At 68.7% G+C, this 56300-nt stretch carries 49 protein-coding genes and 3 pseudogenes (2 of these 52 cut by a window edge); 33 read left to right on the top strand and 19 right to left on the bottom strand.

Annotated features, from left to right (window positions below; genetic code table 11):
• Positions 1–1213 carry the 5' portion of an ATP-binding cassette domain-containing protein gene (locus U5775_RS06710; RefSeq protein WP_322057343.1) on the bottom strand. The gene continues 1403 nt to the left of window position 1, outside the view, so only the first 1213 of its 2616 coding nucleotides appear in the window; it begins with the start codon at positions 1211–1213; its stop codon lies off the left edge, out of view.
• A gap of 340 nt (positions 1214–1553) precedes the next feature.
• Between U5775_RS06710 and U5775_RS06705 the strand changes: the two genes are divergently transcribed.
• The 4 genes and pseudogenes from U5775_RS06705 to U5775_RS06685 all read left to right on the top strand — a co-directional run.
• Positions 1554–2900 carry a glycosyltransferase gene (locus U5775_RS06705; protein ID WP_322057342.1) on the top strand — a complete coding sequence of 449 codons (1347 nt, stop codon included), beginning with the start codon at positions 1554–1556 and terminating at the stop codon, positions 2898–2900.
• A gap of 34 nt (positions 2901–2934) precedes the next feature.
• Entirely contained in the window at positions 2935–3627 is a 693-nt protein-coding gene (locus tag U5775_RS06700; protein ID WP_322057341.1) for an HAD family hydrolase, read from the top strand.
• Positions 3628–3901: 274 nt separating this feature from the next.
• Positions 3902–4111: pseudogene (locus tag U5775_RS06690) on the top strand (glycosyltransferase family 9 protein); the annotation flags it as partial.
• A 119-nt stretch (positions 4112–4230) separates the two neighbouring features.
• Positions 4231–4753 (top strand): annotated as a pseudogene (locus U5775_RS06685) (GDP-mannose 4,6-dehydratase); the annotation flags it as partial.
• A 73-nt stretch (positions 4754–4826) separates the two neighbouring features.
• Here U5775_RS06685 and U5775_RS06680 read toward each other — a convergent pair.
• A complete protein-coding gene (locus U5775_RS06680; protein ID WP_322057340.1) occupies positions 4827–5813 on the bottom strand; it encodes an NADP-dependent oxidoreductase in 987 nt (328 codons plus the stop codon).
• Between the two features lie 218 nt (positions 5814–6031).
• Between U5775_RS06680 and U5775_RS06675 the strand changes: the two genes are divergently transcribed.
• Entirely contained in the window at positions 6032–6982 is a 951-nt protein-coding gene (locus tag U5775_RS06675) for a glycosyltransferase family 2 protein (protein ID WP_322057339.1), read from the top strand.
• Here the strand turns inward: U5775_RS06675 and U5775_RS06670 are convergent.
• From U5775_RS06670 to U5775_RS06660, 3 genes are all read right to left on the bottom strand, one after another.
• Positions 6968–7798, bottom strand: a complete 831-nt coding sequence (locus tag U5775_RS06670) for a PIG-L deacetylase family protein (protein WP_322057338.1) — start codon at positions 7796–7798, stop codon at positions 6968–6970. The two genes, U5775_RS06675 and U5775_RS06670, sit on opposite strands and share 15 nt — an antisense overlap.
• A gap of 161 nt (positions 7799–7959) precedes the next feature.
• Complete coding sequence (locus U5775_RS06665) at positions 7960–9006, bottom strand: flavodoxin family protein (RefSeq protein WP_322057456.1); 1047 nt, start codon at positions 9004–9006, stop codon at positions 7960–7962.
• A gap of 61 nt (positions 9007–9067) precedes the next feature.
• Positions 9068–9343 carry a hypothetical protein gene (locus U5775_RS06660; protein WP_322057337.1) on the bottom strand — a complete coding sequence of 92 codons (276 nt, stop codon included), beginning with the start codon at positions 9341–9343 and terminating at the stop codon, positions 9068–9070.
• A 159-nt stretch (positions 9344–9502) separates the two neighbouring features.
• Here U5775_RS06660 and U5775_RS06655 point away from each other — a divergent pair, with 159 nt between their 5' ends.
• The gene (locus U5775_RS06655; protein WP_322057336.1) at positions 9503–10144 is read left to right on the top strand and encodes a UdgX family uracil-DNA binding protein; all 642 of its coding nucleotides are present in this window, start codon (positions 9503–9505) and stop codon (positions 10142–10144) included.
• Between the two features lie 328 nt (positions 10145–10472).
• Here U5775_RS06655 and U5775_RS06650 read toward each other — a convergent pair whose 3' ends face one another.
• Positions 10473–10958: a GNAT family N-acetyltransferase gene (locus U5775_RS06650; protein ID WP_322057335.1), complete on the bottom strand. Its 486-nt coding sequence runs from the start codon at positions 10956–10958 to the stop codon at positions 10473–10475.
• A gap of 185 nt (positions 10959–11143) precedes the next feature.
• Here U5775_RS06650 and U5775_RS06645 point away from each other — a divergent pair, with 185 nt between their 5' ends.
• From U5775_RS06645 to U5775_RS06630, 4 genes are all read left to right on the top strand, one after another.
• A complete protein-coding gene (locus U5775_RS06645; protein WP_322057334.1) occupies positions 11144–11650 on the top strand; it encodes a PRC-barrel domain-containing protein in 507 nt (168 codons plus the stop codon).
• 122 nt (positions 11651–11772) lie between these two features.
• Positions 11773–13335, top strand: coding sequence for an FAD-dependent oxidoreductase (locus U5775_RS06640; protein ID WP_322057333.1), 1563 nt, complete (start codon positions 11773–11775; stop codon positions 13333–13335).
• The gene (locus U5775_RS06635; RefSeq protein ID WP_322057332.1) at positions 13332–14444 is read left to right on the top strand and encodes an acyl-CoA dehydrogenase family protein; all 1113 of its coding nucleotides are present in this window, start codon (positions 13332–13334) and stop codon (positions 14442–14444) included. Before U5775_RS06640 ends, U5775_RS06635 begins: the two co-directional genes overlap by 4 nt.
• 20 nt (positions 14445–14464) lie before the next feature.
• Positions 14465–15091: an SAM-dependent methyltransferase gene (locus U5775_RS06630; protein WP_322057331.1), complete on the top strand. Its 627-nt coding sequence runs from the start codon at positions 14465–14467 to the stop codon at positions 15089–15091.
• 26 nt (positions 15092–15117) lie between these two features.
• Here the strand turns inward: U5775_RS06630 and U5775_RS06625 are convergent, their stop codons facing one another.
• Positions 15118–15831 carry a glycosyltransferase gene (locus U5775_RS06625; RefSeq protein WP_322057330.1) on the bottom strand — a complete coding sequence of 238 codons (714 nt, stop codon included), beginning with the start codon at positions 15829–15831 and terminating at the stop codon, positions 15118–15120.
• Between the two features lie 247 nt (positions 15832–16078).
• Between U5775_RS06625 and U5775_RS06620 the strand changes: the two genes are divergently transcribed.
• From U5775_RS06620 to U5775_RS06605, 4 genes are all read left to right on the top strand, one after another.
• Positions 16079–17011, top strand: a complete 933-nt coding sequence (locus tag U5775_RS06620; RefSeq protein WP_322057329.1) for a hypothetical protein — start codon at positions 16079–16081, stop codon at positions 17009–17011.
• Positions 17008–17718 (top strand): gluconate 2-dehydrogenase subunit 3 family protein, encoded by a 711-nt coding sequence (locus tag U5775_RS06615; protein ID WP_322057328.1) that lies wholly within the window; start codon positions 17008–17010, stop codon positions 17716–17718. Before U5775_RS06620 ends, U5775_RS06615 begins: the two co-directional genes overlap by 4 nt.
• Positions 17708–19351, top strand: a complete 1644-nt coding sequence (locus U5775_RS06610; protein WP_322057327.1) for a GMC family oxidoreductase — start codon at positions 17708–17710, stop codon at positions 19349–19351. Before U5775_RS06615 ends, U5775_RS06610 begins: the two co-directional genes overlap by 11 nt.
• Before the next feature lie 89 nt (positions 19352–19440).
• Complete coding sequence (locus tag U5775_RS06605; RefSeq protein ID WP_322057326.1) at positions 19441–19593, top strand: DUF6496 domain-containing protein; 153 nt, start codon at positions 19441–19443, stop codon at positions 19591–19593.
• A gap of 80 nt (positions 19594–19673) precedes the next feature.
• Here U5775_RS06605 and U5775_RS06600 read toward each other — a convergent pair.
• Positions 19674–19964 (bottom strand): annotated as a pseudogene (locus tag U5775_RS06600) (DUF4142 domain-containing protein); the annotation flags it as partial.
• 111 nt (positions 19965–20075) lie between these two features.
• Between U5775_RS06600 and U5775_RS06595 the strand changes: the two are divergent.
• The 6 genes from U5775_RS06595 to U5775_RS06570 all read left to right on the top strand — a co-directional run bounded on the left by U5775_RS06595 (position 20076) and on the right by U5775_RS06570 (position 27697).
• Entirely contained in the window at positions 20076–21161 is a 1086-nt protein-coding gene (locus U5775_RS06595; protein ID WP_415913519.1) for a c-type cytochrome, read from the top strand.
• Positions 21162–21171: 10 nt separating this feature from the next.
• Entirely contained in the window at positions 21172–23817 is a 2646-nt protein-coding gene (ctaD, locus tag U5775_RS06590; RefSeq protein WP_322057324.1) for a cytochrome c oxidase subunit I, read from the top strand.
• Entirely contained in the window at positions 23817–24239 is a 423-nt protein-coding gene (locus U5775_RS06585) for a cytochrome C oxidase subunit I (RefSeq protein WP_322057323.1), read from the top strand. Before ctaD ends, U5775_RS06585 begins: the two co-directional genes overlap by 1 nt.
• Entirely contained in the window at positions 24239–25573 is a 1335-nt protein-coding gene (locus tag U5775_RS06580) for a cytochrome c (RefSeq protein ID WP_322057322.1), read from the top strand. The genes U5775_RS06585 and U5775_RS06580 overlap by 1 nt, the downstream gene beginning before the upstream one ends.
• A gap of 160 nt (positions 25574–25733) precedes the next feature.
• Positions 25734–26594, top strand: coding sequence for a DUF5672 family protein (locus U5775_RS06575; protein ID WP_322057321.1), 861 nt, complete (start codon positions 25734–25736; stop codon positions 26592–26594).
• 383 nt (positions 26595–26977) lie between these two features.
• A complete protein-coding gene (locus U5775_RS06570) occupies positions 26978–27697 on the top strand; it encodes an MgtC/SapB family protein (protein ID WP_322057320.1) in 720 nt (239 codons plus the stop codon).
• An 84-nt stretch (positions 27698–27781) separates the two neighbouring features.
• On the opposite strand, the gene U5775_RS06565 is transcribed toward U5775_RS06570, so the two are convergent.
• On the bottom strand, positions 27782–28195 hold the full coding sequence (locus U5775_RS06565; RefSeq protein WP_322057319.1) for a chemotaxis protein: 414 nt from the start codon (positions 28193–28195) through the stop codon (positions 27782–27784).
• Positions 28196–28727: 532 nt separating this feature from the next.
• Here U5775_RS06565 and U5775_RS06560 point away from each other — a divergent pair.
• Positions 28728–29255: a hypothetical protein gene (locus U5775_RS06560; RefSeq protein ID WP_322057318.1), complete on the top strand. Its 528-nt coding sequence runs from the start codon at positions 28728–28730 to the stop codon at positions 29253–29255.
• A gap of 45 nt (positions 29256–29300) precedes the next feature.
• On the opposite strand, the gene U5775_RS06555 is transcribed toward U5775_RS06560, so the two are convergent.
• Positions 29301–31097, bottom strand: a complete 1797-nt coding sequence (locus tag U5775_RS06555) for a thiamine pyrophosphate-requiring protein (RefSeq protein ID WP_322057317.1) — start codon at positions 31095–31097, stop codon at positions 29301–29303.
• Positions 31098–31310: 213 nt separating this feature from the next.
• Here U5775_RS06555 and U5775_RS06550 point away from each other — a divergent pair, with 213 nt between their 5' ends.
• The 3 genes from U5775_RS06550 to U5775_RS06540 all read left to right on the top strand — a co-directional run bounded on the left by U5775_RS06550 (position 31311) and on the right by U5775_RS06540 (position 35770).
• Positions 31311–32507 carry an HlyD family secretion protein gene (locus U5775_RS06550; protein ID WP_322057316.1) on the top strand — a complete coding sequence of 399 codons (1197 nt, stop codon included), beginning with the start codon at positions 31311–31313 and terminating at the stop codon, positions 32505–32507.
• 67 nt (positions 32508–32574) lie between these two features.
• Positions 32575–34152, top strand: a complete 1578-nt coding sequence (locus U5775_RS06545) for a DHA2 family efflux MFS transporter permease subunit (RefSeq protein WP_322057315.1) — start codon at positions 32575–32577, stop codon at positions 34150–34152.
• A 1-nt stretch (position 34153) separates the two neighbouring features.
• Positions 34154–35770 (top strand): efflux transporter outer membrane subunit, encoded by a 1617-nt coding sequence (locus U5775_RS06540; RefSeq protein WP_322057314.1) that lies wholly within the window; start codon positions 34154–34156, stop codon positions 35768–35770.
• 52 nt (positions 35771–35822) lie between these two features.
• On the opposite strand, the gene katE is transcribed toward U5775_RS06540, so the two are convergent.
• On the bottom strand, positions 35823–37919 hold the full coding sequence (katE, locus tag U5775_RS06535; RefSeq protein WP_322057313.1) for a catalase HPII: 2097 nt from the start codon (positions 37917–37919) through the stop codon (positions 35823–35825).
• A 284-nt stretch (positions 37920–38203) separates the two neighbouring features.
• Here katE and U5775_RS06530 point away from each other — a divergent pair, with 284 nt between their 5' ends.
• Genes U5775_RS06530 through U5775_RS06515 form a run of 4 tightly spaced genes read left to right on the top strand, consistent with a single transcriptional unit; the run spans position 38204 to position 43273 of the window.
• A complete protein-coding gene (locus tag U5775_RS06530) occupies positions 38204–38794 on the top strand; it encodes a (2Fe-2S)-binding protein (RefSeq protein ID WP_322057312.1) in 591 nt (196 codons plus the stop codon).
• A complete protein-coding gene (locus U5775_RS06525) occupies positions 38791–39810 on the top strand; it encodes a xanthine dehydrogenase family protein subunit M (RefSeq protein ID WP_322057311.1) in 1020 nt (339 codons plus the stop codon). The genes U5775_RS06530 and U5775_RS06525 overlap by 4 nt, the downstream gene beginning before the upstream one ends.
• Positions 39807–42167: a xanthine dehydrogenase family protein molybdopterin-binding subunit gene (locus tag U5775_RS06520; RefSeq protein ID WP_322057310.1), complete on the top strand. Its 2361-nt coding sequence runs from the start codon at positions 39807–39809 to the stop codon at positions 42165–42167. Before U5775_RS06525 ends, U5775_RS06520 begins: the two co-directional genes overlap by 4 nt.
• An 11-nt stretch (positions 42168–42178) precedes the next feature.
• Complete coding sequence (locus U5775_RS06515; protein ID WP_322057309.1) at positions 42179–43273, top strand: enolase C-terminal domain-like protein; 1095 nt, start codon at positions 42179–42181, stop codon at positions 43271–43273.
• A gap of 11 nt (positions 43274–43284) precedes the next feature.
• On the opposite strand, the gene U5775_RS06510 is transcribed toward U5775_RS06515, so the two are convergent.
• The 3 genes from U5775_RS06510 to U5775_RS06500 are packed head-to-tail and all read right to left on the bottom strand — an operon-like array spanning position 43285 to position 44831.
• Entirely contained in the window at positions 43285–43896 is a 612-nt protein-coding gene (locus tag U5775_RS06510) for a hypothetical protein (protein WP_322057308.1), read from the bottom strand.
• 58 nt (positions 43897–43954) lie between these two features.
• A complete protein-coding gene (locus U5775_RS06505) occupies positions 43955–44230 on the bottom strand; it encodes a DUF1488 domain-containing protein (RefSeq protein ID WP_322057307.1) in 276 nt (91 codons plus the stop codon).
• Between the two features lie 52 nt (positions 44231–44282).
• Entirely contained in the window at positions 44283–44831 is a 549-nt protein-coding gene (locus U5775_RS06500) for a type 1 glutamine amidotransferase domain-containing protein (protein ID WP_322057306.1), read from the bottom strand.
• 276 nt (positions 44832–45107) lie between these two features.
• Here U5775_RS06500 and tkt point away from each other — a divergent pair, with 276 nt between their 5' ends.
• A complete protein-coding gene (gene tkt / locus U5775_RS06495; RefSeq protein WP_322057305.1) occupies positions 45108–47219 on the top strand; it encodes a transketolase in 2112 nt (703 codons plus the stop codon).
• A gap of 25 nt (positions 47220–47244) precedes the next feature.
• On the opposite strand, the gene U5775_RS06490 is transcribed toward tkt, so the two are convergent.
• Positions 47245–47967, bottom strand: coding sequence for a 2OG-Fe(II) oxygenase (locus U5775_RS06490; protein WP_322057304.1), 723 nt, complete (start codon positions 47965–47967; stop codon positions 47245–47247).
• A complete protein-coding gene (locus U5775_RS06485) occupies positions 47964–48770 on the bottom strand; it encodes a 2OG-Fe(II) oxygenase (protein WP_322057303.1) in 807 nt (268 codons plus the stop codon). The genes U5775_RS06490 and U5775_RS06485 overlap by 4 nt, the downstream gene beginning before the upstream one ends.
• A 261-nt stretch (positions 48771–49031) precedes the next feature.
• Between U5775_RS06485 and U5775_RS06480 the strand changes: the two genes are divergently transcribed.
• A complete protein-coding gene (locus tag U5775_RS06480) occupies positions 49032–50303 on the top strand; it encodes a multidrug effflux MFS transporter (RefSeq protein WP_322057455.1) in 1272 nt (423 codons plus the stop codon).
• A gap of 13 nt (positions 50304–50316) precedes the next feature.
• On the opposite strand, the gene U5775_RS06475 is transcribed toward U5775_RS06480, so the two are convergent.
• Complete coding sequence (locus U5775_RS06475) at positions 50317–50580, bottom strand: EF-hand domain-containing protein (RefSeq protein ID WP_322057302.1); 264 nt, start codon at positions 50578–50580, stop codon at positions 50317–50319.
• A 351-nt stretch (positions 50581–50931) separates the two neighbouring features.
• Between U5775_RS06475 and U5775_RS06470 the strand changes: the two genes are divergently transcribed.
• Positions 50932–52005, top strand: coding sequence for an AraC family transcriptional regulator (locus U5775_RS06470; protein ID WP_322057301.1), 1074 nt, complete (start codon positions 50932–50934; stop codon positions 52003–52005).
• 1 nt (position 52006) lies between these two features.
• On the opposite strand, the gene U5775_RS06465 is transcribed toward U5775_RS06470, so the two are convergent.
• A complete protein-coding gene (locus U5775_RS06465; protein ID WP_322057300.1) occupies positions 52007–53173 on the bottom strand; it encodes an NAD(P)/FAD-dependent oxidoreductase in 1167 nt (388 codons plus the stop codon).
• 144 nt (positions 53174–53317) lie between these two features.
• Positions 53318–54352 carry a VOC family protein gene (locus tag U5775_RS06460; RefSeq protein ID WP_322057299.1) on the bottom strand — a complete coding sequence of 345 codons (1035 nt, stop codon included), beginning with the start codon at positions 54350–54352 and terminating at the stop codon, positions 53318–53320.
• 304 nt (positions 54353–54656) lie between these two features.
• Here U5775_RS06460 and U5775_RS06455 point away from each other — a divergent pair, with 304 nt between their 5' ends.
• Together U5775_RS06455 and U5775_RS06450 are read left to right on the top strand one after the other, a co-directional pair.
• A complete protein-coding gene (locus tag U5775_RS06455; protein WP_322057298.1) occupies positions 54657–55943 on the top strand; it encodes an MFS transporter in 1287 nt (428 codons plus the stop codon).
• A gap of 36 nt (positions 55944–55979) precedes the next feature.
• Positions 55980–56300 carry the 5' portion of an alpha/beta hydrolase gene (locus U5775_RS06450; protein WP_322057297.1) on the top strand. It continues 564 nt past the right edge of the window, so the window shows 321 of its 885 coding nt (coding positions 1–321); the start codon lies at positions 55980–55982; its stop codon lies off the right edge, out of view.

Here is a 56300-nt window from a genome sequence, read left to right as displayed (position 1 = left end):
TCGCATCGGGGCGGCCATAGGCGATGTTCCAGGCAATCGTCTCGTTGAACAGCACCGTGTCCTGCGGCACGATGCCGATAGCCGCATTGAGGCTCGCGAGCGTGCCGTTCGCGATGTCCTGGCCGTCGAGCGTGATGGTGCCGCGCTGGGGCCGGTAAAAACGGAACAGCAGCCGGATCAAGGTCGATTTTCCCGAGCCGCTGCCGCCCACCACGGCCACGGTCTGCCCCGGCGCCGCCGTGAACACGAGATCGTGCAGCACGAGACGGCCATCGTCGTAGCCGAAATCGACATGATGAAAACCGAGCTCGCCCTCGCTCACCACGAGCGGGCGCGCGCCGGGCACGTCCTCGTCCTCGCCCGGCGTGCCGCGCGCGCTCAGGAGACCGAACAGTCGTTCGACGTCGACGAGCGCATCGTTGGCCTCGCGAAACACGAAGCCAAGCGTGTTGAGCGGCGCGCAGACCTGGATGATGTACGCGTTGACCAGCACGAGGTCGCCTATCGTCATCGCGCCCGCGGCCACCTGCTGGACCGCGACCAGCATGACCGCCGCGATGCCCGCCGCCACCACGCCGCTCTGGCCCACGTGCAGCACACTGAGCGCGCGCTGGTTCGCGAGGCGCCGGCGCGTAAAGATTGCCGTGTAGAGCGCATAGCAGGCAAAAGTACCGGCGATCGCGAGCACGAAAGCGCGACCGTAATGGGTGGCGACGATGGCGACCACCACGGCGATTTCGAAGAGCGTGGGCAGCACCGAGAACAGCGCGGTGCCGAGCAGAAAGCCGAGACCGTCCGCGCCCTTTTGCACGTCGCGCACGATGGCGCCCGTTTCGCGCTGCGCATGAAAGCGCGCGCCGAGCCGATGCAGTTGCGCGAACGTGCTCTCGCGCAGCGAGGCGACCGCGCGCTGCACGACGATGCTGAACGCGACGTCGCGCGCCTCGCCGAGCGCGTCCGCCACGAAGCGCAGCAGCGCATAGGCGAGCGCGAGCAGCACCGGCACCATCGCGAGCGAACGCACGTGCCCGAGATGGTCGATCAACTGCTTGAGCGCGACGGGCACCGCAACGGCGCCGAGCCGCGCGCCGATCATCAGGGCCGCCGCGCCCGCGCTCGCGCCCCGATGCCGCCACAGCGCCGCGCCGAGCGTGCGGACGATACGCGCACGCACGGCGCGCCGGCCCGCTGGCGTCTCAGGCGTCTGGTTCATCCCTCCTCCCAAGCTCGTGCGTCGGGCGATCCGTCACGCAAGCGGCGGACCCATGGCGGTCCCGCGCGCGGCGCCCTATCGATTGCGAAGCGCGTGCGGAGCCCCTTACATGCGCTTGTAAAAGTCGCAACGCCGCGTAACGCGGGTCGGGTTCGTCGGATCGTGGCGATGCGCCGACGCCTTCGCGACGGCGCTACAAAAAGCGGCTAAAAAGCCGCTCCCGATGCTTCGCAGTCGAAACCAGTGGCATGCCGCATGCGTAGGGTGTTGCACCCGCTGCAACATTCGCGACGCGTGTCGATGACACGTCGGCTGCCGACTTCTCTCGCGAGGACCCCTCATGAAGATCGCACTCGTCAGTGAACATGCCTCGCCGCTCGCGGTGGCAGGCGGCGTCGATACCGGCGGACAGAACATCTATGTCGCGCACGTCGCGCGACAGTTGCAGCGCGCCGGCCATCAAGTCGACGTGTTCACGCGGCGCGACCGAGCGCTGCTGCCGCCCATTTCCCATATGGACGGCGTGCGGGTCATTCATGTGCCGGCCGGCCCGCCGATGCAATTGCCCAAGGAGCAGCTGCTCCCGCACATGCCGGCGTTCGGCGCGTTCCTCGTGGACTTCTGCCGCCACGAGCGGCAGCGCTACGACGTCATCCACGCGAACTTCTTCATGTCGGGGCTCGCGGCGCTCGCGCTCAAGGACGCGCTCGGCGTGCCGCTCGTCATCACGTTCCATGCGCTCGGGCGCGTGCGCCGTCTGCACCAGGGCGCCAACGACAGCTTCCCCGACGAGCGCTTCGCGATCGAGGACGAGCTCGTGCGCCGCGCGGACTGCATCGTCGCCGAATGCCCGGCGGACCGCGACGATCTGCTCGCGCACTATCACGCGGACCCGGCGCGCATCGCCATCGTCGCCTGCGGGTTCGATCCCGGCGAGTTCGCGCCGCTCGAACGCGAGCGCGCGCGGCGCCACCTCGGCTGGCAGCGCGACGCATTCGCCGTGCTGCAGCTCGGGCGCCTCGTCGAGCGCAAGGGCATCGACAACGTCGTGCGCGGCGTGGCCGCGCTCGAAGCGCGCCACGGCGTGCGTGCGCGGCTCTACGTGGTGGGCGGCGACGCGCAGACGCCCAACGAGATCGCCACGCCCGAGATCGCGCGGCTGCGCGGCATTGCGCACCGCTGCGGGATCGAGGAGCGCGTGAGCTTCGTGGGCCGCCGGGAGCGCGCGCAGTTGCGCGACTTCTACAGCGCCGCCGACGTGTTCGTGACCACGCCCTGGTACGAGCCGTTCGGCATCACGCCGGTGGAGGCGATGGCGTGCGCGACGCCCGTGATCGGCGCGGACGTGGGCGGCATCCGCCACACGGTGCGGCACGGCGAGACCGGCTGGCTCGTGCCGCCGCGCGACCCCGGCGCGCTCGCCGAGCGGCTGCTCGCCGTGCATGCCGATCCCGCGCGTGCGCGCGCGATGGGCGAAGCGGGCCGCGCCCGCGCGCAGGCGCACTTCACGTGGCGGCAGATCGGCCTGCAGCTCGAAGACCTGTACGCACAGCTCGCGCAACCCACGCAGCGCGCCCGGCACGCGCCGGCCGCCGCGCACGAAGGCGAGCCGCCGCGCGACCACGAACGCGAACGCGAGCAGGCCGCCGCCTACGCGCGCGCCGCGACCCTGCGCGCGTTCGGCTAGCCATCCGTCCCGACATCGGCTCAAAGAGGCGCCCATGCAAAATCGCTCACGTCATCCCCTGCGTCCCGCGGTCTTTCTCGACAAGGACGGTCCGCTGCTCGAAAACGTCCCGTACAACGTCGACCCGAAGGACATGCGCTTCGCGCCGGGCGCGGCCGAAGCGCTCGCGCTGCTCGGGCGCACGCGCCTGCGCCTGATCGTCGTGAGCAACCAGCGCGGCGTCGCGCTGGGGTATTTCCCGCGCGCGGCGCTGCTGCGCGTGGAGACGCATTTGCGCCGCATGTTCGCCGAGTGCGGCGCGATGCTCGACGCCGCCTACTGGTGCCCGCACGACCCCGAGGGCATCGTCGCGCCCTATGCGTGCCGATGCGATTGCCACAAGCCCGAGCCCGGCCTCCTGCTGCGCGCGAGCCGCGACTACCGCATCGATCTCGAACGTAGCTGGATGGTCGGCGACATCCTCGACGATATCGAGGCCGGCAACCGCGCGGGCTGCCGCGCGATCCTCACCGACTGCGGCAACGAGACCGAATGGCAGACCGCGCCCGCGCGGCTGCCCTACGCGATCGTCTCGAACCTGCACGAGGCGGCGCGCATCATCGTCGAGCGGCACGCGCTGGAGACGCGCAACGAGCGCGGCGCGCGGCTGGAGCGAGCGGGGCAAGCGGCCCCATCGGTGCCATCGGCACCACTGGAACAAGCGGAACAAGCGGCGGATCAGCCATGAACGGCACCGTATTCACCATTGCGCCGCGCGACGCGCACGCGCGCAGTCCGCGCGCGCGTCCCGCCTGCGAGCCGTGGAACGGCGAGGTCAAGCGCATCCTCGCCGTGCGGCTCGACCATCTCGGCGGCGTGCTGATGACCACGCCCGCATTGCGCGCCCTGACGCAAGACGTGCTGAGCTTCTCGCAAGCGCGGGCGCGTGCACGAATCATCGATCTCGCGGGCGCGCTCACGGCCAACCCGAGCCACACCCGAGTCATTCGATCCACCCCGCCGTCTCGCACGTGGCGGCGGCGATGCGCACACCGAGCGTGGTGGTGGCCTCGGGCAGCGACACGCGGCGCTGGGCGCCGCTCGACCACGAACGCCACCGCGTGATCGCCGACTGGCCCGCGTGCCGGCCCTGCATGTTCGCCACCTGCCCCTACGGTCATCCGTGCGCGCTCAGCGTCGCGAGCGCGCAGGTCGCGGCCATCGCGTTCGCAACTGGAGCGGCCCGACGATACGAGCCAAACGAGCCACACCAGCGATACGACCCACGCAAGCCACACGGGCGCGCCCCCACGCCAGGCCGCGAGCCCAAGCGCCGAAAGCGCAAGGAGAACCCATTCACTACCAACACGATCCGGTGCAGACCACCAAGACCAGCGTGCATGGCGCGATCAACATGCTGGGCCTCGCCAGGCGGCTGCGCGCGACGCTCCTGCAGGCGTCCACGAGCGAGGTTTATGGCGACGCGCACCGGCATCCGCAAACGGAGGACTACTGGGGGCACGTGAATCCCGTGGGCGTGCGCGCGTGCTACGACGAGGGCATCGACGGACTCATGCGGCTGATGGCATGCGAAACGGGGCCGAATGGCCCGGTGAATATTGGCAATCCTGATGAAATTTCGATGCTCGATACGGCGCGGCGCGTGATCGCGCTCGACCATCGCGTTCAAGCCCTTGCCGCTCGACGACCCTTGCCATCGCTGCCCGTCGATCGAACAGGCGCGCGCGCTGCTCGGCTGGGAGCCGCATACGCCGCTCGATGCGGGGCTCAATGCGACCATTGCTTATTTTCGCCGCCTGGTCGAAAGGGCGAGCGTGGCCGAAGTGCGCGTGGCGGCGGCTTCGCATGCTTGAGGTGTCTTGAACAGCATGCGCGAGCGTGGGGCGGGGCCGTCCGCCTGCGCGGCCCGCGCGGCCGCCGCGCTCTTCAAACCGGCTCGTGCCGTTCGAGCATCGCCACGAGCTTGCCGTGGGGATGTCCGCGCTCCAGCCGCTCGAAAGCCTCGTGTATCGCGCCGAAATCGTAGCGCTCGACCACCTCCACCTTCACCGCGCCCTGATCGACGAGCGCGACGATATGTTCGAGCTGCGCGCCATCGGGCCGCGCGGTGTAGCGCGTGGCGCTCACGCCGTGCGCGGCGGCCTCCGTCTGCGAGGGCTCGTCGAGCGTCGAGACCAGCATGCCGCCGTGCTTGAGGACGTTCCACGAGCGCGCCTGCACCGCGCCGCCCACGAGATCGAAGACGAGGTCGATCTCGCCGGTCTTGTCCTCGAAGTCTTCCTGGCGGTAGTCGATCGTCTCGGCCGCGCCCAGCGCGCGCAGCGCATCGTGCGTGGACGCCGAAGCCGTGACGATCGCGTGCGCGCCGCAGTGGCGCGCGAACTGCACCGCGAAGCGCCCGACCCCGCCGCTCGCGCCGTGGATCAGCACGCGCTCGCCGCGCTCGAGCTTGCCGTAGTCGAACAGCCCCTGCCACGCCGTGAGCGCGGCGAGCGGAATGGCCGCCGCCATGTCGACGGTGCCCGCGCGCGGCGCATTCGCGAGCGCGCTGGCGGAGACGGCCACGTAATCGGCCAGCGCGCCGGGGCCCTGGCCCACGAATGCGCAGACGCGCGTGCCGGGTTCCCACCCCGCCGCGCGCTGCGAGCCCTGCACGATGACGCCGGCGACGTCGCGTCCCAGCGTGAACGGCAAATCGTGCTGCGCAACGGCCGGATAGCGACCCTGCAGCGTCTTCAGATCGACGGGGTTGAGCGCGGCGGCCTGCACTTCGACCAGCACCTCGTCGCCGTACAGCAGCGGGATGGGGGTGCTCTCGCAGCTCAGCGCGTCGTCGACACCGCCAAAGCGGGTCGCGCGCCACGCGCGCATCGTCTCGGGTAACGCTTGTTCCAACTGTCCCACCTGTTCCATTTGCGGCTCCTTCAGGCAGTCTTGCGAGCGCGCGACGTGCGCGCATCCTGAACGGGTTTTCCGCAAATGCCACGCCTGCGGGCCGTTGCGCGTGCTCGCGCGGCGAATCGGGAACAGGCATGCGCGTTGCGCAGCCCGATCGGCACACGGCGGCGCGTGGGGATCGAACACACCGTGAAAACCGGCACGCGCCCTGAAATCGACGGAGGGAGGCGAGGGTGCGGCACAGTTTTCTGAATCCCCTGATCAGCGTGGTGGTGCTCACCCGCAACCGGCGCGCGGAGGCCATGCGAACGGTGGCTTCGCTGCTGCGCATGCCCGAGCGGCCCGAGATCGTCGTGGTCGACAACGGCTCGACCGACGGCACGCCGCAACTGCTCGCGCATGCCTACCCCGGCCTGCGCGTGCTGCGCAGCGAGGCCAACGTGGGCGCCGCCGCGCGCAACCAGGGCGCGGCGCAGGTGGGCACGAGCTACGTGGCGTTCAGCGACGACGACACCGACTGGCAGCCGGGCTCGCTCGCACGCGCGGTCGAACTGCTCGAACGGTATCCGCGCATCGGCGTGCTTTCGGCGCGCGTGACGGTGGGCGAGGCGCGCACGCTCGACCCCACCTGCGAGCGCATGGCCGCGAGCCCGCTCGAAGGCGCCGATTATCCGCTGCGCCGCCTGACCGGCTTCATGGCGGGCGCGGCGGTGTTTCGCACTGCCATCTTTTGCGAACTGGGCGGCTACGAGCCGCGCCTGTTCATCGGCGCAGAGGAGGCGCTGCTCGCGCTCGACGTGCTGCAGGCCGGCTACGACATCGCCTATGCGCCCTCGCTCGAAGTCCATCATCGCCCCTCGCTGTTGCGCGACAGCGCGCTGCGCCGGCGCCTGCTCGCGCGCAATGCTGCGCTCGTCGCCTGGCTGCGGCTGCCGCGCCACGAAGCCATCGCCGCGACGGGGCGCGCGTTGTGGAGCGCGTGCAAGGAGGCGCGCACGGCCGAGGATCTGCGCGCGCTGTTGAGCGGCATCGGCTGGGCCGCGCAGCGGCGGCGCCCCGTCGCGCCGCGCGTGCTGCGCATGCGCGAGGCGGTCTGCAAGGCCGAACGTGTGCATACGCACTGGCGCACGGACGAAGCGGCAGACGCGGACGAGACGCGCGCGCAAACTTCACGTTCGCATTGAGGTCCGCTTGCCGGCCGCGGAAGAACCAGCCGCAAAATCCTCCGCGGAATCAGCCGCCACGCGAGGCTCGATGCGCCAGTAACGCTCCGCGCGCGCCACGTCGGACGGGAACGGGCCGAGCGCGCGCAACTGGCTCGGGTAAGCCTCCACGGCGCGCCGCTTGATCGCCGCGACCTGCCGCGAAAGCCTTGCGCGCGGCCCCGGCGGTCGCCATGGGCTCGCATGGAGCTGCTCCGCTTCGAGCCGCGCGAGCCCCGCGTCCAGCACGCCGGGCAGCGCGCGATAGATGGCGTCCTCGTAAGCGATGCAGCCGCCCGAGCCATTGACGCGCCGCGTGCGCAGCAACAGCCTGCACGCGGCGCCGACGCGCTCATGATCGGCATGCCAGAGCCCGAGCGGGAACACGGGCAAGCAATGGCCCATGCGCGCGAGCGCGTCGGCCAGCGCCTCGGCGATGGCTTCGGGCCGTGGCGACGCCTCGTACTGCGCATCGAGAAACCCCAGATGGAGGGGCGTGGCGCCGCACCACGCGAGCGCGCGCTCGTCTTCGCGGCAGCGCGCTCGCATGGCCTCATGCGAATCGCGAAAGCCGCTGGCCTCGTCCCACGGCGTTCGCCGCGCCACGGTCGGCTCCCCCGTGAACACGGTGCAGACCACCGAGCCCCCGAACATCGCGAGCAGGCTGCCGCAGCCGAGCACGGCATCGTCGAGATGCGGCGAGACCACGAAGAGGCGCGGGCCATGGCGCGGCGCGGGCAAGGCCTCGTCCTGCGTGGCAGGTAAGGTGTTGGCAGAGGCGGGCAGCGGGTGGGACATGACTTCTTCTCCGCGAGCGAGGCGACACTCGTCGCTCGCAAGCGCTACGCCCGAAACCCGTGTGAGGATCACCGGGAAAAACCGCCGCCCCGCATGGCTTCATGGCTTACGCGTAGCTTCTACAACGCTGTTTTTCCGCGCCCGCGTGAATGCCCGCTCGCTCACTTCGCGCGCGGCGGCTCGATGCCTTCGTCGGCGCGATGGAGCTTGCCCGCGCGCAGCGCGGCCACCGCTTTCGCCACGGCGCGCGCGACGTTGGCCACCTCCTCGCGCAGCCGCGCGTCGCCGTCGAGCGTGTCGTGCGACGTCGCATAGGGCTCGTAGTAGCCCACCATGCGGTCGATGCGCGCCGAAGCCCCCGCGTCGATCCAGCCCATCCAGTCGAGCCAGTCCGCGAGCGCCCGGCGCGTAGCCTCGATGCCGGCGACGTCGCCGTGCACGACCATGCCATAGGTGCGCCCCGCGAGATGCTTCGGATAGTCCCAGCCCGCCAGTTCGAGCCGCTTCGCTTCCTCAGCGCGCTTGCCGTGCGTGGACGAAGGATCGGGATTGCCGCCGTCCGCGCAGACGAGGCGGTCCATCATGAGCTTGAGCGGGCTCGTGACCTGGTACCAGTAGACCGGCGTCACGAAGATCGCCCCATGGCACGCGGCAAAGCGCTCGTAGATTTCCGCCATCCAGTCGTTGACCTGGTTGAGCGAATGATTCGGATAGCAACTGCACGGCCAGTGACAGAGCGGCATGGCCGTGGAGACGCAGCCCTTGCAAGGATGGATGTGCAGATCGGGCTCGGCGCTCAGCCGCGAAAGATCGAGCAGATCGACTTCGATGCGGGCCTGCGTCAGCTCGCGCTCGCAGATTCCGGCGAGCCGGAAGCTCTTCGACATTTCGCCGGGACACGTATAGTCATTGCGCGCTGAAGCGTTGACCACGAGCACGCGCGACGGCGTGCCCCGCTCGCGCTGCCGCCGCTGCGCGGCGTCGATACGCTCGCGCGTCTCGCGCCATTGCGTCGACAGCGCGTAGTCGGGGTCGGCATAGCCCTCGCCCGCCTTCGCGGTGAACGGCGCCTTGCGCCCTTCGCTATAGGCCTGCCACGCGATGGCTTCGAGACGCTCGAGCGCCGCGTCTTCGGCGCGAAACGCCGGGTCGTAGAAGCGCGCCATGAAACGCGCGCGAAACGCTTCGCGTGAGAGGCCCTCTTGCATTTGCCCCTTGCGCACGCGCGGGACGGGAACGGTTGCTGGCTTTTGATCCACCTGGTTCTCCTTATCGACTCCGCGCGGCGGCCTGGCTGTTTCGCTGAGCCGGGCGCGCCGGCGCGCAAGCGGGAACACCCGCCCGTGGCGCAGCGGCGCGGCGCTCCAGCAAGGCCGCGTAGGCGCGCAGATAATCGTCGGTCATGCGCGCGGCGGTGAAGCGTCGCTCGAACTCGGCGCGGCAGCGGGCGCGAGCGAGCGCGGGCAGGCGGCCAACCGCGCGCACGGCGTCGTCGAGCCCGTCCACGATGTAGCCGCTCACGCCGTCCTCGATCACAATGCGCATGGGGCTTCCTTCACTCTTTGTTCATTCGTCGCTTATTTTTTTCATGCTGCTCCTGCCCTTCATGCATCGATTGTTCCCGGCGCGCGGTACGGGCATTGCGTACCGCGTATCGGTAATGCTTGCCGAATCCGCTTGCCGAATCGATATGGAGTCCTCCCGATGACGAAGTCCACGCCGCCGTCGCACCCCTCTTCATCAGGCGCCGACGACGTCGATCCGCACCAGCAACCCGCCTCGCTCGCCGAGTGCCGGCGCTGCGCGCTCTGGCGCCACGCCACCCAGGCCGTCCCCGGGGCGGGCAGAGCGCCGGCCAGGCTGATGCTCGTTGGCGAGCAGCCCGGCGACAAGGAAGATCAGGCCGGCCTCCCCTTCGTCGGCCCCGCGGGCCAATTGCTCGACGCCGTGCTCGAAACGGCGGGCGTGAAGCGCGAAACGGTCTACGTGACCAATGCGGTCAAGCATTTCAAATGGGAGCTGCGCGGCAAGCGCCGCATGCACAAGACGCCGGGGCAACGCGAAGTGGAGGCCTGCGCGTACTGGCTCGAACGCGAGCTCGCGCGCGTCAAGCCGAAGGTGGTGGTCGCGCTCGGGGCCACCGCGCTGCGGGCGGTGCTGCACGATCCGCACGCGCGGCTCAATACGCACATGGAGCAAACGACGCAGATCGGCGGCGTTGCCGTGATCGCCACCTGGCACCCTTCCTACGTGCTGCGCGCGCCGCAGGCCGAGGCCAGGGCGCGCGCCCGCGAGCAGATGGTGGACGCCCTGCGCCGGGCGCATGCGCTGATGGCGCGCGGTTAGTGTGGCGACGCGGCTCTATCAGGCACTACGCGAAACCTCGCCGGAAAAAAGCTCGCCCGGTCCTTGCAAGACCTACGCGTAAGCCATGAAATGGGGGCGCCAGCGGGCGCCCCCGACGCGCAGGCGAACCGCATCACCCTGACTCCCCGCCTGCCCGATCCCCGCCGCGCACGTCGGCGGAATGAGCGAGGGGCGGCGCGAGCGCAGGCGTGCAGTGCGAGCTGCGCTCGCCTGCGCAGGGCGCGCCCGCGTTGAGGCTCGCGGCAATGCGGGCGCAAACGCTGCAGGCGCGCTTGAGCTCGCGCCTGAACTGATCCGCGCGGCCGACTCAGTCGTGCGAAGTTGGCGCTAGCACCTTGCCGAGGCAGCAGATGCCCTCCATGCCGAGGTATTCGCCGAACGGCTCGACCGTCTCGTAGCCATGCCGACGATAAAAAGCCGTGGCGCGGCGGTTCGCTTCGCGCGTCTCCAGGATGACCCGGCGGTAGCCCATCGACGCCGCCACGCCTTCGAGAAATCGCAGGATCGCCGTACCGGCCCCCGGCCATTCGGGACGCCGGTAGATGCGCTTGAACTCGCCGACCTCGAACGAGTAGCGCCGCAACGCGCCGCAGCCGATCGCGTAGCCATCGGCCGCGCGCGCGACGGCGAATGCGCTGCGCGAGCGCTGCACGTCCTCGACGCAGAACCGCGATTGCGCGCCATCCGCGCTATAGAGCGCGAGCGTGGCGCTCAATTCGTCGAGCATCACGCGCGCGTCCAGCGTGCAGGGATTTTCTTCCCGCACCACTGCAACAAGTGACAGGTCGCTCATTGCCGATGCCCTCCCCCTCATGTCGTTACTGAACGCCTAAGCAAGGACGGTGCCGTCGTTTCGCCGGGTCAGGCTCGCGCGTTGCTGAAACCCGTATGCAGCATCCGGCGCCCTCGCCAATCCATTGGGGGGCAGCCAACCCGGACGCCCTGGCGTCCACCCATTGCCCACTTGAGGAGCACATCATGGCCATGATTCCCGATTCCCCGCAAACCGGCGGCGCACGCATCGTCGGCAAAGGCAGCGAAACCGCGGCCGGCCCCGGCCCCTATGTCATGGCAGCGAGCACGCTGGATGGAGACCGCGTCTACAGTTCGGATAACGAAGAAGTCGGCAAGATCAAGGAGATCATGCTGGAAGTGGAAAGCGGCCGCGTCGTCTACGCCGTGATGTCGAGCGGCGGGTTTCTCGGCATCGGCGACAAGCTGCTCGCGCTGCCCTGGGCCGCGCTCACGCTCGACACGAGCCGCAAGTGCTTCGTGCTCAACGTGACCGCCGAGCGGGTCAAGGACGCGCCGGGTTTCGACAAGGACCAGTGGCCCGCCATGGCCGATCTGCAATGGGGCACGGCGGTGCACCAGTACTACGGCACGCCGGGGTACTGGGAAAGCGGCCTGATGGCAAGGCGCGGCGAAGACGACCTGCCGCCCATGCCGTCGAATCCGGTCGATCCTGGCGACCGCGAGCTGTAATCCGGGCGGCGGGCCTTTCAGGTGTACGAGGCGTTCGAGGCTTCCGGGCGCTTCATGCGCCCGGCACGCAGCTTGCTGAGGGGCAGGCAAGGCGCGCGACGCGCGCGGCTCAGGAGCCTCTCATGACTCAATGGACCCAGGCGGCCAGGCTCGCGGCGTTGCCCGCAACGGGGATGCTGCGCGTCGACAATGTCGGAAACGCCGGCGCGCAGGGCAACGCTATCGTCCTCGCGCGTTGCGGCGAGCGCGTCTACGCGTTCGCCGCCGATTGCCCGCATGCCGGCGCGCCGCTCGATCAGGGTGCGCTCTGTCATGGCCGCGTGGTCTGCCCATGGCACAAGTCGGTCTTCGCCCTCGAAAGCGGTGCGGTGCTCGAACCGCCCGCGCTCGAAGGCGTGCGCACGTTTCCCGTCAAGATCGAAGGCGAGGACGTCTATGTCGATTTGCACGCGCCGGTGCCCACGCCTGGCACCGGCGAGCGCGAGGCCTCGCGCCGCTTCGCCATCGTCGGCGGCGGCGCGGCGGGAGCGGCGGCCGCCGCGACGCTGCTCGAAAACGGCTTCGGCGGCGAGCTTCACCTCTATGCTCAGGAACCCGAAGCACCTTACGATCGCACCTGTCTGAGCAAATTCGTGCCCGCCGGCGAGATGGCGGCGAGCGAAGTGCCACGCCTGCTGCCCGAGTCCTGCGCGCGCGATCCGCGGCTGCAAATCGAGCACGTGGCGGTCGCGAAAGTCGATACGCGGCTGCGCCGCATCGCGCTCGCGGATGGCCGCGAAGCCTCGTTCGACGCGATTCTGATCGCGAGCGGATCGGCGCCGCAACGCCTCGACATTCCCGGCGCGGACCTCGGCCGCGTTTTCACCCTGCGCACGCTGCGCGACGCGAGCGCGATCCTCGATGCGCTCGCGCCCGGCGAGCACGCCGTCATGATCGGCGACAGCTTCATCTCGCTCGAAACGGCTTCGGCGCTGCGCAAGCGCGACGTCCACGTGAGCATCGTCACGCGGACCGGCGTGCCGCTGGGCGCGGCGCTGGGCGCGCGCGTGGGCCTGCTGTTTCGCGACTGGCACGAGGCGCATGGCGTGGCGTTCCATCGCGGCAATGCCGTGCGCTTCGAGGGCGAGTCCGACGTGCAGGCCGTGCAGCTCGATAACGGGTCGACGCTGCGCGCGCAGGCCGTGATCGTGGGCGTGGGCGTGCGGCCGGCCACGCGGTTCGTCGCAGGGCTCGCGCTCGGCGCGGACGGCGGCGTGAACGTGGACGCCTCGATGCGCGCCGCGCCCGGCATCTACGCCGCGGGCGACATCGCGCGCTTCATACTCTGCGAGGGCACGGGCCTGCCGCGCAGCGTGCGCATCGAGCATTGGCGTGTCGCCCAGCAGCATGCGCGCGTGGCCGCGCTGAACATGCTGGGCCACGACGCGCGCTATGCGGGCGTGCCCTACTTCTGGACCGCGCACTACGACAAGCGCATCGACTATCTTGGCCACGCCGCGCAATGGGACGAGATCGCCCTCTCGGGCGGCCTTGCCGACGAGCGCTTCTGCGCCATCTACTCGCGCCTCGGCCGCGTGCAGGCCGTGCTCGCCTGCGGCTATGAGCGCGAGACGGCGCAGTTGATCGAGCAGATGCGCGAGCCGATCGCGACCGAGCTTGCGCAGACCGTGCTGGGGACGCGATGAACCGTTTTTCACCGCTCGCGCGACTGATGCCCAAAAGCCCGACGCGGCATGAGCCCGCGCCGCAGGATCTCGACGCGCTCCTGCCAGACCTGCGCTTGCCGCTCGATGCCGGATCGCTTCCTGACGCGACGCGGCGGCTCGTGGCCGCGTGCCCTTCGCCGCCGCTGCCCGGCGCGGGGCACACGCTCGCGCGCTGGCAGTTTCTGGCCGCGCTCGCGGGACGCGATCTTTCGCTGGCGAAAATCTACGAAGCCCATGCCGATGCGCTCGCGATCCAGGCCGAGTTGTGCCCGCGCGCGCGAACCGCGAGCGATGCGCCGCTCGACGCCACGGCAGCAGCAATAACGACGACGGGCGACGAGGCGATCTGGGCCGTCTGGGCCGCGCGCTCGCCGCGCAACGAAGTCCGCTTCGCCGCGCGCGCGGGCAACGACGTAACGCTGAGCGGCACCAAGGCGTGGTGCTCCGGCGCGCCCTTCGTCACGCATGCGCTCGTGACCTGCGTGGATGCCGATGGCGGCGACTGGCTCGCCGCGCTGCCGATGGACCAGCCCGGCGTCACGGTCAGCGCGCGCGGTTGGGAAGCGGTCGGCATGGAGGCCACGCAGAGTGTCGAAGTCGATCTGGCCGATGCGCGCGCGACGCTGATCGGCGAGTGCGGGGCCTATGTGCAGCGCGACGGCTTCTGGCATGGCGGCGCCGGCATTGCGGCCTGCTGGCATGGCGCGGCGGCCGCGCTCGCCGCGCGCCTGCGCGATACCGCGCAACGGCGCGACGATGCGCATCTGCGCGCTCACCTGGGCGCCGCCGACGCCGCGCTGGCCGCTTCGCGCGCCCTGCTGCGCGAGTCCGCCCGCGCCATCGACGCCGCGCCGCACGCCCACGCCGCCCTGCTCGCGATGCGCACGCGCGCGGCGGTGGAAAGCGCCGTCGACATCACCGTGCGGGCCTGCGCGCGCGGGCTGGGCGCGGCGCCGCTATGCCGCGACCGCTGGTTCGCGCGCATGGCCGCCGACTTGCCCGTGTTCGTGCGGCAGAGTCATGCCGAAGCCGACCTGGCCGCGCTAGCGGCGGCGGTGGTATCGGCGAACGAAGACTGGCGGCTTTGAAACCGACTCGCCTGATTACTATGGATGCCGAACGAATTCCTGAATCGCGCGCGGCGTGGTTCGACGACAAGTTCTCGCGCCACCCCGATCCGTGGCGCACGCGCGAGAGCTGGTACGAAGCCCGCAAGCGCGCATTGACGCTCGCGGCGCTGCCGCGTGCGCGCTACCGCAACGCGTTCGAGCCGGGCTGCGCGATCGGCGTGCTTTCCGTCGAGCTAGCGCCGCGTTGCGAGCGCCTGCTCTGCGCCGACTTCGCACCGCATGCGCTCGCCGCCGCTCGCGCGCGGCTCGCCGGTCTTTCCCACGTGACGGTCGAGCCGCGAGCGATGCCGCACGACTGGCCCGCGGGGCGCTACGACCTGATCGTCATCAGCGAGTTCGCCTATTACCTCGATACGCCGGAATGCACGGCGCTCGCGCAACACGCGAGCCGCGCGCTCGATGCGGACGGTACGCTCGTCTGCTGCCATTGGCGTCACCCTGCGGAAACGTGGATGCTGGAGAGCGCCGAGGTTCATCGTCTCTTTGCGGCAGCCGCCGCGCGTGACTCACTGGAGCCCGTGGTTCATATGGAGGACGCCGACTTCCTGCTCGACGTCTGGAGCCGCGACGCGTGCAGCGTCGCGCGGCGCGAAGGGGCTTGCTGAATGCTGAAGCGCGTCTGAGGCCGCTTCTAGCGCACGCCAGGGACCTCGCCGATGCCGATGCCAGCGCCTGCATCGATGCCGCCGCCCATCGCGCGCCGCCACGCCGCGAGCGTATCGCCAAAGCCGCCGCGCACGCGCGCATCGGCCCGGCAGCTCGTGACCACGCGCGGCGCGGCACTCCACGCGACATGTGCGCCCATGGCGATCAACTGGTCGACGAGGGCGACGTCCTCGCCGCAGGCGAGCGGCGCGAAGCCGCCCGCGCACCGGTAGGCGTGCGCGGTCACGCCGAGGTTGGCGCCGTGGACATGGCGATGCCCGTCGCCACCGCCATAGTGCCGCTGCCATGCGTCGCGCAGCGCGACCGGATGCGCGTGCCAGTTGCCTACGCTGACCGAGCCGCATACCGCGTCGGCCTGCAACGCCATCTGCGCGACCAGCCAGTCGGCGGCGACGCGGCTGTCGGCATCGGTAAAGGCGAGCCAGCGCGGGCCGCGTTCCAGCAACTTTTGCGCGCCCACGGCGCGCGCTACGCCGACGTTGCCCGCGTCGATCGTCACCGCTTCGAAGCCCATGCGCGAGACGATGTGCGCGGACGCATCCGTGCAACGATCTAGCACCACCATGCAGCAAACCGGCTCGCCAGCGAGCGCCCGATGCGAAGCCGCGCGCCGGACGGCGGCGAGGCATCCGCCGAGCAGGCGCTCTTCGTTGTGGACGGGGATCACCACTCCGATCATTCGAACTCCTTTGTATTCTGAGGAGAGGTGGCGCGTGATCGCGTACCTCGTGAAGCGGCCTTGATGCCACATCCGTGGTGCCACAACTGCGGTGCTGCAATCGCAGCAGAGCATTTGCAGTGCCCGGCCTTCGCGGCGACGCTCGCCTCGTCCGCGATCGCCGCGTCAGCATCCTGGCACGAGCGTTGCTGCATCTGCACGGCACGGGTGAAACATCGGGCCGCCACAAGGAGAAGGAGAAAACCTCATGACACAAGCGAATCGCGTCGCCGCCGGGATCGTCAGCGTGGCGGCCGGCACCGCGCTCGCGCTCTGGACCACGCGCAATCTGCGCCAGGCGCAACACGCGAGCACGGAGGGCAAGCACGTGGCCGCCGCTCGCGCGTTCAACCACGGGTCGGCCCTGCTCGCGCTTTCGACCCTCGCCGATAGCGCGATGGAGCACTACCGCGGCGACTTCGAGAACCGCGCGATGTATCTCGCGCCCAGCGTCGCGCTCTGCTCGCTCGCCGCGGCGCTGCACGGCGGCGCGGACCAGCGCGCGTATTCGCACCGTCTGCGCCACGCGATCCAGATCGGCAGCGCGGCCACCGGCACCGCGGGCACCGCATTTCATCTGTACAACGTAACGAAGCGCCCCGGCGCGCTCAGCTGGCACAACCTGTTCTACGCGGCGCCGCTGGGCGCGCCCTTCGCGCTGCTGCTCTCCGGCGTGCTGGGCGCCGTCGCGGAGCAGTTGCGCGACCAGCCCGAGCACGATCCGCGGCTCTTCGGCATGCCCGCGGGCAAGGCGCTCGCACTGGTGGCCGGCGTGGGCCTGTTCGGCACGGCGGCGGAAGCCGCGCTGCTGCATTTTCGCGGTGCATACCAGCATCCGGCGATGTACGCGCCCGTCACGATCGCGCCCGTGGGCGGCGCGCTGCTGATGCACGCCGCGCTCGCGCGGCCGGCGCAGGCCGCGCGGGCCAGTGCGTTCGCGCGCCTGTGGCTGCGCATCACCACGGCGCTCGGTTTCGCCGGTGCGGGCTTTCACGCGCAAGGCGTGGCGCGCGCGCAAGGCGGCTGGCGCAACTGGTCGCAGAACCTCTTCGCGGGGCCGCCGCTGCCCGCGCCGCCGTCGTTCAGCGCGCTGGCGCTCGCCGGGCTCGCCGCGCTGCGCATGCGGGAGACCGAACGATGAGCCGGCCCACGCGCTACCCCGGCTACGATGTCCTCGCCAAACGCGACACGCCTTCGTGGGACGCGCCCACGCGCGCCGTGATCGACGCGCGCCTCGCCACGCCGCACGCGCCCCGCTATCTCGACGGGGCGCGCTGGCAGACGCTGATGGCGCTTTGTGCGTGCGTGGTTCCGCAGGGCGGCGAGCGGGAAAGCAGCAGCGCCTCCGCCATTCCCGTGGCGGCGCTGCTCGACGGCAAGCTGCTCGCGGACCGCCGCGACGGCTTTCGCGACGCGCGCCTGCCGCCGTTGCGCGAAGCGTGGGAAACCGGCCTCGCCGCGCTCGATGCCGAAAGCGAGGCGGCGTTCGGCGAACCGTTCCATCGTCTCGACACCACGGGCCGCCACGCACTGATCGCCCATATGCAGCGCGGCGAACTGCGTTGCGCGGCCTGGCGCGGCATGCCCTCCGACGTGTTCTTCGCCAAACGCGTGCTGCACGACCTGAGCGCCGCGTACTGGTCGCATCCCGCTGCGTGGAGTGCGCTCGGCTTCGGCGGCCCGGCGAATCCGCGCGGTTACGTGCGCCTCTATTTCAACCGGCGCGATCCGTGGGAAGCCGTCGAAGCCCGCGAGCCCGAAGCGGCCAGCGACGGCAACAACGCCGACGATGCCGACGCCGCCAGCGCACGCGAAGCCGTGCGCCGGGAGAACCAGCATGTCCGCTGACGCGCGCGACGCGCCACGCGGCAAGCACGGCCGCGCGCCCGACGTGTTCCGGCGCGGCGGCTGGGTGCCGATGCGCGAGTACGCACTCGACGACGCGGTGGACTTCGCGATCGTCGGCACCGGCGCCGGCGGCGCCACGCTCGCATGCCGGCTCGCCGAGGCGGGCTTTCGCGTCGTGGCGTTCGACGCGGGCGCGTGGTGGCGTCCGCTAGAGGAGTTCGCCTCGGACGAGACCGATCAGGCCAAGCTCTACTGGACCGACGAGCGCATCTGCGACGGCGACACGCCACTGCAACTGGGCAGCAACAACAGCGGCAAAGCGGTAGGCGGCAGCACGGTGCACTTCGCAATGGTCTCGCTGCGCTTTCGGCCCGAGTGGTTCCAGGCGCGCACGCGGCTCGGCTACGGCGCGGACTGGCCGCTCGACTGGCGCGAGATGTGGCGCTACTACACCGAAGTCGAGCGCGCGCTCGGCATCTCCGGACCGGTGCGCTATCCGTGGGGCCCGAAGCGCCCGCGCTACCCTTACCGTGCGCACGAAATCAACGCAGCGGGCCTCGTGCTCGCGCGCGGCTGCGAGGCACTCGGCATTCCGTGGACGCCCACCCCACTCGCCACGCTCTCCGCGCCGCGCGGCGACGCGCATCAATGCGTCTACCGCGGCTTCTGCGTCACCGGCTGCGCGACCAACGCCAAGCAAAGCGCGCTCGTCACGTGGATTCCGCGCGCCGTGCACGCAGGCGCCGAGATCCGCGACCTCGCGATGGTGGGCCGCATCGAAACGGATGCGCGCGGGCTCGCGAGCGGCGTGCATTTTCATCGCGAGGGACGCTGGCAGTTCCAGCGCGCGCGCAACGTGGTCGTGGCCGGCTACGCGATCGAAACGCCGCGCCTGTTGCTGCTCTCCGCGAATTCGCGCTTTCCCGATGGACTCGCGAACAGCTCGGGCCTCGTCGGCAAGAACCTGATGGTGCAAGCCAACCAGGCCGCGTGGGGCACGATGGATGAGGAGATCCGCTGGTACAAGGGACCGCCCTCGCTCGCGCTCACCGAGCACTGGAATTACGAGGACAAAGGCAAGGACTTTCACGGCGGCTATTGCTACATGAGCCAGGGGCCGCTGCCGCTCGTCTGGGCCGCGACGCAGACGAGCCGCGGCCTGTGGGGCGACGCGCTGATGGACGAGATGCGGCTCTATAACCACCAGGCCGGCTTGAAGATCGTCGGCGAGACGATGCCGCAGGAGCGCAACCGCGTCACGCTCGCGGACGAGAAGGATGCGCTCGGGCTGCCCATCGCGCGCGTGACGTGGTCGATGTGCGATAACGACCGGCGTCTGGTGCGCCACGCGCTCGACTACATGCGGCTTGCGCTCGATGCGGCGGGCGCGCACGACATCTGGACCCAGGACGACGACACCTGCCATCTGAACGGCACCGCGCGCATGGGCAGCGACGCGCGCACGAGCGTCGTGAACGCCGATTGCCGCAGCTGGGATATTCCGAATCTGTGGATCTGCGACGGGTCCGTGTTTCCGACCGTGGGCGGCGTGAATCCGTCGCTCACGATCCAGGCGGTTGCCTGCCGGAGCGCCGACCGTATCGCCGCGCTCGCGGCGCGCGGCGAGTTGTGATTGTTCGCGCGTGGCGCATGGCGCGCTCGGGTGGTGTGCATGGGCACGCGTCATGCTCGAATGGAGAGGTGTCTCAAAGGAGAACCATCATGCCGCTCAGCAAGGGAAAATCACGCGAAGCCATTTCGAAGAACATCAAGACGGAAATGAAGCAAGGGAAATCGCACAAGCAATCGGTTGCCATCGCGTTGAATCAGGCACGGAAGTCGGGTGCGAAGATTCCAAAGAAGCATTCGAAGTAGTGCGAAGTGATTGAGGCTGGCTGAATGGAGGCTGGGGTGCGAAACTGCCGTGAACCGCGCCCCCGCCTCCGACGCATCCCCTACCGCGCCGCCGTCGTATCCGCGCCCACCTTCTGGGCCAGCGTCTGCGCCATCCGGTAATGCTCCTCGATCGTCGGCAGCGCCTTTCGAGCGGCTTTCTTCAGATCGTCGTTCTGCCCATCGGCGATTTCCTTCTGAAAGGCCTGCACCGCTTCCTTGTGGCCTTGCACCCCCACTTTCTGCGCGTAGGCCTGATCGAACGCCGCCCCCTTGAGCGGGCGCAGCGCATCGAGTATCGACGGATCCGAATTGTCCGTGGGCACCGTCACGCCGTGATGCCGAGTCGCCTTCCACCACCCTCTTTGCGCGCCGCACCGGGCACGTTCTCTGCGCGCTACCCCAAGCGGTTTCCTGTCGCTGAGGAGAACGCCGATGTCTCTTGCACAACGGGCGCTACAACCATGAACGCAGCCAGAGCGCTTCGCGGCGCGGCGGCGGCGCGCGCGTGGATGGCAACGGCCTGCGCGCTCGGTTGCGCGGTCGCGGCCAGCCCATGCCGCGCGGCCACGCCGCTTGCGTATTTCCTGCACAGCGCCGGGCCGGCTTCCGCGCCCGTGAGATTGCTGGACTGGGGCCTCGCGGCGCTCTGCGTCGGGGTCTGCGTGGCGATTGGCGCGCTGCTGCTGATGGCGCTGCGCGCCACGCCCGGCGCGCAAGCCCACGGCGAGGCGCAATCCACCTCCGAACAAACGGCCGAAGCAGGCGCAGAAAGCACATCAGAACGCACCGCAAACCGCATCGTAGCCATCGGCACCGCGATCTCAACCGTGCTGCTGCTAGGCGCGCTCTTCGCGATGCTGCGCGTGCTCGCCGCCGTCGCGGACCCGCCGCACGCGAGCGCCCTCACCGTGCGCGTCACGGCCTTCGACTGGTGGTGGAAAGTGACCTACGCAGCGCCTGGCAGCGCGACCTTTACCACGGCCAACGAGATCCACATTCCCACCGGCGTGCCGGTCCAGATCGACCTCGAAAGCGCGGACGTCGTGCACGCGTTCTGGGTGCCCGCGCTCGCGGGCAAGACCCAGGCGATCCCGGGGCAGACCAACCACCAATGGATCGAGGCCGATCGGCCCGGCATCTGGCGCGGCCAGTGCACGCAGTTCTGCGGGCCACAGCATGCGCACATGGCGCTCGAAGTGGTCGCGCAGCCGCCCGATGCGTTCAAACGCTGGGCCAACTCCCAGGCGCAGCCCGCGGCGGCGCCAGGCAACCCCGCGGCGCAGCGCGGCGAACAAGTGTTCGCCGCGCATTGCGCGGCCTGCCATGCCGTGCGCGGCACCGACGCGGCCGGCGCGCAAGGCCCCGATCTCACGCATCTCGCGTCGCGCCGTCTGATCGCTGCGGGGACGCTCGCCAACACCTCCGCGAACCGGCTCGACTGGATCGCCCACGCGCAGCAGATCAAGCCCGGCTCGCTGATGCCGTCCATCGCCCTCACGCCCGCCGAGGCCAGCGACCTCGCCGCGTGGCTCGGCACGCTCCAGTGACTCACGCGCCATGAACAATACTTCGGCTTCCTCTGCTTCCAGCCGCGCCACGGTGCCCTCGCGGCCGCGCGCGGCGCGCTTCTCGCGCGTGCCCGAAACCGGCACCGCGCCGCTCGACGAAGCCACGCTGCGCCGCCTGGAATCCATCTGGGAGACGCGCCCCGGCTGGCGCGGCTGGCTCTCCACGGTCGATCACAAGACCATCGGCATCCGCTACCTCGTCACCGCGTTCGTGTTCCTGCTGCTGGGCGGCACCGAGGCGCTCATCATGCGCGCCCAGCTCGCGCGGCCCAACGAGACGCTGCTCACGCCGCAGCAATACGATCAGCTCTTCACGATGCACGGCGTGACGATGATCTTTCTCTACGCGCTGCCCGTGCTGAGCGGCTTTTCCAACTATCTGTGGCCGCTCGTGCTCGGCTCGCGCGACATGGCGTTTCCGCGCCTGAACGCGCTTTCGTACTGGGTCTTTCTCGGCGCGGGCATCTTGCTCTATGCGAGCTTTCCGCGCGGCCAGGGCGCCAACGCGGGCTGGTTCAACTACGTGCCGCTCTCCTCGGCCGCCTACGATCCCGGGCCGAACATCGACGTCTACGCGCTCGGCATGGTCCTGCTCGGCATTTCGACCACCGTGGGCGCCGCCAATTTCGTCATCACGTTCCTGCGCATGCGCGCGACCGGCATGTCGGTCGCGCGGCTGCCGATCCTCATATGGGGCACGCTCACGGCGTCGTTCGCGAATCTCGCCGCGGTGCCCTCGGTGAGTCTCGCGTTCTTCATGCTCTGGCTCGACCGCAACGTGGGCACGCACTTCTTCGACACCAGTGCGGACGGGCGCCCGCTGCTCTGGCAACACCTCTTCTGGATCTTCGCGCACCCGTGGGTCTACGTGGTGGTGTTGCCCGCCATGGGCATCGTTTCCGAAGCGCTGCCCACGTTCTGCCGCCGGCCGATTGCCGCCTATTCGGCCGTCGCGCTGTCCACGGTGGCCACGATGCTGATCGGCTTCGAGGTCTGGCTGCACCATATGTTCGCGACCGGCCTGCCGCCGCTCGCGCTCGCGTTTTTCGGCGCGGCCAGCATGCTGATCTCGGTGCCGAGCGCGATTGCCGTGTTCGCCTGGATCGCCACCATCTGGACCGGCAAGCCCGTGTTCAAGACGCCGTTCCTCTACTTCGCGGGCTTCGTGCTGATGTTCACGATCGGCGGCGTCTCGGGCGTGATGACGGCCGCCGTGCCGCTCGACTGGCAGCTCACCGATACCTACTTCGTGGTCGCGCATCTGCACTACGTGCTGCTCGGCATCAACGTGTTTCCGGTGCTGGGCGGGCTCGTCTACTGGTTTCCCAAGTTCACGGGACGGCTCATGAACGAGCGCTTCGGCAAATGGACGTTCTGGGTGCTGTTCGTGGGCTTCAATCTGGGCTTCTTTCCGATGCATATCTCGGGGCTGCTCGGCATGCCGCGCCGCGTCTACACCTACCCCGAGGGCATGGGCTGGGACACCGCGAATCTCGTGACGACGATCGGCGCGTTCGTGTTCGCGATCGGCATCGCCATGTTCATCGGCAACGCGCTCGTGAGCATCAGGCGCGGCGAGCGAGCGGGGCCGAACCCCTGGCGCGCGGCGGGCCTCGAATGGTCCACTTCCTCGCCGCCGCCGCCGTACAACTTCGCAGTCCTGCCATCCGTGCGCTCGCGCGATCCGCTCTGGGCGCCCGACGCGCTCGTAGCGCGCCCCGGCTACCTGCTTCATCGCGGCCGCGAGGCGCTCGGCATCACGCCGCTCGCAGGCGAGCCCGACGTCATCCTCAAGATGCCCGACGACGCCTACTCGCCGTTCGTGCTGGGCGTGGCCGCGACGCTGGTGTTCGTGGGGCTGCTGCTGCACTCGGTGCTGCTCACGGCGCTCGCGGCGCTCGCCTGCGGCGCGGCGCTGCTCGCGTGGCTATGGCCGCGCAAGGAGCTCGGCCAGCGCGAGCCGTTCGCGCCGCAGCCCGCGCCGCCCAAGGTCGACTCCGAAGTTGACCCGGAAGTCGATCCTGAAGCGCCCGGCAGCGACGACGAAAGCCTCGCGCTGCCCGTGGGCAGCGCGGGCGAGCACGCGGGCGGCTGGTGGGGCGTGCTCACGCTCGTGGTCACGGAAGCCGCGCTGTTCGGCTATCTGATCTTTTCGTATCTCTACCTGGCCTCGCAGAGCGCGCAGCCCTGGCCGCCCGAAGGGCTGCCCAAGCTCGGCGTAAGCGGCGCGAACACGGCAATCCTGCTCGCGAGCAGCGTGTTCGTCTGGCTCGCCGGCGCCTGCGTGCGGCGCGCACGCACGTGGCCCGCGTTCTGGTCGATGGCCGTGGCAGTCGTGCTCGGCATCGCGTTCGTAGGTATTCAGTTCTCCGAATGGCACGAGCGGCCCTATGGCATCGCGTCGAATCTCTATGGGTCGCTCTATTTCACCATCACGGGCTTTCACATGGCGCACGTGATGGCCGGCGTGGTCATGCTGATCTGGCTCGCCGTCTGGATCGCGCGCGGCTACTTCGACGGCCGCCGCGACGCCGCGCTCAACATCGGCGGCCTCTACTGGCACTTCGTCGATGTGGTGTGGCTCTTCATCTTCAGCGTGCTTTATCTCTCGCCCTACTGGATACGGAGTCATTGATGGAACCCGCAGCAGCAGCCCATACCGCCCGCCACGTGCCCACCCGCAGCCAGCACGCCGCCGCCTGGTACGGCCTGCTCGGCGTGCCGCTAATCTGGATGATGCACGTGCTGCTCTGCATGAGCCTCGTGGCGACCGCCTGCGTGGGCGGCGTCGCGCAGCGCAACGCCCTGCCGTGGGGCATCGTGCACGGGCTGCTCGCGCTCGCCTCGGCCGCCGCGTTCGTGCTCGCGCTGGCCGGCGTGATCGCGGCCCGGCGCGCGTTGCGCGACTCGCTGGCGATGGCCCCGCCGCAGCGCGATACGTTCCGCTTCGTGGCCTGGTGCGGCGAGGCCGTTTCGATCGCGTTCACCATCGGCCTCGTGTTCACGATCTCGGTGCTCGTGGCGCTGCCGCTGCAGCGCCTGTGCGAATCGCTGTGATGAACCCGCTGCACACACAGCGCATACGGCGCCCGCTCCCCGCCCTGCTGGCCGCGCTCCTGTGCGCCGTCGCGCTATGCAGCGCCTGCCACGACGGCGGCGGCAAGACCAGCGACGCGCCCCGCCCACCGCCCGACGCGGCCCAGATCGCGCGCGGCGAGCAGCTTGCCAAAGCCGGCGACTGCGCCTCGTGCCACGACTCCGCGAAACACGAGCCGTTCGCGGGCGGCGAAGCCGTGAACTCGCCGTTCGGTCCGATCTACGCGAGCAACATCACGCCGGACCCCGTGCATGGCATCGGGCGCTATACGCCCGCGCAATTCGCGGCGGCGCTGCAGCGCGGCGTCGCGCCCGGCGGCAAGCGGCTGTATCCCGCGATGCCCTACCCCTCGTTCGCGACGCTCCACGCCCAGGACGTGAACGCGCTCTATCAGTACTTCATGTACGGCGTCGCGCCGGTTCCGAACGAAGTACCGCAAACGCGGCTGCCGTTCCCGTTCAATCAGCGCTGGGTGCTCACGTTCTGGCGCCTGCTGTTCTCGCGCCACAGCGCCTACGAGATCAACCCCGAGCGCTCGGCGCAATGGAATCGCGGCGCGTGGCTCGTGCAGGGGCTCGGCCACTGCGGCGCCTGCCACACGCCGCGCGGGCCCGCCTACAACGAAATGGGCTACGACGAGCACAGCCCGCTCTACCTCACGGGCGGCGTGACCGACCACTGGTACGCGCCGAATCTCACGGGCGATCCGGGCAGCGGCCTCGGGCGCTGGAGCGTCGACGACATCGCCGCGTTCCTGCGCAACGGCCACAACGCGCGCGCCTATGCGTTCGGCGCGATGGCGCCCGTGGTGGGCGCGAGCACGCAGTATCTGAGCGACGACGATCTGGAGGCCATCGCCGTCTATCTGAAATCGTTGCGCGCGCACGCAGGTAACGGCGCCTATGCCGATTCGGCGGCGGCGCGTGCCGCGACCCAGCAGGTCTTGCAGGGCGGCACGCCCGAGCGGCCCGGCGCGGGCGTCTATCTCGCGTACTGCGCGAAATGTCATGGGGCCGATGGACGCGGCACGCCCGACAAGGCGCCGCCGCTCGCGGGCAGCACGCTGACGCTATCGGCGGACCCGACGAGCGTGCTGCGCCTCGTCGTCGAAGGCAGCGCGAGCCCGCAGACCGCCGGCGGCGGCGTGCCGCGCAAGATGCCCGGCTTCCACACGAAGCTCACGGACAGCGAGATCGCCCAGGTCGTGAGCTTCGTGCGCGGCGCGTGGGGCAATAATGCTGCGCCGATCGCGCCCGCCGACGTGACGCGGCTGCGCGCGGCGATTCATCAGTAGCGTCGGGCCGCGTTGTGCCGGTTATCGATTCGGTACGTCTCGCGATACGTGCCACGGAGCCGACGGGTACTTTTGAGATGTGGGCTAAATTGAGCCTGGCACGGGCCCCGCCTCAATGCCCGTAAAACAAGAATCGAAGCACTCGCACGAGCGATCCACCATGCATAAAAGCCCACTCATCGATTTGACTGACGTGACCCTGTGCGCGATCGATACGGTTAATCCCCTGCTTGCCGCGCGCGCGCTGGATATCTCGATGTTGCAATGCCGTTTCGGCGACGCGATACTTTTTTCACACCAAGCCGTGCTGACGCGCGCACGCACCGTGCAGATCGCCGCACTGCGCTCGTTACATGAATACTCGGACTTCGTGCTCAAGGAACTGGTGAAGCACGTCGCCACGCCGTGGGTGCTCGTGGTCCAGTGGGACGGCTACGTGGTGGACGCCACGCAGTGGACCGATGAATTCCGGCAATACGACTATATCGGCGCGCGCTGGCCACACGCCCCGCAAGGCATGGACGTCGGCAACGGCGGCTTCTCGCTGCGTTCGGCGAGACTGCTCAAGGCCCTTGTGCACGAGCGATTCGCCGTTGGTTCGGACTCCATCGAAGACGTCATGATTTGCGACCGGTGGCGGCCGGCGCTCGAGATGGACCACGGCATCCGCTTCGCGCCCGCCGAAATCGCCGATCGCTTTTCATACGAGTACGCGTTCCCGGTTCGTCCGACCTTCGGCTTTCACGGCGTACACAACCTGTGGCGCCATATCGACGACCCCTCGATGATCGACCTCATCGAGACGATGGACTTATCGACGCTGACCTCGCTGAAAAGCGTGTCCTTGCTCCTGAATTACTGCGATCTCCGAAAATTCAAATGCGTGCGGACCCTGTACGGGCGCTACCGGGCCCATTGGAGCGCGGACGAGATCCTGCGCGTGTTCATCAACGCCGGTACGAATGAAAAGACTGCGCGCTGGTGCCTCGGCATCTGCGAGGCCAGTTTGAACCTTGCATGAACCAGGCTCGGGGCGGAGCGACAAGGCGCCGCCCGGCCTGCGGATCTACTGCTGACCTACTGCGACTCGCCGCTGCTGCCGACGCCCGCCCCGTTGCCCTGTGGCGGGGTGGCCGTGTTGGCCCGACTGGACTGAACCATGCCGCGCCGCTGGCCCCGCTCGCGCGCCATCGCGCATTGCTTACCGCAAATGATCCCCACGGGCGGCACAAACCTTGCTGCACGGCCTTCATGCCCCGCTCACCGCCGATCCCCGAGGAGGCTGGTCATGTCCAGCACGCCAGTTGAGCCAATCCTGCGCTACACGCTCCATGCCCGCGCGCCCGTTCCACCGCGCGACGTGCGCGCGTCGCGTGCGGCTGCGCGCTACGCGGAGCCCCGCCGATGAACCCCATGCCGCTCGCGCTCGCCTGGCCCGACCTCGTCGGCCGGCTCGCCGTGGCCGTCGTCGCGGGCGCGCTGATCGGTTTGAATCGCGGCGGCGCCGGCAACGCCGCCGGACTGCGCACGACCTTGCTCGTCTGCCTCGCGGCCTGTCTCGCGATGCTTCAGGTGAACGTGCTCCTGATCCAGCACGGCAAAGCTCAGGATTCCTTCGTCGTGCTCGACCTGATGCGGCTGCCGCTCGGCATTCTGTCCGGCATGGGCTTCATCGGCGCGGGCTCGATTCTGCGCAAGGATGGTCTCGTGCAAGGCGTCACCACGGCGGCCACGATGTGGTACGTCACGGTGCTCGGGCTCTGTGCGGGCGGGGGCCAATACACGCTCGCGCTCGCGGGTACGGTGCTCGGCATGATCGTGCTGGAGACACTCGAGCACGTCGAGCAGCGGGTGCCGCGCGGGCGCCGCGCCTATATCACGTTGGGCCACGATGCCGACGACGATGCGCGCAAACTGGTCGACGAAGCGCTGCGCGGGCGCCGCTGCCGGATTCTGCCGCTGGGCGCAGCGCGCGCGGAGGGCGAAGGCGTGCCGCACGGACGCCTCAACACTTCGTTCGAAGTGCGCTGGCAAGCGAGCCCCAACGACGATGGCGTTGAAGGCGCGCTCTCCGCGCTCGTTGCGCGTCTGCATGACGATGCGTCGTGGTCTACCGAGCGGTGAGGAGGCACTGCGGTTAAGGGGCGCTGTCACTGCGTTGAACGGGCATCGCGCGCCCGTTTCGCGCAGCGCAGCGCACGCCCCGCGTCAGGGCTCGTTCTCGCCTTCGTCCGCATCCTCATCCACTGCTTCGCCTTCGTCCGCATCCTCATCCACTGCTTCGCCTTCGTCCTCGCTTTCAATCTCGTTGCCCACCGCGCCTTCGTCTCCGCCCTCGATCTCGTCGGGCAGCACGTCGCCGCCGGGGCGCAGCGTCTCGTCGCCATCGGCGGAAGCGCGCTCGCCGGTGCCGTGGCTGTCGGTGTCGCTGTGCGCCTCGTCAGAGCCAGCTTCGAGCGCGTGGTTATCGAGCTCCGTGTCGCGGTCGAAGTCGTGGCGCTTCGCACCCACGCTGTCGCTGCCCGAATCGGATGAATCGCCAGGGCCCAGCGACTCGGTGTCGTGGCCCGGCGCGGCGGGTTGTTGCGTCGGCTCGTTGTCGGGATCCAGCGTGCTGTTCATGATGTCCTCCTGTGTCGATGCCTCGATAATCCGACGCACCGCGTAAACGAAAACCGCGTTGCGCCGCTAACCGCATGTCCGCCGTGAGATCGGTGCGCGTGAGCGAAGGGCACACGGCATTCACGCACACGCCCGCCAGCGCGCGATCGAGCGCCGCCGCGCGTTAGATTCGTCACGGCGCCCTTCGGCATTGTGGAGTGATGCATCGCGCGCGCCTGTTCATCGCTTCGTTCGCGTCGCGATGGAGGTCGCGCTCATTGCCTTCGTTGCGCTGCACACATTGCAGCCCTCGCCTTCATCGCCCCCGAGCGAGTATGAGCCGCCATCCCGCGCCAATGCTTCGGAGTACAGAATCGCTACGCCGGATCGCCATTTCCCGGCATGCAGCAATTACGTGTAACGCTTGAAATGGGGAACATGACGCCATGACTGCGGCATGTGTGTGCGAGTTGGAAGCATGGAACGCATCGTGCGTCTCCCTCAGAAAACGCAGCTCGTGCTGCGACTTAACTGAAAACTGGATACCGCACCGATGATGAACCCGCTTGCAGACATTCCGTCCTGGCGCCGCCTGTTGCCGCGCGCGCTCGTCTCCGGCAGCGCGGCCGCGCTCGCGTCGGCGGCTGCGGCCGCACAAGGCGCCCGCGCCGAAGGCACCACGCGCGCCGCGCCCATGAATGCCGTTACGCACGCGATCTGGCCACGCGAAGCCCCGCGCGCCACGCGCGTGAGCGTGCGCCATACGCTAACGGGTTTCGTCATCCACACGTGTGCATCGATTTTCTGGGCGACGGCGTTCGAAGCGCTGCGCGCCAAACGTGCGACGAGCACTACGACCACGGCAAGTGCAGTGTCCTCGTTGAGCAACGACGCCGCTGCCGCCGCCGCGATCTCGGCCGCGGCCTGGTGCGTCGATTACCACGTCGTGCCCAAACGCTTTACGCCCGGCTTCGAAGTCCATCTAAGCCAGCGCTCGATGCTGGGCGTCTATAGCGCGCTGGCCGCGGGCTTCGTGGTCGGCGCATGCGTGCAGCGCTGCATGAGCCGGCGCGCGCCCTGAGGGGCACGCATCGGCTCAATCACACTCAGTCACGCTCGATCGCGCTCAGTGCTTCTTCCCCGGCATGACCGTCGCCACCACCTGGCGCGCGGTATTCGCAATCATGCCGCCCTCGGCGGGGTCGCCTTCCATCAGCGCACGCGCGAAGTGGCGCGCCTGGTCCAGCGTCACGTGCGGCGGCAGCGGGGGCACCTCGGGGTCGGTCTTCACTTCGAGCACCACGGGCCGCTGCGCCTCGAGCGCCTGCTCCCATGCAGCGCCTAGCTGCTCGGGGTCGTCGACATAGATGCCCGTGAGCCCCAGCAGCTCCGCAAAGCGGTGATACGGCACGTTCGGAATATCCTGCGAGGCCTCGAATTTCGGATCGCCCATCATCACGCGCTGCTCCCACGTGACCTGGTTCAGGTCCTCGTTGTTGAACACCGCGCAGATCCAGCGCGGGTCGGCCCAGTCGCGCCAATACTTCGCGACGGTGATGAGCTCGGCCATGTTGTTCATCTGCATCGCGCCGTCGCCCACGAGCGCGATCACGGGACGTTGCGCATACGCGAGCTTGGCCGCGATCGCATAAGGCACCGCCGCGCCCATCGACGCCAGGCCGCCCGAAAGCGAGCACATCATGCCGCGCCGGATCTTGAGGTCGCGCGCATACCAGTTGGCGCACGAGCCCGAGTCGCTCGTGACGATCGCGCCATCGGGCAGGCGCGACGAGAGCTCGGTCACCACGCGCTGCGGATTGACCTTGCCGCCCGTCTTCGCGAGCGCGCGCTCCTCGAGCACGCGCTGCCAGCGCTCGCCCGCATGCACGATGCGATCGCGCCAGCTCTGCGCACGCTTTTGTTCGAGCAGCGGCAGCAGCGCGCGCAAGGTGGCCGCGCTGTCGCCCTGGAGGCTCACCTCCATCGGATAGCGCAGGCTCAGCATGCCCGCGTCGATGTCGATCTGTACCGCGCGCGCGTCGCCTTCCTTCGGCAGGAACTCGGAATACGGAAAGCCCGAGCCGATCATCAGCAGCGTATCGCAGGCGGACATCATCTCGTCGGTGGGCTTGGTGCCCAGCAGGCCGATCGAGCCCGTGACCCACGGCAGATCGTCGGGCAGCACGGCCTTGCCGAGCAGCGCCTTGGCCACGCCCGCATGGAGCCGCTCGGCCACGGCGATGACTTCGTCGGTGGCGCCGAGCGCGCCCGCGCCCACGAGGATCGCCACGCGATGTCCCGCGTTGAGCACGTCGGCCGCGCGCTTGAGGTCCTTCTCGTGCGGCACGATCTCGGGCGCCGCGTAGCCCACGCCCGAATGCGCGGTGCCATGCTTGCGCGCGGGCGCTTCGTATTCGAGCTCCTGCAAGTCGTTGGGCAGCACGATGGCCGTGACCGTGCGGCGCGCGAGCGCGATGCGCACCGCGCGGTCCACCACGTGGCGCACCTGCGCGGGCACGCTCGCCTGCTGCACGTAGGCGCCGGCCACGTCCTTGAACATCGAGACCAGATCGAGCTCCTGCTGATAGTGCGCGCCGAGCGCCGCGCGCGCCTGCTGGCCCACAATCGCGAGCACCGGCATGTGATCGAGCCGCGCGTCGTAGAGCCCCGTGAGCAGGTGCGAGGCGCCGGGCCCGGAGGTGGCGATGCACACGCCCAGCTCGCCCGTGAATTTTGCGTGCGCGCTCGCCATGAAGGCCGCCATTTCCTCGTGACGCGCCTGCACGAAGCCGATCTTGTCGCCGGCGCGCCGCAGCGCGCCAAACACGCCGTTGATGCCATCACCCGGATAGCCGAAGATGCGTCGCACCCCCCACTCGTGCAGACGTTCGACGATGAAGTCGCTGACCGTGGTCGTCGCCATTTCTCCCTCTCCCGATAGATGTCCGAACGAGCGTCGTCGCGCAAGCTTCGCGCCTGGCATCGGCTGGGCGAGCAGGGCTACAGATCGCTAACAACGCATTCATAAGCATGCTCATGGGCACAGGATTTGCGAGGCGAGGGCTTCGGCTCGTTGCCGGAACGTGTTGGATTCGGGCACCCATGACTTCCTGTTCCTTCCCTCCCCACTCGACACATGCCGCGGGAGACGCGCATGGCTGAACACGCAGCACCGGACGGCGTGAGCGCATGGTCGCGCGCGCACAAAGGCAAGCCGCGCCGCGGCGCCCCAACGAAGGGCCAGGACGGCGCCCACAACGGCAAGGACGATAACGGCAAGAAAGCACCGCGCAAGCACCGCAGCAAGAAGCCGCTGATCATGCTGGGAATCGTGATTGTGCTGATCGCTTTGGGTGCGTTCATCTGGTGGTTCGCCACGCGCAACCAGGTCGGCACCGACGACGCCTACACCGACGGCAACGCCATCTCCATCGCGCCGAAAGTATCGGGCTACGTCACGCAGCTCAAGATCGACGACAACGTGTTCGTCCACAAAGGCGACCTGATGGTGGAGATCGATCCTCGCGATTACGCGGCCCAGGTCGATCAGGCGCGCGCGCAACTGGGCCTCGCCCAGGCGCAGTTGCTGGCCGCGCAGGCGCAGCTCGACATCGCGCGCGTGCAGTATCCGGCGCAGTACGACGAGGCGCGCGCGCAGATCGAAACGGCCGATGCGAACTTCGCGCGCGCGCAAGCCGACTACGCGCGCCAGAGCACGGTGGACCCGCGCGCGACCACGCAGCAGAACATCGACGCCGCCACGGCCCAGCAGCGCACCATGCACGCCAACGTCATGAGCGCGCAGGCGCAGTTGCGGACCGCGCGCCTCGCGCCGCAGCAGATCCGCCAGGCCGTTGCTGCCGTGGAGGAGCGCCGCGAGCAGGTCGATGCCGCCGAGGCGCAGCTCGCGACGGCCCAGCTCAACCTCGCCTGGTGCGATCTGCGCGCGCCCTCGGACGGCTGGGTCACGCGCCGCAACGTGCAGCTCGGCAGCTTCCTGCAGGCGGGCACCGCGCTGTTCTCGATCGTCACGCCGCAAATGTGGATCACGGCCAACTTCAAGGAGTCGCAGCTCACGCGCATGCGGCCCGGCGACAAGGTGAAGATCAGCGTGGACGCCTATCCGAAGCTCGATTTGCGCGGCCACGTGGACAGCGTTCAGCTAGGCAGCGGCTCGCGCTTTTCCGCGTTTCCCGCCGAGAACGCGACCGGAAACTTCGTGAAGATCGTGCAGCGCGTGCCGGTCAAGATCGTGATCGACAGCGGCCTGCCCAATAACCGGCCCTTGCCGCTCGGGATTTCGGTCGAGCCCACCGTCTATCTTAGCCACTGAAGATCGGAGGCCTTCGTTTGAATACCTGGCAATCCCTGGCATTGGCGCATGGCGGAGCGCACTCGCCATGAGCGACTCGCAGCAGCAGCGCTGGCGCCCCAGCGGCAACCCGTGGATGATCGCGATCGCGGTCACGCTCGCGGCGTTCATGGAGGTGCTCGACACCACCATCGTGAACGTCGCGCTGCCGCATATCGCGGGCACCATGTCCGCGAGCTATGACGAGGCCACCTGGGTGCTCACGTCGTATCTCGTCGCCAATGGCATCGTGCTGCCGATCTCGGCGTTCTTCGGCCGCGTGCTCGGGCGCAAGCGTTACTTCATGGTGTGCATTGCCGCATTCACGGTTTGCTCGTTCCTGTGCGGCGTGGCCACGAGCCTTGGCCAGCTCGTGGTGTTTCGCGTGCTGCAAGGCTTCTTCGGCGGTGGCCTGCAGCCGAACCAGCAGTCGATCATTCTGGACACCTTCGAGCCCTCCCAGCGAGGCCGCGCGTTCTCGATCTCGGCTGTGGCGATCGTGGTCGCGCCCGTGCTCGGGCCTACGCTGGGCGGCTGGATCACCGACAACTTCACGTGGCGCTGGGTGTTCCTGCTCAACGTGCCCGTGGGCGTGCTGACCACGCTCGCCGTGTTCCAGCTCGTGGAAGATCCGCCGTGGGTCAAGCGCGAATCGCGCCAGCGCGTGAACTGGCGCCAGGTGGATTTTCCGGGCATCGCGCTGATCGCCGTGGGCTTGGGCTGCCTCCAGGTCATGCTCGATCGCGGCGAAGACGACGACTGGTTCGGCTCGCCGTTCATCGTCACGTTCGCGGTGCTCGCGGTGCTCGGCATCGTCGGCGCCGTGTTCAGACTAATCTACGCAAAGCATCCCGTGGTGGACCCGCGCTGCCTGCGTGACCGCAACTTCGCACTGGGCTGCGCGACGATCGCCGCGTTCGCGACCGTGCTTTACGGCAGCGCCGTGATCATGCCGCAACTGGCCCAGCAGCAGCTCGGCTACACGGCCACGCTCGCGGGACTCGTGCTCTCGCCGGGCGCGCTGCTCATCACGATGGAGATTCCGCTCATCAGCCGCCTGATGCCGCACGTGCAGACGCGCCTGCTCGTGCTCACCGGCTTCGTGCTGCTCGCCGCCGCGCTCATCTACGCGCGCACGCTGACCCCCGATATCGACTACACGACGCTCGTGAAGCTGCGCAGCGCGCAGTCGATCGCGATCGGCTTCCTGTTCGTGCCGATCACCACGCTCGCCTACCTCACCGTGCCCAAGGAACTCAACAACGACGCGTCCGCGCTCTTCACGATGTTCCGCAACGTGGCCGGCTCGATCGGCATTTCGCTTTCCACGGCGCTGATCCGCGAGCGCTCGCAGGCGTGGATGGCGCACCTGAGCGGGCATCTCTCGCCGCTCTCGCAGAACTACCAGGACACGCTCGCGCGCAACGCGCAGACCATCATGGAGCAAAGCGGCGTGCCGCTCGCGCAGGCCATGCAGACGGCGACCGGTCATCTCTACGAAACCTTCGTTTCTCAGGCAACGATCCTGGCCTATATCGACGTGTTCGGTCTGCTCGCGTGCTTCTGCGCAGCGTTCGCGCCGCTCGCGCTGTTCTTCTCGCCCGCGAAGGCGTCGGGAGGGCATTGAGATGAACGTGTTCTGCTCGCTGCCGCAGAGGGCGTTTCGTAAGGCTTCGGTGCTCACTGTCACGCTTGCGGTCGCGCTGAGCGCCTGCACCGTGGGCCCCGATTTCAAGCCGCCGCAACCGCAGGTCCCGGCGGACTGGCACGCGATGCAGACGCAAGTTGGTAAGGATAACAAAACATCGAATCCATCGGTCGAATCGGACCCCGATCCGGCATGGTGGCACAGCTTCGGCGACCCGACACTCGACGCGCTGATCGACCAGGCCTTGCGCGGCAACCCCGACTTGCGCATCGCGGTCGTGCGCATTGCCGAGGCGCGCGAGCAAACGCAGCAAGCCGCGGCGCAAGGCCTGCCCAACGTGCGCGCGACCGCGAGCTACGAACGCGAGCAACTGGGCGCGAAAGGCTTTCTCGAATCGGCCGGCGTCTATCAGCAAGTGGATTCGCTCGGCGCGCCGGACTCGCCCGTGAACCGGATCGCACCGGGCTCGGGCGCGGCCGTCGAGCGCGGCGCACAACACGCGCTCGATCAACTCACCGCGCCCATCAACTTGTGGCAGGCCGGCTTCGATGCCTCGTGGGAGCTCGACCTGTTCGGCCGCGTGCGCCGCTCGGTGGAGGCCGCGAACGCGCAGGCCGAGGCGGCCGAGGAATCGCAGCACGACGCGCAGGTCTCGCTCGAAGCCGAGGTGGCCGAAACCTATCTGCAGTTGCGCGGCGCGCAGACGCTGCGCGCCATCGCCGAAGCGCTGATCGCGCAGCAGCGCGAAGTGGTCGAGCTTGCGCAGAACGCCTCGGCGCATGGGCTGGAAAGCCGGCTCGACGTCGAGCGCGCCCAGGCGCAGCGCGCGCAAACCGAGGCGCTGCTGCCGCAATACGACCAGCAGATCGCACAGTCGCTCAACGCGCTCGCGATGCTCACCGGCGACGCGCCCGGCGCGCTCGATGCCGAACTGGTTCCGCCCGGCGCGCCGCCCGCCGCGCTGCCTGCCACGCCGCCGGACGTGCCCGTTGGCCTGCCCGCCACGCTCGCGCGCCGGCGGCCCGATATCCGCCGCGCCGAGGCGACGCTCCATGCCGCGACGGCCGACGTGGGCGTCGCTGTGGCGCAGTTCTACCCCGACATCTCGCTCACCGCGCAAGCGGGCACGCGCGCGACCACGCCGCACGATCTCGCGCATTGGGCGAGCCTGTTCTGGTCGTGGGGGCCGAGCGTCTCGCTGCCGATTTTCCAGGGCGGCGCGCTGATTTCGAATCTGCGCCTTTCGAAGCTGCAGCAGACCGAAGCGGCGCTGAACTATCGCAAGACGGTGCTCGTCGCGCTGCGCGACGTGAACAACGCGCTCGTGGTCTATCGCACCGATCAGGCGCGCCTCGCCTCGCTCGACGAGAGCGCGGACGCGCAGCGGCAGGCGTATGGGCTCGCGCGCGACAGCTATCGCAAGGGCATCGTTTCGTTCATTGACGTGCTTGATGCCGAGCGGCAACTGAGCACGGCGCAGCAAAACGCGCAGCAAGGACGGTTGCAGGTTTGTACCGATCTGGTTTCGCTGTATAAGGCGCTGGGTGGGGGGTGGGGTGCTGCTTCGGCGTCGGGGGCTTCGGTCGGCGCGCGCTGAGGCGCGCCGTGCGCAAAGAAGCACTCACCCGGCCCACGGCGGCACACCTCCCTCACGCCCCCACCCCCTCCGCCTGCGCCGCCCGCGACCACACACGATGCTGTCCCGCCGCATCAATAAACGCCCTGAGCACGTTCGCGACATCAGCCACATCCCCATGCGCCACCCCATCGGCAGGGTCCGGCAAATGCGCCGCGCTCAGCAGCAAGCGCCCCGTATCCACCGCGCCTATCGCCTTCAGGTGCTTGAACGCCTCGCTCACAAAATGGCGCGCGTCGCCCGATTGCACGAGCGTCTGCGCGGCCTCTTCGCCGCCGGGCACGAACACCGCGTCGAACATCACCGAGGGCATGCCCGCGATGGTCGCATCAGGCACGAGCCCGTCGATCGCTTCGAGCGTCGGGGCCACGAGCAACGCACTCGCGCCCTCCTTCGCGAACGCATCGCGCAGTTGCCGGATCATCGCGCCATCGCCGCCGGGCGCGCTCAGGAGCGCGATCTTGCGCGTCGCGATGCCCGGCTTCACGCGGTTGAGCAGGCTCAGCGCCGGCGAGTCGGCCGGCTGCGGCTTGCCCGGCTTGCTGCCCGCCTTCGGCGCGGGCAGCCCCAGCGCCTGCGCGACGGTTGCGGCCAGATCGGCGTCGATGTTCGCGAGTATCTCGTTGACGGTGCGCTCGCGTATGGCCGGCTTCGTGACCTTGCCGAGCTCGAACGTGTACGCCGCCGCGATATGGGCCTGCTCGGGCGCGGACATGCTCCGGTAGAACATCGTCGCCTGCGAGAAGTGATCGGCGAACGATTCGCTGCGCACGCGGATCTTCGTGCCGTCCACGCGTTCCGCGTAGCTCTCGAAGCCGCCCGCGTCGGGCTTCGTTTCCTTGGGCCAGCCTTCGCTCACCGAATTCGGCTCATACGATGCCTGCCCGACCGCAATCGTCTGCCGGTGCATCGCGTCGCGCTGATTGTTCTGGAACGGGCACACGGGCCGGTTGATCGGGATCTCGTGGAAATTGGGGCCGCCGAGGCGGCTGATCTGCGTATCGGTATAAGAGAACAAACGCCCCTGCAATAGCGGGTCGTTCGTGAAGTCGATGCCGGGCACGATATGGCCCGGGTGAAACGCCACCTGCTCGGTCTCGGCAAAGAAGTTGTCGGGATTGCGGTTCAGCGTCATCTTGCCGATCAGCTTCACGGGCACGAGTTCTTCGGGCACGAGCTTCGTGGGGTCGAGCAGGTCGAAGCCGAACTTGTGCTCGTCGGCCTCCTCGATCACCTGCACGCCCAGCTCGAACTCGGGATAGTCGCCGCGCTCGATGGCCTCCCACAAATCGCGCCGATGAAAATCGGGGTCCTTGCCCGCGATCTTCTGCGCCTCGTCCCAGACGAGCGAGTACGACCCCAGCACCGGGCGCCAGTGCCATTTGATGAAGCGCGCTTTCCCCTGCGCGTTGATGAGCCGGAACGTATGCACGCCGAAGCCTTCCATCGTGCGCAGGCTCTTCGGGATCGCGCGGTCGGACATGGCCCAGATGACCATATGCGCGCTTTCCGGCACGAGCGAGACGAAGTCCCAGAAGGTGTCGTGCGCGGTCCCGCCCGTGGGCATTTCGTCGGGCGCTTCGGGCTTCACGGCGTGGACGAAGTCGGGAAACTTGATCGCGTCCTGAATGAAGAAGACCGGCATGTTGTTGCCCACCAGGTCGAAATTGCCTTCCTCCGTGTAGAACTTCGTCGCGAAGCCGCGCACGTCGCGCACGGTGTCGGCGGAGCCGCGCGGTCCTTGCACTGTCGAAAAGCGCACGTAGACCGGCGTGGTTTTGGCGGGGTCCTGGAGGAACGCGGCGCGCGTGAGCTCGGCCTGCGATTCGTAGACCTGAAAGATCCCGTGGGCCGCCGAGCCGCGCGCGTGCACGATGCGCTCGGGAATGCGCTCGTGGTCGAAGTGCGTGATCTTCTCGCGCATGATGAAGTCTTCGAGCAGCGAGGGGCCGCGCGGGCCCGCGCGCAAGGTGTTCTGGTTATCGGCGATCTTCACGCCCTGGTTCGTGCGCAACGCCTCGCCCTGCGCGCGCGAGCGGAATGATTCGAGTTGCCGGGACTTCGCGTCGGCGGGCGCCTGCTGGCCGTGGGAGGACTTACGATGTGGCATGGGTGGCTCCTTGTGGGTCCTGGTGGGTCCTTTCGGGTGGATCTGTATGCGCCGCAAGCGATGTACCGCTGCGTGGCGCATGGCCCGTTGCCCGGCGCGCAGGCAAGCCGCGTTCCCGCTGCTTGTCGATGCTGGTCGATGGCTTTTTCCCGCGCGTGGCGCCGGGCGGGCAAGCCCGTTGCTCACTCCGGAGGTAGGTGCGCGGGCCGCCCGCCGCGCAATGTCCCAAAGTCCCGAACCCCTGCAACCGGCCCGTCCTCGAAGCGGGCCGCAACGAGGCCGCCATGCACACCGCCACCCGCCATCGAACGCACCGCACGCACCAAACGCACGACAGCGCCCATTCCGCTGCATCTTCCGCGGCACCTTCTACGGCCCCCGACACGGTCGCCATCGTCCTGACGATTAACGGCGTGCGCCACACCTTGACACTGGAGCCGTGGATCAGCCTGCTCGATCTGCTGCGCGAGCGCTTCCTTCTGACCGGCACCAAGAAAGGCTGCGACCACGGCCAGTGCGGCGCCTGCACGGTGCTCGTGGACGGCGTGCGCATCAATGCGTGCCTCGCGCTCGCCGTGGCGCACGACGGCGCCGCCATCACGACCGTGGAGGGCCTCGCGCAAGGCGAGACGCTGCATCCCGTGCAGCAGGCCTTCGTCGATCACGACGCGTTCCAGTGCGGCTACTGCACGCCGGGCCAGATCTGCTCCGCGGTGGGTCTGCTCGCGGAAAATCACGCCCACTGCCGCGACGACGTGCGCGAGCAGATGAGCGGCAACCTGTGCCGCTGCGGTGCGTACGTGAACATCACCAATGCGGTCGAGGCCGTGCGCCGCACTCAAGACGGCGCCGCCGGCGAGGAGGACGCGCCATGAACCGCTTTTCCTGGATGCGCGCGACGAGCGTGGCCGAGGCGGTGCGTCTGCACACCGTGATGGACGATGCCCAGTTCCTCGCGGGCGGCACCAATCTCGTCGATCTGATGCGCGAGAACGTCATGCGGCCCGCGGCCCTCATCGACATTTCGCGGCTGCCGCTGCGCGATATCGAGCCGACGCCGGACGGCGGCCTGCGCATCGGCGCGCTCGTCAGCAACAGCGCGCTCGCGTGGGACGCGCGCGTGCGCGAGCGCTACCCGATGCTCGCGCAGGCGATACTCGCGGGCGCCTCGGCACAGATCCGCAATGCGGCGACGCTCGGCGGCAATCTGCTCCAGCGCACCCGCTGCCTGTACTTCTACGATCCCGCCACGAGTTGCAACAAGCGCGCCCCCGGCTCGGGCTGCGCCGCGCTCGATGGCGTGAACCGCATGCACGCGATCTTCGGCGCGAGCGAGCACTGCATCGCGACGCATCCGTCCGATATGTGCGTCGCGCTGGCGGCGCTCGATGCGAGCGTCCACGTCGCGGGACGCCAGGGCGCGCGCACGCTGCCGTTCGACTCGCTGCACCGTCTGCCCGGACAGACGCCGCATCGCGAGACCGCGCTCGATCCGGAAGCGCTCATCACCGCCATCGAGCTGCCCATTGAAGGCTATGCGCGGCACAGCACGTATCTGAAAGTGCGCGATCGCCAGTCGTATGCCTTTGCTTTGGTTTCCGTAGCATTGGGCCTGCATGTGGAGGACGGCGCGATACGCGCGCTCGGCTGCGCGCTGGGCGGCGTTGCGCACAAGCCGTGGCGCGACCGCGAAGCGGAGGCGCAACTGATTGGCTGCGCGGCGGACGATACGCATGCGCATGCGCGTTTCGCCGATACCATCGTGGCGCGCGCCGACCCGCGCCCGGGCAACGCCTTCAAGGTCGAGCTCGCCCGCCGCGCGATCGTGCGCGCCTTCGAGCGGGCGCTCGCGCCCCAACCGGCGCAGGACGCCGAGGAGAACGAAGCATGAGCACCGCCGCCGAATCCCGCCATGCGGGCGCGCCCGCAACGACGACATCCGCAGCGCCAACGCAATCATCGTCACGCTCGGCAGCAACCGGGGCGCGCATCGGCGCGCCACTGTCGCGCGTGGACGGCCGCAGCAAGGTCACCGGCGCCGCGCGTTACGCAGCCGAATTCCCGGCCCCCGGGCTCGTGCATGGCATGGTGGTGAACGCGCCGATCGCACGCGGGGAGATCGTCGCCATCGACGCCTCCGCCGCGCAGGCGCTGCCCGGCGTGCTGCTGGTCATGACGCACGAGAACCGCCCCGCGCTGGCCGAAGACGATGCCGCCTGGAAGGACCAGATCGCGCCGGGCGGCACGCCGTTCCGTCCGCTCGGCGACGCGCGCATTCGCTACGCGGGCCAGCCCGTCGCGCTCGTGGTGGCCGAAACGCCGGAGCTTGCCGGGTATGCCGCGTCGCTCGTGCGCGTGCGCTACCGCAGCGAGCCCCATCAGACCGATCTCGATCGCGTGCTCCAGGACGCGGTCATGCCCTCGCTGGAGAAAGGCGGCTTCGAGCCGCCGCCCGCGCCGCGCGGCGACGCCTATGAGGTGCTCGCGCGCGCCGCTGCCAGCACCGACGCGTTCTACTCCACGCCCGTGGAGTACCACCAGCCGATGGAGACGCACGGCTGCACGGTCGTGCCTTCGGCCGACGGCCGCTACACCGTCTACGAAAAGACCCAGGGCGTGCGCAACACGCAGCAATATCTGATGAAGGTGTTCGGCCTCACGCAGGACCGCGTGCGCGTGGTCTCGCCCTTCGTGGGCGGCGCGTTCGGCTCGGGCTTGCGGCCCCAGTATCATCTGCCGCTCGCCATGATGGCCGCGCGCGGCTTGCGCCGCCCGGTGCGCGTCTCGCTCACGCGCGCACAGATGTTCACCTTCGGCCACCGGCCCGCCTCGGTCCAGCACGTCGCGCTCGGCGCGCGTCGCGACGGGCGGCTGGAGGCCATCGTTCACGAAGCCGTCGGCGAAACTTCGCAGTTCGAAGATTTCACGGACGTGGTCGTGAACTGGGCCGGCCAGCTCTATCGCGCCGAAAACGTGCAGCTCGGCTACAAGCTCGGGCGCCTCGATGTCTATACGCCGCTCGACATGCGCGCGCCCGGCGCCGCGCAAGGCATTTTCGCGCTCGAATGCGCGATGGACGAGCTTGCCGTCGCGCTCGGCATGGACCCGCTCGAACTGCGCATCCGCAATTACTCGACCGAAGACCCCGAGAAAAAGCGGCCTTTTTCGAGCAAGGCGCTGCTCGACTGCTATGCGCAGGGCGCGGAACGCTTCGGCTGGGGCGCGCGTATCGCCGCGCCGCGCTCGATGCGCGACGGCCACGAGCTCGTAGGCTATGGCATGGCCACGGGCATGTGGGACGCCCTGCAAAACGAGGCCACCGTGCGCGCCACGCTGGACGCGGACGGCCTGCTCGCGCTCGCGAGCGGCACGTCCGATATCGGCACCGGCACCTATACCGCGATCTCGCAGATCGCCGCCGGCGTCCTGCACATGCCGATCGAGGACGTGCGCTTCACGCTCGGCGACACGTCGCTGCCGAACGCGCCCATCGAAGGCGGCTCGTGGACGGTGGCGTCGGTGGGCAGCGCCGCGTCGCTCGCGTGCGAGCAGTTGCGCGCGCGGCTCGCGCAATTGCTGGTCGAGCACGGCGGCGTGGGATTCGCGAACCTCGACGCCGCGACGCTGGGCGAGGCGCTCGCGATCGAGCACGGCGAGGTGCGTGTGCGCGGCGGCGGTTCCGCGGATACCAATGGTGCCGAGGGTATCGATGGCTCGATGCGCGTCGCCATCGCCGACCTGCTCGCCCGCGCGGGCCTGAAGACGCTGGAAGAAACGGTCACGCTCAAGCCCGACGCCGTGCGCGAGCGCTACTCGCTGGCGACGCATTCGGCCGTGTTCGCCGAAGTGCGCGTCGACGAATCGCTCGGCCAGGTCCGCGTCGCGCGCGTGGTGAGCGCGGTGGCCGCCGGGCGCATCGTCAACCCCAAGACGGCGGCGAACCAGATCGCGGGCGGCGTGGTCTGGGGCATCGGCATGGCGCTGCACGAGCACGCGCAGTTCGATCACACGCTCGGCCGCGTCATGAATCACAACCTCGCCGAATACCACGTGCCCGTGAATGCCGACATCGGCGAGATCGACGTGCTGTTCGTCGACGAGCACGACGAGGTGGTGAACCCGCTCGGCGTCAAGGGCGTGGGCGAGATCGGCGTGGTGGGCGTGGCCGCGGCGGTCGCGAATGCGATCTGGCACGCCACGGGCAAACGCGTGCGCGCGTTGCCTATCACGCTCGACAAGCTGCTTTGAAGGCGCGCGCCATGAAGCCCTCGCCCGTCACGCGCCTCGCCGCCCAGGCCTATACGATCCCCACCGATGCGCCCGAAGCGGACGGCACCATCGCATGGCGCGCCACCACGCTCGCGGTCGTGGAAATCGATGCGTTCGGCAAGACCGGCATCGGCTACACCTATGCGCATGCGAGCGCCGCGGCGCTCATCGCCGGCGTGCTCGCCGACGAAGTCCGCCAGCACGACCCGCACGATATCGGCGCCATCAATCTCGCGATGCAGCGCGCCGTGCGCAATATCGGCCGGCCCGGCTGCGCGGCCTGCGCGATCTCGGCGGTGGATGCCGCGCTCTGGGATCTCAAGGCCAAGGTCTTCGACGTGCCGCTCGTCACGCTGCTGGGCGCGCAGCGCGAGAGCGTGCCCGTCTATGGCAGCGGCGGCTTCACGAGCTACGATCTGGACACGCTCGCGCGCCAGTTGCGCGGCTGGATCGAAGACGACGGCTGCCAGTGGGTAAAAATGAAGGTAGGCTCGCAGCCCGCCGACGACGCCGCGCGCGTGGAAGCGGCGCGGCGCGCGATCGGCGACGCGGGGCTGTTCGTCGACGCCAACGGTGCGTATGCACTCAAGGAGGCGCAGCGGCTCGCGGCCGCGTTCGATGCGCAGGGCGTGCAATGGTTCGAAGAGCCCGTTTCATCGGACGACCGGCGCGGTCTCGCGGCGCTGCGTGCCGCGTTGCCGCCTGCGATGGCGCTCGCCGCCGGCGAATACGCCTATACCGCCGACGATTTTCGCGCGCTGCTCGAAACGCATGCGGTGGACGTGCTGCAGGCCGACGCGTCGCGCTGCTGCGGCATCTCCGGCTTTCTGCAGGCCGACGCGCTCTGCGACGCGTGGCACATGCCGCTCTCGGCGCATTGCGCGCCTGCGCTGCATTTGCATGTGGCTTGCGCGGCGAAGCGCCTGGAACACATCGAGTGGTTCCATGACCATGCGCGAATCGAGGCGATGCTGTTCGACGGCGCGCCGCGCGTGCACGACGGCCGGATCGCGCCCGATTCCGGGCGGCCCGGCTGCGGGCTCGCGCTGCGTCACGCCGATGCGAAGCGCTATGCCGTCACGTGAGCGCTTATGAGTTAAGCGCCGCTTACGTGAGCGCGTCGCGCGGGCTCCGTGCGCACCGGCTCGACTGTGCGGGTGGGGTCGAAGTCGGTCCATTGCCCGTGCTGCCAGCGGCCGCTGGCGCGCTCGACTTCCATGCCGCCCGCTTCCTCGAGCACCTGGGCGGCCTCGGCCTGCGTCTCGGGGCTCACGTGGACCGCCACGAGCACGCCCGATTCGCGCGCCTTCGGCGTGCCGTCGGGGTCGTGGCCGATGTCGGGCCGCCGGCCGTGGCCGCCGCCGCGCGTCTGCCAGAGCGCGCCCATCAGCGTGCCCACATAGGCGCCCACGCCGGCGGCCACCGCAAGCACGATCAGCGAGCGCAGAAACAGCAGGGAGAACACCACGGCGACCATGAGACCGATCATTGCCCCCGCCGCCGCGCCCGCGCCAGCGCCCAGCGACGCCCAGCGCGCCTGCGGGTCGGCATTGCGGTCGCCGCCCACCGGAAAGAGGGCGTGCTGGCCACCGGGGTTCACGTAGAAAAGCGACAGGTCTTCATCCACGAAACCGTGGCTATGGAGCCTGTCGATGGCCGCTTCGGCGTTGTCGAACGTCGTGAAACGGCTCGCGACGATCAGAGACATGGCACACCTCCTTGCGCATTGGGTTGATACGTCGATGCGTTGATTCGCTGCTGCGGGCTCACTGATCCTCGACGCGAAAATGCCCGCTGTGCAACACCACGGCGCCGCCCGTCTGCTCGATCGCTCGCGTGCAAGCCGCGCGGATGCGGTCCTGCCCGCGCGCGAACGCGTCGCGCAGCGGTCCTTCGAGTGCCGATGCCGCGCCGAAATGGTCCTCCAGCGCCTCGGCCGTGACGCCGCAGTCGAGCGGCGCGCCGTCCAGTTCCGCCACGAAGCGCATCACCAGATTGGCGCCGTCGAATCGCGGGGGATCGCTCGGGTATTGGATACGCATACGGAGTTCGTCCTCCTTACCGGTTCGCTTGAAAGAACTTCCGCGGCGCGATCTACGCCGCCGCCGAACTCAGGCTCGCGATCAGCTCCGCGTTGAACGCGGGCAGGTCGTCGGGCTTGCGGCTCGTGATGAAATGGCCGTCGCGCACCACGCGCTGATCCACCCACGTGCCGCCCGCGTTGCGAATATCGTCCTGCAACGAGGGCCAGCTCGTCATGGTGCGTCCGCTCACGATCCCCGCCGAGACCGGCAGCCAGCCGCCATGGCAGATCACCGCAAGCGGCTTGTGCGCGGCGTCGATCAGGCGCACGAATTCCCGCGCCTCGGGAATCATCCGCATGGCGTCGGCGTTGACCACGCCGCCGGGCAGCACGACGCCGTCGTAGTCGTCGGCCTTCGCTTCGGCGAACGTGCGGTCCACCTTCACGCGGCTGCCCTTGTCGACGTGGCGGAAGCCCTGGATCTCGCCGCTCTTCTGCGAAATCACTTCAACCTCGGCGCCCGCCTCGGTGAGCGCGCGCAGCGGCCCGGTTAATTCGGATTCCTCAAATCCATCCACGGCGAGGATCGCCACCTTGCAGTGCTTCAGTTCGCTTGCCATCACTGTCCTCCCTGGCTTTGCGTTCAGCGGTTGATACGGTTGATCGCGGTTTGCCGCGCGTTGCCCTTGTTGCGCAACCCGTGTGCCACAAACGCCCACAAGCACCCGGCGGCACCTTTCAGCTCTTTTACGACGCACGCTGCGTGCCGCGCGCGACGGCCCGCGCCACGGTTATCGCCACGCTTCACGCCACGCGGCACTGCATTTGCGCAGCACTTCCGGTTAATCCGCCCCGCGCTCATCCCTCTCCCGCACGCTATTGCCAAGGAGGCGTTCATGCCCCAATCGACCCCAACCGGTATCGCCACCCGCCCCGATCTCGACCGCCTCGCCATCGACACGATCCGCACCCTCTCGATGGACGCCGTGCAAAAGGCCAACTCCGGCCACCCCGGCACGCCGATGGCGCTCGCGCCCGTGGCCTTCCAGCTCTGGCAGCATCATCTGCGGTACGACCCCGATGCGCCGCTCTGGCCCAACCGCGACCGCTTCGTGCTGTCGGTCGGGCACGCTTCGATGCTGCTCTATTCGCTGCTGCATCTCGCGGGCGTCAAGGACGTCGACGCGCACGGGCGGCCCACCGGCAAGCCCGCCGTCTCGCTCGCCGACATCGAGCACTTTCGCCAGCTCGACAGCGTGACGCCGGGCCACCCCGAATTCCGCCTGACGACGGGCGTGGAAACCACCACGGGGCCGCTGGGCCAGGGCCTCGGCAACAGCGTGGGCATGGCTATCGCGCAGCGCTGGCTGGCCGCGCATTTCAACAAGCCCAACGCGCCGCTATTCGATTACCGCATCTACGCGCTGTGCGGCGACGGCGACCTGATGGAGGGCGTCTCGCACGAAGCGGCATCCCTCGCGGGCCATCTGCGGCTCTCGAATCTCATCTGGATCTACGACAGCAACCGGATCACGATCGAAGGCCATACCGACCTCGCCTATAGCGACGACGTGGAAAGCCGCTTTCGCGGCTACCACTGGCACACGCTGCACGTCGACGACGCCAACGATACCGCCGCCTTCGAAGCCGCGCTCACCGAAGCCAAGGCCGTGAACGACCGGCCCACGCTCATCGTCGTGAAGAGCATCATCGGCTGGGGCGCGCCGCACAAGCAGGACACGGCGGCGGCGCACGGCGAAGCGCTCGGCGAGGACGAAGTGCGCCTCGCCAAGCGCGCCTACGGCTGGCCCGAAGACGCGCACTTTCTCGTGCCCGATGGCGTGCGCGAGCACATCGCGAACGGGCTGGGCGCGCGCGGCAGACAGGAGCACGAGGCGTGGCGGCAGCGCCTGACCGCCTGGGCCGCCAGCGAGCCGGCGCTCGCCACGGAACTGCAGCAACTGCTCGACGGCCGGCTGCCCGACGGCTGGGACGCCGGCATCCCGAGCTTCGACGCGGACGAAAAAGGCATGGCCACGCGCGAGTCGTCGGGCAAGGTGCTCAACGCGATCGCGCAGCGCGTGCCGTGGATCATCGGCGGGGCCGCGGACCTCGCGCCATCGACGAAGACCAACCTCAAGTTCGAAGGCGCGGGCAGCTTCGAGCACGACAGCCCGAGCGGGCGCAATCTGCACTTCGGCGTGCGCGAGCACGCGATGGGCTCCGTCTCGAACGGCATTGCGATATCGGGCCTGAGGCCATTCGCTTCGACCTTCCTCATCTTCAGCGACTATATGAAGCCGCCGATCCGGCTCTCCGCGATCATGGAGCTGCCCGTTGTCTACGTCTTCACGCACGACTCGATCGGTCTGGGCGAGGACGGGCCCACGCACCAGCCGGTGGAGCAATTGGCCTCGCTGCGCGCGGTGCCCGGCCTCACGACGCTGCGTCCCGCCGACGCCAACGAAGTCGCGCAGGCATGGCGCGTCGCGCTGGAGGCGCCGCGCGAGCCGGCCTGCCTCGTGCTGACGCGCCAGCCGGTGCCCACGTTCGATCGCAGCCGGTATGCGAGCGCCGAAGGCGTGCGGCGCGGCGCCTATGTGCTCGCCGATGCGCCCGATGGCAAGCAGCCCGAAGTATTGTTGCTGGGCACGGGCAGCGAGGTGGGGTTGTGCATCTCCGCTTACGAAACGCTGAAGGCCGAGAACATCCACGCGCGCGTGGTGTCGATGCCCTCGTGGGAGATCTTCGAGCGCCAGGATCAGGCCTACCGTGACGCCGTGCTGCCGCCCGAGGTGCGTGCGCGCGTGGCCGTCGAGCAGGCGGCCACGCTGGGCTGGGACCGCTACGTGGGCCGGCTGGGCTCGCAGATCGTGATGCATACGTTCGGCGCGTCGGCGCCGCTCGCTGCGCTGCGCACGAAGTTCGGCTTCACGCCCGAACGCGTGGTGGACGAAGCGAGGAAGCAGATCGCGCGCTGCAAGGCGGACGCGGGCGTGGGGGAGTGAAGCGCGGCCTGGTGACCCCGCGAATTCACGGCGCGTCGTGAAAGAGCAACTCAAGCCCGACGCGCTCGCCGCCCCGCACGCGGCTAACCGCGTGCTTGAGCTTGACGCGGTAATGGCCGTGCACGCCTTCAACCGGGCGCTGCGCGGTCGCGATGATGGCGGCGTCGCCGAGCGCGAGCGGCACGACCATCGGCCGCGACTGCATGCGCGGACGCTGCTCGGTCATCACGAATTCGCCGCCCGAAAAGTCCCGCTGCGGTTCGCTCAAGAGCGCCACCACCTGCAGCGGAAACACCTGCTCTCCCTCTTCGTGACGATGCAGCGCGAGGCGATCGCCCTCGCGCAGCCGGCTCAAATGCGATTGCGGCCGATGCTGACCGGCGCGGCGGTTCGCATCGAGCCACGTGTCGAGCTCGTCGGGAAAGCGCGAGTCGAGGCCCGCGAGCGCGTGCCAGCGGTTCGCCACGGGCACGAGCCAGCGATAGAGCGCCGCGCGCCACGCGTGCAGGAGCGGCGGCAAATCGTCGTTGAAATCGAGCCGCTCGCCGGTGCCGGGTTCCGTCCATACTGCGCTGGCCGGCATGCGCCCGCCCTCGCACGGCTCGGCGGCCCGTTCATCGAATAACCGCGCCAGCGCGCGCGCTTCGTGCGGATCGAAGCACCGGGGCAGCACGGCATAGCCTTCGGCGTCCAGTTGCGCGCCGATCGCGCCCGCATCGAAACGCTCGATCATCGCGCGCGCATTCATACCGCCTCCGATGCCGATGCCGACGGCTCGCGCGCGTCGTGAAAGATCAGCCCGAGCGTGTGCCGCGTGCCGCTGCGCACGACGCTCACGCCGTGGCGCATCGCCACCCTCGGCGTGCTCGCGCGCCCTCTCGCCGGTTTCCCGGCGGCTGGCCGCTGGTTCACGGTGAACACCACCGCATCGCCCTGCCCCAATGCGACCACATCGGCATGCTGGGCGCGGCTGCCCGTTTCGGTCATGACGAATTCGCCGCCCGTGAAGTCCTCGCCCGGCGCCGAAAGCAGGATCGCCACCTGGAGCGGAAACACGTGGTCGCCATAGAGGTCCTGATGCAGGCAGTTATAGTCGCCCGCGCGATAGCGGAGCATGAGCGGCGTGGGCCGCGTCTGCCCCGCCGCGTGACAGCGCGCGAGAAAGGCATCGAGCTCGGCCGGATATTGCACGTCGAGCCCCATTTGCCGGTTCCAGCGGTTGGCGATGGGTGCGAGACGCCGGTACAGCGCGTGGCGCAGGCGTTCGAGCAAGGGCGGCAACGGGTAGGCGAAATACTTGTACTCGCCGCGCCCGAAGTTGTGACGCGCCATCACGATGCGCGAACGAAAGCCCTCCTCGCGTGCATAGAGCGCGGCAAGCCGCTCGCACTGACCCGCATGGAGTACCGAAGGCAGCACCGCATTGCCGTAACGATCGAGCGAGGCAGCCGCGTCCGTCCAGATCGCGTCCCAATTCGGCCGAGGGTTCGTATTCGCGCTCGTCTCCCCGTTCCCGACACCGCTCGCTTCAACCCGCTTTGCATCGTCCATCGCCTGTTCCCGGTGAAAAAATCGGACAAGTCCAGTCTAGCGCCACCCCGGCCGCATGAAACTCCGCACCTTGCGCTGCAATTCCCTGCGTGCAGCGCCGCTGCCGGCCGCGGCTCCCGGTCACGAACAAGCGAGAATGCTAGTATGATGGCCCGCTGGAATTCGAACGCCGTCAGGCGCCACTACCCGAACCCGGGCAGCATGGCCGCGAGTTGCAAGCCCCCGCGCGCCGAATTCGATGTGCAGATCTCTACTTCCGTCATGACCAACCCGTCTTCCAACCGCGCGGCGACGCTTGCGCGCGCAACCAATTCGCCGCGCTTCCTGCTGGCCCTGATCTGCCTGTACGCATCCGCGGGGCAGCTCGCGATCGACATCTACGTCCCCGCGCTGCCCGCGATGGCGCGCTACTTCGCGACCTCGCCGCAAGCGATCCAGTCGAGCGTTTCCGGCTACATGGCCGCCTACGCGCTCGGCCAGCTCGTCTTCGGTCCCATTGCCGACGCCTACGGGCGCAAGCGCGTGCTCGCGTTCGGGCTCGTGCTCTATACGATCGGCTGCGTGCTCTCGCTCGGCGCGCCCAATCTGGAGACGTTCGTGCTGGCGCGCTGCCTGCAGGGCTTCGGGATCGCCACCACGAACCTGCTCGCGAAGGCCATCATCACCGATACGTTTCGCGGCAAGGCGCTGATGCATGCGTTCACCTATATGTCGATCACGTGGGGACTCGCACCAATCGTCGCGCCCGTGATCGGCGCGCATCTGCAGACCTGGTTCGGCTGGAAGGCCTGCCTCGTGTTCCTGCTGCTCTATTCGATCGCGATGTGGGCGTTGCTCTGGCGCTATCGCGAGACCCTGCCGCAGCCCGTGCATCTGGAGCTGCGCACGCTCATGACGAACGCGGGCAAGGTGCTGGCGAGCCCGGTGTTCCAGAGCTGCTTTCTCGCGCAGGGGCTCTGCTACAGCATCCTGCTCGTGTTCAATATCGTCGGGCCGTTCATGGTGCTGAACACGCTGCACAAGCCGCCGACCTATTTCGGCTATCTCGCGCTCGGGATCGGCATGATGTATTTTCTTGGCGGCCTCTCGAACCGGCTGCACGGCCCGGGCCTGCCGAGCGCCGAGCGGCGGCTGCAGATCGGCGCGCGCGTGATGGCGGGCGCCGCGATTGCGATGCTCCTGCTCTCGCTCACCGTGGGCCTGCAAGTCTGGACGCTCGCGACGCCGGTGCTCGTGATGGGCCTGTGCGCGGGCGCGATGTATCCCACGCTGATGGCCAAGGGCAATTCGCTGTTCCCGCACATCGCGGGCCTCACGAGCGCGATACTCGGGTGCGCGCTGCTGCTCGTCTCGTCGGCGATGATGGGGCTCGCGGGATTCGTCTCGGTGCACGTGCTCACGCCGCTCGCCATGTTCTTCGTGGTCCTCGCGCTCACGGTCGTCGTGATGGTGACGAAGCTGCTGCGCTATCTGGAGCGGATGCAGGCCGAGGCGGTCGCGAGCGGGCGCGAGGCGCGTGAGGAGGCGGCGTAAGCGAAGCGGGATTTCATTGCGCCCGCTTTGCCGCGAATTTCTCGATCTCGTCGAGCGTCACATAGCCCTTGTGGGCTGCGTCGATCTGATCGAAATGCTTGGCGACGAGCGGCATGCCGGCCTGCGCCTCAGCCAGGGTGAGCTTGCCGTCGTGGTTGGCATCGGCCGCTGCGAAGCGGGACTGAAGCTGCTGCATCCGGGCGTCCTGCGCGAACGCGGATGTCGCCATCAGCGTCACCACGATCATCAGACAAATGCGTTTCATCTTGCTCTCCATGAATTAACGAGGCTGCGGTTCAACAATTGAACCCTGCTTGAACCTGCGCTTGCCGTGCAAGTGTAAGGGCCGCGGACCTCGCGCATCGCTGGAAATAGATGTCGGGATATGTCACGCCCGCCTCTTCGCGATCGGGTGCCTTCGTCCAGGCGCGCCCTCGATTGCATCGGCCGCAAACGCGCGCCGCTAAGGACTTCCCCCAATATCTCGCACCGCGAGACTGTCAATAATTGCAGACATGCGGGCCAGTTGAGCGGCTGGCCTCTTTCTTGCATCGACTCGCACGGCATCCGCTGCACCCACCCGACATAGCCGTCGCGCTGTTCGCCTTTCGCTCTTCCCGACATTGCAATGCTCGCCTCTCACCCACATTTCGCGTCGAATGCCGAGCAGCCCGGCCTGAATCATTGGCACCGCGAATTGAGCGGCGCGCAGGATTTCGATCAGGTGACCGAAGTCGTTGGACGCGCGTTCAAGCCGCATGCGATGACGCTGCGCGATCCCGAGCGCGCACTCAATACGCACCTCTATTCGAAGAAACTGGGGCGTATCTCGCTGCACATGCTCGAATATGGTGCGCAGGTGAAAGTCGAGCCGGATTGCTTCGAAGGCTTCGTGCTCGTGGAGATTCCATTGCGCGGAGCCGGGCGCTACCGGTGCGGGCGCGAATCGCTCGACGGCGACACCGCGCACGCCGTGGTCATGTCGCCGGGCAAGCCCGTGCATCTCGACCTCGCGCCCTCGCTCTCGCAGTTGATCGTGAAAGTGGACCAGCAGCTCATCGATCGCACCTGCGCGGCGCATCTGGGCTGCCAGGCGCGCGAGCCGGTCAGCTTCGACCTGGGCCTCGACCTCAACGGCCACGCGGGCCGCGCGTGGATGAGCACGCTGCGTCACGCGATCGACGGCAGCGAGACGTTTCCCGAACTGCTCGACAACGCCATTTACTGCGCGCACATCGAGCAGATGCTGATCGATGCGCTGCTCTACGCGCATCCGCACAATCTTTCGCACCGCTTCGCGCTCACGCACGCGCTGCCCGCGGTCGCGCCGGCCTACGTGCGGCGCGCCGTCGATTATCTCGAGGCGCATGCGGCCGAGCCCGTCACCGTCGAGTCGCTTGCCGAAGCCGTGGGCGTGAGCGCACGCGCGCTCTTCAATGCGTTTCGGAGCACTTACGATCAAACGCCGATGGGCTATCTGCGCGAGCTGCGCCTGCATCGCGTGCGCGAAGCGCTGCTCGAAGGCGCGCCCCACGCCGAGAGCCTCACGCAGCTCGCCATGCAATGGGGCTTCTTTCACTACGGCCGCTTCGCGCAGTATTACGGCGAGCGCTTTGGCGAGCGCCCGCAGGACACGCTGCGGCGCAGCCGCGCCGACGCCGGCGCGCCGCCCCGCCAGCCCGTCAAAGCAGGCGGAGGCTGAGTCAAAACGAGCTGACGCTGGGAACGCGTTCGCCCGTGCCGGTAGGCGCGTGGTGGGCCGCGCGATTGATCTGCTCGATCACCCACGGATGGCTCATGGCCGCGCGAATCGTCGAGGTCCGCACTTCGTCGGGCAGGAACGCCACTTCGCCATAGAGCGTCGACCACTTCTGGCAATGATCGACGAGCGGACGCTCGCGCGCTTCCCACGCTTCGAGCGCGGCGGGAATGGCCTCGGCGTGGTCGATGCCTTCGAGCGCGCACGCGAGCGCGAGGCCGTTCTGCATCGCCATGCCGCCGCCCTGGCCCAGATTGGGCGGCTGCGCATGCGCGGCGTCGCCGAGAATCGCCGTGCGTCCCGCCGACCACGCGCTGCACTGGATGATGCTGTAGACACCCCAGCTCACCTCGGCGCCAATGCGGTCGATCAGATGCGCCCAGCGCGCAAACGCAGCGCTCCATAGCACCTTGTCGATGCGCGTATCGCGTGCCGCGCGATCGCGCTCGGGACAGGTCAGCGCGAGATAGATCTGCGTCTCGTTGATCGGCGTGATGAGAAAGCGCCGCTCGCCGTTCCAGTTCTCGATGTACTTGCCCGCGTCCTCGTCGGGAATGTCGCCGGGGCGCCGCTCGATCACGGTGCGCAGCGCGCCTTCGGCCGTCTGCTGATGAAACGTCTCGAGGCCGAGCGCCTCGCGCACGCGCGACCAGATACCGTCGATGCCCACCGCGAGATCCGCGCGCGCCATGTCGCCATTGGCGAAGCGCAGCTCGCCGCGCGGCGTCGCGCCGATCACCTCCGAAGACGTGACCACTTTCACGCCCGCGCGCAGCGCCGCGTCGCGCAGCGCGTCGAGCAACTGGCTGCGCTTGACCGTGATGAGCCGCCTCTTCGCGCCGACCGGCGCCGAGTCGATCACGGCGCCGTGCTTGTCGCGCTGCTCGAACGCGCGGCCTTCGAAGGCGCCCAGCACCGCGTCGTCATAGGCGCCGAGCGCTTCGAGCACGCGCAGCCCGTTCTCCCAGATATAGATGCCCGAGCCCGAGGCGCGCAGCGCCGACTGCCGTTCGTAGACGGTCACGTCCCAGCCGCGCTGCGCGAGCGCGGCTGCGGTGGCGAGGCCGCCGAGCCCTCCGCCCGCGATGATGGCCGACAGTGTCTTGCTCATGATGGTGATCTCCGTATCTGTTGTGCTTCTTGCGTTGCCTGCATGGCCTGCGTTACGTGCATCAGGTGCATTGCGTGCGGCTGCGTGAATGCGCGCTTGCGTGAATGCGTGGCGCGAAGGGGTATGTCGTTGCGTGGCCGCGGCTCACACGAGCCAGGGCGCGTCGGCCGCGCCGCGCGGCACGCTGGCGAAGCCCTCGCGGCGCACGTACCACTCGCTGCACTGGCCGTCGGGGTCCGTGAGAAAAAACGCGCGCTTGCCCGGCATATCGACGATACGCAACGGGGCGATGCCGCGTTCGCGCAGCGCGTCGAGCGCGGCGTCGAGGCTCGCTTCGTCCGCGAGCTCGAAGGACGCGTGATGGTAGCCGGCCATATCGCCTTCGACCAGCACGAGGTTGTACGGATAGCCCGCGTGGTTCGCGCCGAGCCACGCCGCGCCGGGCTCGCGGTGCACCACGCGCAGGCCGCCGATGCACGTATAGAAGTCGAGCATCGCATCGAACTGCGCGGTCACGAGCACCGCGTGCGTGATCCGGCGCGGATGCACGGCCGCGCCCTCGACGTGGCGCAGCACGGGCGCATCGTCGTAAAGCCCCTGCGCGGAAGGCGCTTGCGCGGCCGGGTCCCAGACGCTCGTGAGCAGTTCCATCTCGCCGTTGAGCACCGTGCGCCAGTCCTTCACCGTGTCGCAATAGAACTCGTTGTAGTTGCGATCGGGGTCGAATACGTAGACGCTGTGCGCGACCTGATGATCGACGGTCAGATCGAGCGGCACGCCCGCCACCTTGAGCCGTCGCCAGGCGTCCACTAGTTCCGCCTCGTTCTCCAGCTCCCAGGCGAGATGATTGAGGCCCGGTGCGAGGCCAATGGTGCCGGGCAGTTGCAGCAGGCCGTTGCGCCCGTAGCGGTCCACGCCGCCCGTCGTCTTCATCATGCCGAGATCGTGCGGCGTGTGGCCCGTGCCCAGAAACGTCGCCTGCAGATCGGGCTCCCAGAACTCGATGTTCAGGCCGCAGACGTCGCGATAGAACGCCTCGGACCGGCCGAGATCGTCGACCCACAGATTGACGTGGCCGAGGCGGCGCGGCGCGAAGAAAGGGCCATGCGCGGCATCGGGCACGGCGGACGAAGCCGCGGAGACGGCAGAGGACACGGCGGGGGACAGCGTTGAAGTCATGAATGGCGCTCCTGCTCGGGAAACTGCTCGGGAAAGGGTCGATCCGTCCGCGCGCAACGTGCGGGCGCGCAAAAGCGCATGCAAAGCGCGCGGACCGGCGAAGTCGGGTGCTGGCCTGCCCGCAGCGCGGTGAACGCGCCTGGCGGCAAGGCTTGAGCCGATCTTATCGACGCGCGAAACCGCCGTGACCATGCGGCTGCAATTCGATGCGGGAATCGGATGTCCGCGTCATTTTCCGGACTGCGGCAAGCGTTTCGTTGCCCAACAATGCGTTCACCCCACCGCTACGACCAGGAGACTCGACATGCTTTGGACGCAAACCAGCCCGGCCGAGCGCCGTGCGATACGCAACTGGCAATGCTATGCGCTCGCCATCGGCATTCTGGGCGAACTGTTCCTCGCCGGCGACTGGTACGGCTTCGCCGCCGTGATGACCTTCGTTTCGCAGACGCTCCATCTGAGCCCGACCGAAGCCGGCTTCGTGCAGGGCGCCTTCGCGATCACCTATTGCATCGGCATGCTGTTCTGGTCGCCGTTCGCACGCAGATGGTCGGCGCGCAAGCTGTTCGCGATCGGCCTGCTCGGCACCGGCGTGTTCATGCTCGCGCAGGCCGCGGCGGGCGACTTCGCGCAGATCGTCGGCGCGCGTTTGCTGATCGGCTTTTTCGATGCGGCCGTCTGGGTCGGCACCATGAAGCTGATCGTCGGCTGGTTTCCCACCGAGCGCCACGGCGCCACCATGGGCATGCTGCTCGCCGCGTTCAGCCTTGCCATCACACTCGATTTCGCGGTGGGCATTCCGATGGCCGTCTCGCTCGGCTGGCGCGCGTTCCTCGTTTCGCTGGGCTGCCTCACGCTGCTCGTCGGCGTGATCGGCATGCTGACCATCAAGGGCGGTCCGCAGGAAATCGGCTTCACCGATTTTCGCTGGCAGCGCGACGTGCCCGCCGGCGCCGAGTCCGCGCATCACGGCGGCGAGCTCGCGCTCTCGCAGATCTTCCGCAAGCGCTGGATCTATATCGGCTGGCTCGCCATTTTCGGCGACACGTTCGCGCTCGCCGCCACGGCCACCTGGGTCGTGCCCGCGTTCATCGCGCAACAGGGCATGCCCGTGCGCAACGCCGCGCTGATCGGCACGCTGATGGGGCTCTCCCAGGTCGTGTTCCTGCTCGTGGGCGGCTGGCTTTCGGACCGCATGTCGCGCATCGCGATGATCCGGCTAGGCGCCGCGCTTTCGGTGCTCTCGGCGTTGAGCTTCGCGGCGGCCACGCACTACGCGATGTCGTGGAGCATGCTGCTCGCCATCGCGGGCGCAAGCGGCGTGGTCGTGCTCTCGGGCGGCGCGATCTTCAGCCTCGTGAGCGAGAACTATGGCGAAAAACTCGCGGCTACGGCCATCGGCTATGCGGAGCTCGGCGGCATCGTCTCCACGTTCATCGCCCCGACGCTGATGGGCTGGGTGATCGATCTCGCGCATTCGTTCACGGCGGCGTTCATGGCGTTCGTCGCGGTCGAGGCCGTGATCCTCGTCGCGCTGCTCGCGATTGCCGCGAGGCGCGCCACCGTGCCGGCCGCGGCCATCGCTCATTGACGCGCCGCGTTCCCGCGAACCAACATGGAGACGCGCATGCCCAACCCCACCCCGCCCGAGCGCGATACGCCCGCGGACTGCGAAGCGAATTACAACCTGCGCGCGCGTCACCCCGATGCGCTGGCGCTGATGGCCGGCTGGCAGCGCCATGCCGCGAAGGCGCGCGAGACGCTCGCGTATTGCGCGGACGAGCGCTTCGGCGAGACCGCGCACGAGTCGATCGACGTATTCCCCGCCGCGCGCCACGCCGCGCCCGCCGTGCTGTTCATTCACGGCGGCTACTGGCAGGCCGGCGACAAGCACGACGTATCGTTCGTCGCGCCGCTGCTCGTGCAGCGCGGCATCGCCGTGGCGATC

This window comes from Paraburkholderia sp. J63 (assembly GCF_905220245.1).
Classification (GTDB): domain Bacteria; phylum Pseudomonadota; class Gammaproteobacteria; order Burkholderiales; family Burkholderiaceae; genus Paraburkholderia.
This window is presented reverse-complemented; position numbering and strand designations above follow the sequence as displayed.

What these genes read in the sequence shown, in the direction of transcription:
- U5775_RS06705 (WP_322057342.1), top strand. Translation starts at nt 1,554, where the DNA reads ATGAAGATCGCACTCGTCAGTGAACATGCCTCGCCGCTCGCGGTGGCA.
- U5775_RS06700 (WP_322057341.1), top strand. Translation starts at nt 2,935, where the DNA reads ATGCAAAATCGCTCACGTCATCCCCTGCGTCCCGCGGTCTTTCTCGAC.
- U5775_RS06680 (WP_322057340.1), bottom strand. Translation starts at nt 5,813, where the DNA reads ATGGAACAGGTGGGACAGTTGGAACAAGCGTTACCCGAGACGATGCGC.
- U5775_RS06670 (WP_322057338.1), bottom strand. Translation starts at nt 7,798, where the DNA reads ATGTCCCACCCGCTGCCCGCCTCTGCCAACACCTTACCTGCCACGCAG.
- U5775_RS06665 (WP_322057456.1), bottom strand. Translation starts at nt 9,006, where the DNA reads ATGCAAGAGGGCCTCTCACGCGAAGCGTTTCGCGCGCGTTTCATGGCG.
- U5775_RS06660 (WP_322057337.1), bottom strand. Translation starts at nt 9,343, where the DNA reads ATGCGCATTGTGATCGAGGACGGCGTGAGCGGCTACATCGTGGACGGG.
- U5775_RS06655 (WP_322057336.1), top strand. Translation starts at nt 9,503, where the DNA reads ATGACGAAGTCCACGCCGCCGTCGCACCCCTCTTCATCAGGCGCCGAC.
- U5775_RS06650 (WP_322057335.1), bottom strand. Translation starts at nt 10,958, where the DNA reads ATGAGCGACCTGTCACTTGTTGCAGTGGTGCGGGAAGAAAATCCCTGC.
- U5775_RS06645 (WP_322057334.1), top strand. Translation starts at nt 11,144, where the DNA reads ATGGCCATGATTCCCGATTCCCCGCAAACCGGCGGCGCACGCATCGTC.
- U5775_RS06640 (WP_322057333.1), top strand. Translation starts at nt 11,773, where the DNA reads ATGACTCAATGGACCCAGGCGGCCAGGCTCGCGGCGTTGCCCGCAACG.
- U5775_RS06635 (WP_322057332.1), top strand. Translation starts at nt 13,332, where the DNA reads ATGAACCGTTTTTCACCGCTCGCGCGACTGATGCCCAAAAGCCCGACG.
- U5775_RS06630 (WP_322057331.1), top strand. Translation starts at nt 14,465, where the DNA reads ATGGATGCCGAACGAATTCCTGAATCGCGCGCGGCGTGGTTCGACGAC.
- U5775_RS06625 (WP_322057330.1), bottom strand. Translation starts at nt 15,831, where the DNA reads ATGATCGGAGTGGTGATCCCCGTCCACAACGAAGAGCGCCTGCTCGGC.
- U5775_RS06620 (WP_322057329.1), top strand. Translation starts at nt 16,079, where the DNA reads ATGACACAAGCGAATCGCGTCGCCGCCGGGATCGTCAGCGTGGCGGCC.
- U5775_RS06615 (WP_322057328.1), top strand. Translation starts at nt 17,008, where the DNA reads ATGAGCCGGCCCACGCGCTACCCCGGCTACGATGTCCTCGCCAAACGC.
- U5775_RS06610 (WP_322057327.1), top strand. Translation starts at nt 17,708, where the DNA reads ATGTCCGCTGACGCGCGCGACGCGCCACGCGGCAAGCACGGCCGCGCG.
- U5775_RS06605 (WP_322057326.1), top strand. Translation starts at nt 19,441, where the DNA reads ATGCCGCTCAGCAAGGGAAAATCACGCGAAGCCATTTCGAAGAACATC.
- U5775_RS06595 (WP_415913519.1), top strand. Translation starts at nt 20,076, where the DNA reads ATGAACGCAGCCAGAGCGCTTCGCGGCGCGGCGGCGGCGCGCGCGTGG.
- ctaD (WP_322057324.1), top strand. Translation starts at nt 21,172, where the DNA reads ATGAACAATACTTCGGCTTCCTCTGCTTCCAGCCGCGCCACGGTGCCC.
- U5775_RS06585 (WP_322057323.1), top strand. Translation starts at nt 23,817, where the DNA reads ATGGAACCCGCAGCAGCAGCCCATACCGCCCGCCACGTGCCCACCCGC.
- U5775_RS06580 (WP_322057322.1), top strand. Translation starts at nt 24,239, where the DNA reads ATGAACCCGCTGCACACACAGCGCATACGGCGCCCGCTCCCCGCCCTG.
- U5775_RS06575 (WP_322057321.1), top strand. Translation starts at nt 25,734, where the DNA reads ATGCATAAAAGCCCACTCATCGATTTGACTGACGTGACCCTGTGCGCG.
- U5775_RS06570 (WP_322057320.1), top strand. Translation starts at nt 26,978, where the DNA reads ATGAACCCCATGCCGCTCGCGCTCGCCTGGCCCGACCTCGTCGGCCGG.
- U5775_RS06565 (WP_322057319.1), bottom strand. Translation starts at nt 28,195, where the DNA reads ATGAACAGCACGCTGGATCCCGACAACGAGCCGACGCAACAACCCGCC.
- U5775_RS06560 (WP_322057318.1), top strand. Translation starts at nt 28,728, where the DNA reads ATGATGAACCCGCTTGCAGACATTCCGTCCTGGCGCCGCCTGTTGCCG.
- U5775_RS06555 (WP_322057317.1), bottom strand. Translation starts at nt 31,097, where the DNA reads ATGGCGACGACCACGGTCAGCGACTTCATCGTCGAACGTCTGCACGAG.
- U5775_RS06550 (WP_322057316.1), top strand. Translation starts at nt 31,311, where the DNA reads ATGCCGCGGGAGACGCGCATGGCTGAACACGCAGCACCGGACGGCGTG.
- U5775_RS06545 (WP_322057315.1), top strand. Translation starts at nt 32,575, where the DNA reads ATGAGCGACTCGCAGCAGCAGCGCTGGCGCCCCAGCGGCAACCCGTGG.
- U5775_RS06540 (WP_322057314.1), top strand. Translation starts at nt 34,154, where the DNA reads ATGAACGTGTTCTGCTCGCTGCCGCAGAGGGCGTTTCGTAAGGCTTCG.
- katE (WP_322057313.1), bottom strand. Translation starts at nt 37,919, where the DNA reads ATGCCACATCGTAAGTCCTCCCACGGCCAGCAGGCGCCCGCCGACGCG.
- U5775_RS06530 (WP_322057312.1), top strand. Translation starts at nt 38,204, where the DNA reads ATGCACACCGCCACCCGCCATCGAACGCACCGCACGCACCAAACGCAC.
- U5775_RS06525 (WP_322057311.1), top strand. Translation starts at nt 38,791, where the DNA reads ATGAACCGCTTTTCCTGGATGCGCGCGACGAGCGTGGCCGAGGCGGTG.
- U5775_RS06520 (WP_322057310.1), top strand. Translation starts at nt 39,807, where the DNA reads ATGAGCACCGCCGCCGAATCCCGCCATGCGGGCGCGCCCGCAACGACG.
- U5775_RS06515 (WP_322057309.1), top strand. Translation starts at nt 42,179, where the DNA reads ATGAAGCCCTCGCCCGTCACGCGCCTCGCCGCCCAGGCCTATACGATC.
- U5775_RS06510 (WP_322057308.1), bottom strand. Translation starts at nt 43,896, where the DNA reads ATGTCTCTGATCGTCGCGAGCCGTTTCACGACGTTCGACAACGCCGAA.
- U5775_RS06505 (WP_322057307.1), bottom strand. Translation starts at nt 44,230, where the DNA reads ATGCGTATCCAATACCCGAGCGATCCCCCGCGATTCGACGGCGCCAAT.
- U5775_RS06500 (WP_322057306.1), bottom strand. Translation starts at nt 44,831, where the DNA reads ATGGCAAGCGAACTGAAGCACTGCAAGGTGGCGATCCTCGCCGTGGAT.
- tkt (WP_322057305.1), top strand. Translation starts at nt 45,108, where the DNA reads ATGCCCCAATCGACCCCAACCGGTATCGCCACCCGCCCCGATCTCGAC.
- U5775_RS06490 (WP_322057304.1), bottom strand. Translation starts at nt 47,967, where the DNA reads ATGAATGCGCGCGCGATGATCGAGCGTTTCGATGCGGGCGCGATCGGC.
- U5775_RS06485 (WP_322057303.1), bottom strand. Translation starts at nt 48,770, where the DNA reads ATGGACGATGCAAAGCGGGTTGAAGCGAGCGGTGTCGGGAACGGGGAG.
- U5775_RS06480 (WP_322057455.1), top strand. Translation starts at nt 49,032, where the DNA reads ATGACCAACCCGTCTTCCAACCGCGCGGCGACGCTTGCGCGCGCAACC.
- U5775_RS06475 (WP_322057302.1), bottom strand. Translation starts at nt 50,580, where the DNA reads ATGGAGAGCAAGATGAAACGCATTTGTCTGATGATCGTGGTGACGCTG.
- U5775_RS06470 (WP_322057301.1), top strand. Translation starts at nt 50,932, where the DNA reads ATGCTCGCCTCTCACCCACATTTCGCGTCGAATGCCGAGCAGCCCGGC.
- U5775_RS06465 (WP_322057300.1), bottom strand. Translation starts at nt 53,173, where the DNA reads ATGAGCAAGACACTGTCGGCCATCATCGCGGGCGGAGGGCTCGGCGGC.
- U5775_RS06460 (WP_322057299.1), bottom strand. Translation starts at nt 54,352, where the DNA reads ATGACTTCAACGCTGTCCCCCGCCGTGTCCTCTGCCGTCTCCGCGGCT.
- U5775_RS06455 (WP_322057298.1), top strand. Translation starts at nt 54,657, where the DNA reads ATGCTTTGGACGCAAACCAGCCCGGCCGAGCGCCGTGCGATACGCAAC.